Here is a 56,976-nt window from a genome sequence, read left to right as displayed (position 1 = left end):
ACTTTGAGTGCAGAGCCGTCCAGGTCCCAAATTACATCGCTTGCATCTGCATGCATTTGAATTGACTTGGTTCCTGTTCGGACGTCTGCATATGGACAGCTATCCACCTGCCAGACGGCCGCACAAGTCACCTGCGCACACTGTCAAAGATCTCAAGAACCGGCCTCAGCGCCGCGCTCCCTTTACCGCTTCCCCGCCGCACCTAAGTGCCCGAGGGAGCCGACTATCTTACAGCGAATTCCGATTCCGTCAACACCCCGACGCCATCTTTTTTCGCCGCCTCCCGCCCCGTTCAGATTAACCCTGGCCGGTGCGGGCCGCGCATCTTACAGCAACTCCCAGGACCGTCAATACACCCCCGGAAACCGCCTCCAATCCGCTCCCGCTTGACCAGCTACCGGCTCCAGCGGGGCGCGCATTGTGCACATACACCGCACGTTTGGGAAGAGGGCGCGCACGCCGCCTTGACCGCGGTGGCGGAACTGCCCGATGGTCGGGCTCCCAGCCTGGAGCTCCCCGGTATGCCGAAAACCACACGCCCCCTTCTTCCCGCCTCATTGCCGGCCCTGCTCGCCCTGCTGCTGGCCGCGTTGGCGCTGCCGGGTTGCGCCACCGAAAGTGGTCGCTGGGTCGAGCTGGGCGGCGCGCGCTATACGGTGGAAATCGCCGCAGACGATCCATCCCGCGCACGCGGCCTGATGTTCCGCGACGCGATGGCCGCCGACCACGGGATGATCTTCATCCACGAGCGCGAGGAAATGCAGGCGTACTGGATGAAGAACACCCGGATCGCGCTGGACATCCTGTATTTCGACAGCCAGCGCCGATTGGTCTCGCAACAGCGCGACGTGCCGCCATGCTCACTGGGCAATGCCTGCCCGCCGTATCCGAGCAGCGCGCCGGCGCGCTACGTGCTCGAGCTCAATGCTGGCGAGGCCGCGCGCCTGGGCCTGGAGGACGGAACCTCGATGCAGCTCGGGCCGGCGGTGGAGAAGGCTGTCGTGAAGCTGGCGGCTCAGGACTGATCCGACGCCCGGGGCCGTTCAGGCCTCGACCATCTCGAAGTCATCCTTGGTGACGCCGCAATCCGGACAGGTCCAGGTGTCGGGGATGTCTTCCCAGCGCGTGCCCGGCTCGATGCCTTCCTCCGGCAGCCCGGCTTCTTCGTCGTAGATGAAGCCGCAGACGACGCACATCCAGGTGCGGTAGGGGGCGGCAGTAACGGCAGCGTCGGACATGAGCGGATAATGTGCGGCTAGTGAACCCGTATTGTTCCATGAATCCACTCATGTCGCCTTCCAACCAGTCTCATCGCGGCGTGTACGCGATCACTCCTGACGAAGCCGACACTGCGCGTCTGATCGAGCGTGTGTCGGTCGTGCTCGACGCCGGCATCACCTGGCTGCAGTACCGCAACAAGTCGGCAGCGCCGGCGCTGCGCCGCAAACAGGCGCTGAGGTTGCTGGCGCTGTGCCGGGGGCGGGGCGTGCCGTTGATCATCAACGATGATTGGAGGCTCGCAGCCGATATCGACGCCGATGGCGCGCACCTGGGCGAGAACGACGGCGACATCATGGCTGCCCGCGAAGCGATGGGCGACGTCGCACTGATCGGCGCGTCCTGCTATGACAGCGAAGAGCGGGCCCGCCGCGCGGTGGGGCTGGGCGCCAGCTACGTCGCCTTTGGCGCCTTTTTCCCATCGCCGACCAAGCCGGACGCACGCCGGGCCTCGACCGGGTTGCTGGCATCAGCGGCGGAGCTGGAGGTACCGCGGGTGGCGATCGGGGGCATCACTCCGGACAATGCGCGCATGCTGGTCGATGCCGGCGCCGACCTGGTCGCGGTGATCAGCGGCATTTTCGACGCCCATGACCCGGCGGCGGCGGTGCGCGCGTACCGGGACTGTTTCGCACCGGTGGATTGATCGCGCTCGTCACGCTCCCGCAAAAGCCCCCTCTCTCGACTTCCGAAGCCCACTCCATGAACCACGAACGCTCCCACACCCTGTTTTCCCGTGCGCTGGACCTTATCCCGGGCGGTGTCAATTCGCCGGTACGCGCGTTCAAGTCGGTCGGCGGGGAGCCATTTTTCGCCCAGCGTGCCGAAGGTGCATACATCTTCGACGTCGATGGCAACCGCTATGTCGACTACGTCGGTTCGTGGGGGCCGATGATCGCCGGTCATGCGCATCCGGAAGTGCTGGCGGCGGTCGAGGGAACGATGCGAAACGGCCTGAGTTTTGGCGTGCCGAATGCGCTGGAGGTCGAGATGGCCGAGGCGATCACCCGCATCGTGCCCAGCTGTGAAATGGTGCGAATGGTCAACTCCGGCACCGAGGCGACGCTGTCGGCGATCCGGGTGGCACGCGGAGCGACCGGACGCAGCCGCATCGTCAAGTTCGAGGGCTGCTACCACGGCCATGGCGACAGCTTCCTGGTCAAGGCCGGCAGCGGCGTGATGACGCTGGGCCTGCCAAATTCGCCGGGCGTGCCGGCCGCGCTGGCCGACCTGACGCTGACGATTCCGTACAACGATTTCGATGCGGCAGCGAGGTTGTTCGAGGAAGCCGGCCATGACATCGCCGGATTGATCATCGAACCGATCGTCGGCAACGCGAATTGCATTCTGCCGCGCGAGGGCTATCTGCAGCACCTGCGCGAGCTGTGCACGAAGCACGGTGCGGTGTTGATCTTCGACGAGGTGATGACCGGTTTCCGTGTCGCGCTGGGCGGTGCGCAGCAACGTTACGGAATCACGCCGGACCTGTCGACGTTCGGCAAGATCATCGGCGGCGGCATGCCGGTCGGCGCCTATGGCGGTCGTCGCGAGCTGATGTCGCAGGTGGCACCGGCGGGGCCGATCTACCAGGCGGGTACGCTGAGCGGCAATCCGGTGGCGATGGCGGCCGGGCTGGCGACGCTTGAGTTGATCCAGGCGCCGCGCTTCCATGAGGCGCTGGAGCGCCGCACGCATGAGTTGTGCGACGGGCTGGAGGCAGCGGCGCGCGAGATCGGGGTGGCGTTCCACACGACCCGGGCGCCGGGGATGTTCGGGCTGTACTTCCGCAAGGGGCCGGTGGAGACGTTCGAGGATGCGAAAGCATCGGACGCCGGGAAGTTCGGGCGGTTCTTCCACGCGATGCTGGAGCGCGGGGTGTACCTGGCGCCGTCGGCGTTCGAGGCCGGCTTCATGTCGAGCGCGCATGGCGATGCGGAGATCGCGCATACGATCCTGGCGGCGCGGTCGGCGTTTGCGGAAGTGGCCGGGGGCTGAAACCAGTTGGCTTCGGCAGGAGTCGCCGCCCGACGGGGAAGGGGTTGCTCCGCCCTCCTGACGACGTCGTGTCTTTAAGTCGGGTCGTGGACCATCCATGGTCCACTCTCCGCAACCCCTTCCCCGCCGATCAGCGACTTTCGCGAGATTTACGGTTTACCGCTTCGGGTGGAAAAGCGCCGATAGCCTGTCCAGAAGCCGGAGGCCATGGGGTTTGCGGGACCTTCGGAGGCAGGATGCCGACGATGAGCGCCCATGGATGGGTTCACAGCGTGTCCCGCAAACCCCATGGCCTCCGGCTTCCCCGCACGTGCCTCCCGCTACAAAAAATCAACCCGCATAATCACGCAGCGCGGCGTGCAAGCGGGACATGCCTTCATCAGTGTCGGCATCGCTGATGTTGAGCGCCGGAACGAAGCGCAACACGTCGGGGCCGGCCTGCAGCAGAAGCAGACCATGCTCGACGCAGCGGTCGAGGATTTCTGCGGCCTTGCCGGCATGCTCGGGGCGCAACTGGGCACCGATCATCAGGCCGCGGCCGCGCACCTCATCGAATAGCCCCAGCTCCGTGTCGATCTCCGCCAGCGACGCGCGGATCGCGGCTGCTTGCCGTTCGACATTCGCCAGCAACGCCGGCGATGACAGCTCGCGCAGCACCACGCCGGCTACCGCGGCAGCCATCGGATTGCCGCCGAAGGTGGTGCCGTGGCTGCCGAACTGCAGGGTTTCACCGGCCTTCGGGCCGACCAGCATCGCGCCGATCGGCATACCACCGCCGAGTGCCTTGGCCAGGGTCACCACGTCGGGGGTGACGCCGTAGCCCTGGCAAGCGAACAGGGTGCCGGTGCGGGCCATGCCGCACTGGATCTCGTCGAGCATCAGCAGCGCGCCGTGGCGATCGCACAGCGCGCGCAGGCCGCGCAGGAATTCGGGTGCGGCCGGCATCACCCCGCCCTCGCCCTGCACCGGCTCGACCAGCACCGCGCAGACGTCACCGGCCGCCATCGCTGCCTCGACCGCGGCGAGGTCGTTGAAGTCGCTGTAGCGGAATCCGCCGGGCAACGGCTCGAAGCCTTCCTGGTATTTCGGCTGCGCGGTCGCGGTGACCGTGGCGAGGGTGCGGCCGTGGAAGCTGCCACGGAAGGTGAGGATCACCCGCCGTTCGGGCGGGCGTCCCTGCCCGGCCGCCCATTTGCGGGCGAGTTTGATCGCGGCCTCGTTGGCCTCGGCGCCGGAGTTGCACAGGAACACCCGGCGCGCGAAGCCGCTGGCCTCAACCAACGCCTTGGCCAGCTGCAATGGCGGTTCGCTGACGAACACATTGCTGGTGTGCCAGAGCTTGCCGGCCTGAGCGGTCAGCGCTTCGATCAGTGCCGGATGCGCATGGCCGAGCGCGTTGACCGCGATGCCGCCGCCGAAGTCGACGTACTCCCGGCCATCGATGTCGAAGATGCGCGAACCCTGGCCCCGATCCAGCACGATGCGGCGCGGCCGGTAGACCGGTACGTAGTAGTCGTCGGCGAGGGCGCAGAGGGCGTCGTTGGCGGTAGTCATGTGGGCGTTGATATCTGGAAGGTCGGGAAGGGTTACCAGTTGCCGGTGTTCGGCATCGATACCCACGGCTCGGCCGGTGGCAGCGGGTCGCCCTTCTGCAGCAGCTCGATCGAGATCAGGTCCGGCGAGCGGACGAAGGCCATGTGGCCGTCGCGCGGCGGACGGTTGATGGTCACGCCCATCGACTGCAGGTGGGCGCAGGTGGCATGGATGTCGTCGACCGCGAACGCGAGGTGGCCGAAGTTGCGGGCGCTGCCATAGTCCTCGTCGTCGTAGTTGTACGTCAGTTCGATCTCGGACTTCGGATTTTCCGGTGCGCCGAGGTAGACCAGGGTGAAGCGGCCTTGCGGAAAGTCCTTGCGCCGCGTCTCGACCAGCCCGAGGCCTTCGCAGAAAAACTTGAGGGAGGCGTCGAGGTCGCGGACGCGGACCATGGCGTGGAGGTATTTCATTGCTTCGATTCCAGTGGGGGCGGGAATGTGGGAATGCCTGGCCGAGGGCACGTCAGTCCAGAAACAGGTCGGGATGCAGCGACTGCGACGGGTCGACCGCGTAGCCGGACAGGTCGGTGACGCCGGCTTCGCCCAGCACCTCGTCGTCGATCAGGAAACGGCCGTAAAAGCCGGCGGCCGGACGCGTGAGCACGGCATGGGCAGCGTCGGCCATGATCTCCGGCGTACGACAGCCGGCGACATCGATGCCCGGGATCATGCGGATCGCATCGGTGGCGATCACGGTGCGCGGCCACAGGCAGTTGATCGCCACGCCCTGCGCGCCGAACTCGGCCGCCAGTCCGATCGTGAGCAGGCTCATGCCCATCTTGGCGTAGGTGTAGGCGACGTGCGGCCCCCACCACTTCGGATCGAGGCTGGGCGGTGGCGACAGGGTCAGCACGTGCGGGTTGGGGGCCTGCAGGAGGTGCGGCAAACAGGCTTGCGTGCACAGGAAGGTGCCACGTGAATTCACCTGCTGCATCAGGTCATAGCGCTTCATCGGCGTGTCGAGCGCGCCACGCAGCCAGATCGCGCTGGCATTGTTGACCAGGATGTCGAGGCCTCCGAAGGCATCGACGGTCGCGGCGACCGCGGCTGTCACCTGCTCCTCTTCGCGGATGTCGCATCTGATCGGCAGCGCACGGCCTCCGGCGGCCTCGACCTCGGCCGCGACGGAGTGGATGGTGCCCGGCAGTTTGGGGTTGGGTACGCCGGACTTGGCAACGATGGCGATGTTGGCGCCATCGCGGGCGGCACGCAGGGCGATGGCACGGCCGATGCCGCGCGAGGCGCCGGTGATGAAAAGGGTTTTGCCGGAAAGAGACATGGGGAGTCCAGTGGTTGAATGTGGATTACTGGCTGTCACGGCTTCGGCCCCTGCCCCTCGTTGTCTTCCCACTTCAACAGCCGGCGGGTGACGAAGCGATAGACCGGTTTGCCGGTCGCGAACCAGACCTCACGCAACCAGGAGTGCCGCTTCAGCACCCGGCGCTCGACCGGGGTGATGGCGGCCGGGCAATAGGTGCGCTTGTGCTTGAGCAGGTGGCGCAGGTCCTCGCGGGCGAGCAGGCGCATCCAGCGCGAACGCGGGTTGCCGCGCACGGCCAGCTGGAAGTCGATGATGCCGGGACTGCCGTCGGCCTGGACCAGCCAGTTGGCCTCCTTGGCAAGGTCGTTGTGGGCGATGCCGTGGCGGTGCAGGCGCTGCAACAGGCGCCGCGCTTCGCGGAAATACACCAGATCGCCCCGCGGCGGGCGCTGATACATGGCGGCACCGTCCATGTAGCTGCGGTCGAGCCGGCGACCGTTCCAGGCCAGCAGTTGCGGCACGGCGTCGAGGCCGACCACCGCCTGCAGCGCGCGCGCCTCGCGCCGTGCCAGCCACCAGGCCGGCAGGCGCAGCCACAGCGGCACGTGGACAAGATCGCGGCGGACAAACAGGCCGTGCTCGCCGCGCATCAGCGCGATGCGGCCGAAACTGTCGGATTTGAGGGCGGAAACTTCGACTGACACGGTTACCTGGCCTGTCCCGATGACGTTGGCAGGCCCCAAGTGTACGACCCGGGCGCGGAACATCCCTGTCCGGCTTGTCCCACCAATGTCCTAGGCCTTCGCGCCGGCCCTCCCCCATAATTCACAGATGGAACCGACCTGGATCGAAAGCGCGACCGCCTGGATCGCAGCACACCCTGTCGCCGCGGGCGCGCTGATCTTCCTGATCGCGTTCTGCGACGCGCTGGTCGTCCTGGGCCTGCTGGTCCCCGCGCTGCCCCTGTTGATCGCGGTCGGCACCCTGGTCGGCCTCGGCCATATCAACGGACCGTATGCGCTGGTCGCGGCCGCGGCAGGCGCCTTCCTCGGCGATGCGCTGAGCTACTGGATCGGCCGGCTGTGGGGACCGCAGTTGCGGCAGCGCTGGCCGTTTTCACGCTACCCACAATGGCTGGACCGCGGCGAGACAATGTTCCGCCGCCACGGCGTCAAGAGCATCGTGACCGCGCGCTTCGTAGGCGCCGTGCGGCCGTTCGTGCCCGCCATCGCCGGCATGTTGCATATGCCATTCCCGCGTTATCTGGCGCCGAGCCTGTTCGCCGCAGTCACCTGGGCAGCGCTGTTCCTGGCCCCGGGCTGGGCACTGGGCGCGTCCTACGACGCGGTCGCTGCGGTCGCCGACCGGTTGGTGATCGTGCTCGGCGCCCTGCTGGTGGCGCTCGGTGTGGTCTGGGCACTGGTGCTCTACACCTGGCGCTGGTTCGCCGCCCACGCCGGCAACCTGCTCGCGCGCGGCCTGGCCTGGAGCCGCGCGCATCCACGGCTGAGCCGCTACACCGCCGCCCTGGTCGATCCCAACCGGCCCGAGTCGCCCTCGCTGGTGATGCTGGCGGCCTGTCTGCTGGCGATCAGCTGGGCCTGGTTCACCCTGCTGGCGGCACTGCTGGCCAGCGGCGGCCCACTGGCATTGGACCAGGCCGTGCATGAATGGATGTGGGACCTGCGCAACCCCCTCGCCGACGGACTGATGGCAGCGCTCGCCAGTCTCGGCGATACCGCGGTGCTCGGCACTGCGGCGGCGGTGACGCTGGTCTACCTGCTATGGCGGCGACGCTGGATGGCCGCCGCGCACTGGATCGCCGCGATCGTGTTCGGACTGGCGCTGACTGCACTGCTGGAGGCGGCGATCGAGATGCCGCGCCCACCGACCGCGCCGGTCGGATTCGGCTTCCCGTCGGTGGCGGTGACGATGGCGACGGTGGTGTTCGGCTTCTTCGCGGTATTGATCGCACGCGAGTTGCCGGGTCGCAGGCGGGTCTGGCCTTACCTCATCGCCGGCGTGGCGACGACCCTGATCGGCTTCGCTCGCCTGTACCTGGGCGCGCATTGGCTCAGCGATCTGGTTGGCGGCACCTTGTTCGGCATCCTCTGGCTGCTGGTGCTGGGGCTGGCCTACCGCAGCCACGTCGCACGCTCGTTCTGGATGCGGCCGCTGGCGGCGATGTTCTACGGCAGCTTCCTGGTGGCAGCGCTATGGCATGCGCCACGGGCGGCCGATCCGCTGCTGGCCAAGTTCCAGGCCTCCGCTCCGGTGCGGATCATCGGCCACGAGGCCTGGTGGCAGGACAGCTGGACCTCCCTGCCCGCACGGCGCAACGAAAGCGAGGCGCGCCAGCGCTGGCGGCTCGATGTCCAGGTCGCTGGTCCGCTGGAACCGCTGCAGGCGGCGCTGGAAGCCGACGGCTGGCGGGCACAGCCGCAAACCGACTGGACCGCCACGATCGGCCTGCTCGACGACGACACCCCGGCCGTGCTGCAGCCGGTGCTGCCGGCCACCCTCGACGCGCGCGCCGAATCGCTGCTGATGGTGCGCGAGGCGGCCAAGACCGACGCGCATGGGCGGCCCCGCCTGCAGGCGCTGCGGCTGTGGCCGGCGCCGGCCGCACTGGACGATGGCACGCCGTTGTGGCTGGGCGCCACCCAATACCTGCATCTGGCGCGGCCGCTCGGCGCCGCCTCGCTGTGGCGTCCGGACCCCGACCCGGGCGAAGTGCTCGATCAGGTCGGCGCGGCGCTGGACGGCTTCGAACACATCATGGCTCCACATCCGGCCACCGGCCTTCCGGTGCTGCGGCTGCGCACCACGCCCGGTATCGAATAGCCCGGATACTTCATCGCGTTCCGTCGCCAGGCGTCGCGGGGACGCCGCAGCAGGAAAGAGCTGAGACGCCCGGACTCATGGCAACAGCGACAGCACCTGTTGCAGACGCTCGTGCGGATCCTCGGTCTGCAGCAGCGCCTGCCGCTGCACATTCTGCAGCGGCAGCATCTCGGCCAGCCGCCAGCCGACCCAGGCGGCATCGTCGAACCGCGCTTCGGGGGCGCCGGCATGCTCGCCGCCGAACTTGTCGATGACTTCGTGCAACAACGTCGCCAACAGGCCGTGCTCGGGCCGCAGCGGCTCGACCGCATCGGCCGCGCACCAGCTCACCTCGGCCACCTGCAGGCCGTTGTCGCGCACCCGCACGCGATGGACGTGAAAGCGCCGCCGCCCGCGCACCTGCAGGGTCAGCAGGCCGTCGTCGCCGGTGCCGAAGTCCTCGATCACCGCCTCGGTGCCAAACGCAGCAGCCGAAGTGACGGCGCCGACTTCCTCGCCTTCCAGGATCATGCAAACGCCGAAGCCATGGCCGTTGCGACTGCAATCGCGCACAAGGTCCAGATAGCGGGGTTCGAACACGCGCAGGCCCAGCGAGGCACCCGGCAGCAGCACGGCATGCAGGGGGAACAGGGGCAGCGCTTCGACGGCGGGGACGGATTCCGGCATCGGCCCCAGTGTACGCGGGATGCCGGCAGCCTTCAGGCCGATTCGCGAAGTGTCGCCAGGAACCGCCGCGGTGCGCCGTCGAAACCGCCGTTGGACATGAAGACCACGTGATCCCCCCGCTGCACGCACTCGCGCAGGCGGCCGATCAGCGCGTCGACATCAGATACGGCGATGCCGTCTCCACGCAGGGCCGAGACCACCTTGCCCGCGTCCCAGGCCAGCTCCGGCCGTTGCAGGAACACCACCGCATCGGCACCGTCCAGCGACGGCGCCAGCGCGTCGGCATGCGCGCCCAGCCGCATCGAATTGCTGCGCGGCTCCATCGCCACCATGATCCGCGCGTCGCCGACCTTCGCGCGGAGCCCGGCGAGAGTGGTGGCGATCGCGGTCGGGTGGTGGGCGAAGTCGTCGTAGACCGTCACTCCATGCACTTCGCCGAGCAACTCCATCCGCCGCTTGACGCTGCGAAACTCCGCCAGCGCCGCCAGCACGCCCTTCACGTCGACGCCGACCGCATTGCACGCCGCCAGCGCCGCAAGCGCATTCATCACGTTGTGTCGGCCGAGCAGCGGCCAGCGCACCTCGCCCAGCTCGCCGCCCTCGTGGATGACGACAAAGGCACTCCCGTCATCGGCGAGCAGGCGCGCGGTCCAGTCGAGGCCTTCAATATCGAGGCCGAAGCGCTCGACCGGCGTCCAGCACCCCATCGCCAGTACTTCGGCCAGGCGCTCGTCCTCGCCATTGACGATCAACCGGCCACGGCGCGGCACGGTGCGCACAAGATGGTGGAACTGGCGCTGGATCGCGGCCACGTCGTCGAAGATGTCGGCGTGGTCGAATTCCAGGTTGTTGAGGATTGCGACCTGCGGCCGGTAGTGAACGAACTTGCTGCGTTTGTCGAAGAACGCGGTGTCGTACTCGTCGGCTTCGACCACGAATTCACGCCCCGTGCCGATGCGTGCCGACATCCCGAAATCCTCGGCCACACCGCCGATCAGGAATCCCGGCTCACGCCCGGCGGCCTGCAGCAGGAAGGTCAGGATCGTCGTGGTCGTGGTCTTGCCGTGGGTGCCGGCGACCGCCAGCGTTTCGCGGCCGGGCAGCACCCGCTCGCTCAGCCATTGCGCGCCGGAGGTGTACTTCAAGCCGGCATCGAGCACGTGCTCCACCGCCAGGTTGCCTCGCGACAACGCGTTGCCGATCACGACTTCATCGCAACCGGGCGAGATGTGCTCCGGCGCATACCCCTGCTGCAGCGCAATACCCAGTTGCTCCAACTGGGTCGACATGGGCGGATAGACAGCCTGGTCGCTGCCTTCTACTTCGTAACCGATTTCACGCGCCAGGGCGGCTACGCCGCCCATGAAGGTGCCCGCGATACCCAGGATGTGGATCTTGTTCGCCATGCCGGGATTGTCGCCGATCCCGCCCTGCGGCAAGTAGGTTGACGCCAGGCGAAAGTTGTGTGCTAGCGTCCGCCGGTCCGTTGCCACCACAGGGGGCCCGGTACGGCCGGCGACTGGATCCACCAACCCTTTATCAGGAGCTCGCTCAATGCAGAAGTCCCGTTTCAAGGTTCGTGCCGTCCTCAAGCCCCTCTCCGTCGCCATCCTGGCGGCTGCCGTCGTTCCGGCATTCGCCGCCGACGATGTCGCCCCGGCCATCGAGGCCGCGATGCAGCGTGACCTGGGGCTGTCGGGCACGCAATTGGCGCAGTATCTGAAAGCCGAACGCCTCGCCATGCAGCAGGAAAAACAGTTGGCCAAGGCCCAGGGCCGACACTACGCCGGCAGCTGGATCGAGAAGCAGGCCGATGGCAGCTACGCGTTCGTGGTGGCCAGCACCTCGCTCAAGCCGCAGAAGACGCCTGCAGGTGTGGAAATCCGCAACGCGCGGCATAGCCTCGCATCACTGAACGCAGCCAAGGCGCATCTGGACCTGCTTGTTACCCTGGGTAACAAGACACCGAAGGGCGTGTATACGTGGGCGGTCGACGTGCCCAGCAACACCGTAACGGTGGGTATCGCGCCGAACGCGGAACAGGCAGCGATCGACTTCATCGCGCGCAGCGGCGTCGACGAAGCCACCGTACGCTTCGAAACGCTGGACGAGGCGCCGAAGCTGCACATGGACGTGAAGGGCGGCTTCGGCATCCTGCGCAACCCGGGCGACGGCTACCTGTACGCCTGCTCGATCGGCTTCCCGGTCCGACAGGGCTCCTCGACGCTGGGCTTCGCCACCGCCGGCCATTGCGGCAACACCAACGAGGTCACCTACTACGAGCCGTCGCAGTGGACGTTGGGTGTGCGGCTCGGTAGCTACGCCGCCTCCAATTTTCCCAGCCCTGGCAACAGCGGCCCCGACATGGCATGGGTGAAGCTGGATTCGGGTCACACCGGGCTGCCCCAGGTCTACGGCTGGGGCAATCCCGACATCACCGTCGCGGGCAGCACGGAAGCCCCGGTCGGCGCGGCAGTCTGCCGCTCCGGGCGCACCACCCAATGGCGCTGCGGCGAGATCAAGGCAAAGAACGTGACCGTGACCTATCAATCGGGCGAGACGATTCTGAACCTGACCCACACCAGCGCCTGTTCGGAAGGCGGCGACTCGGGCGGGTCGTTCATCACCGGCCCTGGCCAGGCCCAAGGCGTGCTGTCGGGTGGCAGCGGCAACTGCAGGATCGCCGGCGGCAGGCGCGGCAACTCGTACTTCCAGCCGATCAATCCAATCCTGTCGGCGTACAACCTGACGCTGGTGACCAGTCCCTGATTCGCCAACACTGGAACCGCGCCAAAACAAAACGCCCCGGTTTACACCGGGGCGTTTTCGTTGGGACGCGGCCGGGCTCAGCCCATCTCCCGCACCGGCGCGATCGCCTCGACGATCCGCGTGAACACCTCATCCATCTCGCCGACGCCGTCGACCACAGTCAGTTGCCCATGCTGGCGATAGAACTCGATCACCGGCGCGGTCTGCTCGTTATAGATGCTCAGGCGCTTGCGCACCGACTCCGGATTGTCGTCGGCACGGCCTTCCTGGGCGGCACGGCCGGCGATGCGGTCGACCAGCAGTTCGGTCGGCACTTCCAGCTGTACTGCGGCGTCCATCGGCTGGCCGATCCGGACCAGCAGGGCATCCAGCGCGTCGGCCTGGGCCAGGTTGCGCGGGTAGCCGTCGAGGATGAAGCCGCCCGCCGTGTCCGGCCGCGAAAAGCGGTCCTCCAGCATGCCGAGCAGGATTTCGTCGCTGACCAGCTCGCCGCGGGCCATGATTTCCTTCGCTTCCAGCCCGAGCTTGCTGCCGGCGGCGACTTCGGCACGCAGCAGGTCGCCGGTCGAAACGTGGGGCACCTGCAGGTGTTCCTTGAGACGGGCCGCCTGCGTACCCTTGCCGGAGCCCGGCGCGCCCAGAAGTACCAATCGCATCAACATCACTCCAGAGACAGAAACATAGAAATATGGAAATCGCCGCTCCGGACGCACGCGCGGCGGCGCTACACTGGGGCCGTGCGGCATTCCCGCCGGAGCAAAATGGTGTCCAGCTTACCGTATCGCGACGGCATTTCCGCCCGAACGGCGGTGAGGTCGACCATTTTCCCATCCCTGTCCCACACCACCCACGAGGAGCCGACATGGCCCAGGGAACCCTGCTCTACGCCCAGTCCGGCGGTGTCACCGCCGTCATCAACGCCACTGCCTCAGCGGTGATCCAGGCCGCGCGCGCGCGCAAGGTCAAGGTGCTGGCGGCCCGTAACGGCATCCTCGGCGCCCTGCGCGAGGAGTTGATCGACACCTCCAAGGAGTCGGCCGCCGCCATCCGCGCCCTCGCCCATACGCCGGGCGGCGCGTTCGGCTCGTGCCGGGTCAAGCTCAAGTCGCTGGAGGCCGATCGCGCCCGCTACGAGCGCCTGCTCGAGGTGCTGCGCGCCCACGACGTGCGCTACTTCCTCTACAACGGCGGCAACGACTCGGCCGACACCGCGCTGAAGGTGTCGAAGCTGGCGACCGAATTCGACTACCCGCTGACCTGCATCGGCGTGCCCAAGACCGTCGACAACGACCTTGCGGTCACCGACTGCTGTCCTGGCTTCGGCTCAGCGGCCAAGTACACCGCCGTGTCAGTGCGCGAGGCCGCGCTGGACGTAGCGGCAATGGCCGAGACTTCGACCAAAGTATTCGTGTACGAGGCGATGGGCCGCCACGCGGGCTGGCTGGCCGCCGCGGCCGGCCTGGCCGGCGACGGCCGCGATGCCGCCCCGCACCTGATCCTGTTCCCCGAGCGCCCGTATGACGAGGCCGACTTCTTCGAAAAGGTGAAGGCCACCGTCGAGCGCGTCGGCTACTGCGTGGTCGTCGCCAGCGAGGGCATCCAGACCGGAGACGGCAAGTTCGTCGCCGATGCCGGTGGCGGCAAGGACTCCTTCGGCCACACCCAGCTCGGCGGCGTCGCCTCGCACCTGGCCGGCCGGGTCAAGGACGCCCTCGGCTACAAGGTCCACTGGACCCTGCCCGACTACCTGCAGCGCTCCGCCCGCCACCTCGCCAGCAAGACCGACCTCGACCAGGCCCAGGCCGTCGGCCGCAAGGCGGTCGAATACGCGCTGAAAGGCATGAACTCGGTGATGCCGGTGATCGTGCGTACCAGCGACGCGCCCTACCGCTGGAAGATCGAACCGGCGCCGTTGGAGAAGATCGCCAACCACGAAAAGAAGATGCCCGCCGGCTTCATCCGCAAGGACGGCTATGGCATCACCGCCAGCGCGCGCCGCTACCTCGAACCGCTGATCCGCGGCGAGGCGCCGCCGCCGTATGGGCGGGATGGATTGCCGAAGTATGTGACGCTCAAGAATGTGGCGATGAAGAAGAAGCTGTCGCCTTTCGAAGGCTGAGGCCCGCGATCAGTTTTCGCAGGCCTCGCCCTCAACCGCCATTGCCGCGGTGAAAAGCGGCAGCTTGCTCGCCGCCCCGCCCGCGGTCTGCTTCGACTCCTGCAGATAGATGCGCACGCGTCCCTGGGCGTCGAGCTCCAGCGGCGCAGCGGAGCCCGGCTTGCGCCAGACCCGCACTAGCGCGTGCTGCGATGGACAAGCCTCGCTGGGGATTCGGATCAGATCGTTGAAGATCCAACCACTAGCCGTATCCGGTCCGACCTCGGTCGCGTCGACGAAACGCGCGCGGGGCTGGCAATTCGAATGGGTAGGGAGCACGGCAAACCGATACGGCTCGGTCGCATTGCCGGTGAACACACCTTCGATGCGGGCGCAGGCCTCCGGAATCGTGCGTAACGCGTGCACTTCACCGACCGCCTGCGGTGGCGCGACCGGGCGCTCGATCTCGGGCGCCGTATCGTCAGCGGCATGCGCGGGGCCGGCGAGCGGCGCGATCATGAGCAGGTACAGCCAGGGCTTGCGGGGCATCGATCATTCCGGTCCAGACGATACCGGCAGGCTGGCACGCACCGGCTGAACCTCCGGCGACAGGCTGTTGCATTGCAACAGGCATCAGAACCTGCTCCTGCCACCAGATGGTCGTTGCAATGCCACAGCACACGCATCGCAACCTGTGCCATAGTCGGGCCCGTTGCCCCCACCGGTCGCCGTGAGGCGTACCCGCAACACAAAAACAAGGTTCGTAATCCGAAATTCCACGTAGTCCACTCCGGGGAGGGGTTCATGCTGGAGCAGTACGGTTTGGCCATGGCGCTCGTGTGCGCCATCATCGCGATCCTGTACGGGATCATCTCGGCGCGCTGGATCGGTGCGCAATCCGCCGGCAACGAACGCATGCAGGAGATCGCCTCGGCGATCCAGGAAGGCGCGCGCGCGTACCTCAATCGCCAGTACATGACCATTTCGATCGCTGGCGCGGTGCTGTTCGTGCTGCTCGGGGTGTTCCTCGACTGGCCGACCGCGGTCGGCTTCCTGCTCGGCGCGGTGCTGTCGGGTGCCGCCGGCTACATCGGCATGAACGTGTCGGTGCGCGCCAACGTGCGTACCGCAGAGGCTGCGCGCCGCGGCATCGGCCCCGCCATGGACGTGGCGTTCCGCGGTGGCGCGATCACCGGCATGCTGGTGGTCGGGCTGGGCCTGCTCGGCGTGGCCGGCTATTGGGCGGTGCTGAACATCGGCTTCAAGATGCCCACGTCCGAGGTTCTGCACGCCCTGGTCGGGGTGGCCTTCGGTTCGTCGCTGATCTCGATCTTCGCGCGCCTGGGCGGCGGCATCTTCACCAAGGGCGCCGATGTCGGCGCCGATCTGGTCGGCAAGGTCGAGGCCGGTATTCCCGAAGACGACCCGCGCAACCCGGCAGTGATCGCCGACAACGTCGGCGACAACGTCGGCGACTGCGCCGGCATGGCTGCCGACCTGTTCGAGACCTACGCGGTCACCGTGATCGCGACCATGCTGCTGGGCTACCTGATGGTGTCGGAGGTCGGCAGCAACGGCGTGCTCTATCCATTGGTGCTCGGCGGTGCCTCGATCATCGCCTCGATCATCGGTGCGCTCTTCGTCAAAGTGAAAGCTGGCGGTTCGATCATGGGCGCGCTGTACAAGGGCGTGATCGTGTCGGCGGTGCTGGCGGCGATCGCGTTCTACCCGATCACCACCGGCCTGATGGGCGACAGCAGCCACGGCGCGATGAACATCTATTTCTGCGCGCTGATCGGCCTGGTATTGACTGGCGCGATCGTCTGGATCACCGAGTACTACACCGGAACCGAGTACAAACCGGTGAGGCACATCGCGGCCGCCTCCACCACCGGCCACGGCACCAACATCATCGCCGGCCTGGGCGTGTCGATGAAGTCGACCGCGCTGCCGGTGCTGGCGGTATGCGCGGCGATCTGGGCCTGCCATGCCCTCGGTGGCCTGTACGGCATCGCGATCGCCGCAACCGCGATGTTGTCGATGGCCGGCATGATCGTGGCGCTGGACGCCTACGGTCCGATCACCGACAACGCCGGCGGCATCGCCGAGATGGCGGAACTGCCCTCGGAGGTGCGCGACATCACCGACCCGCTCGATGCGGTTGGCAATACCACCAAGGCGGTGACCAAGGGCTACGCGATCGGTTCGGCGGCATTGGCCGCACTGGTCCTGTTCGCCGACTACACCCACAACCTGTCGGCCAACAACGGCGGCACGACCTTGGCATTCGACCTGTCCAACCACTACGTGCTGATCGGGTTGCTGATCGGCGGCCTGATCCCCTACCTGTTCGCCTCGATGGCGATGGAGGCGGTCGGCCGTGCAGCCGGCAGCGTGGTCGAGGAGGTGCGCCGCCAGTTCCGCGAGATCCCCGGGATCATGCAGGGCACCGGCAAACCCGACTATTCCCGCGCGGTGGACATGCTGACGAAATCGGCAATCAAGGAAATGATCGTGCCCTCGCTGCTGCCGGTACTGGTGCCGGTGGTGGTGGCGTTCGGGTTCAAATGGCTGGGCGGGCCGGCCGCCGGCGCGCAGGCGCTCGGTGGCGTGCTGATCGGGACGATCGTGACCGGCCTGTTCGTGGCGATCTCGATGACCACCGGCGGCGGCGCCTGGGACAATGCCAAGAAGTACATCGAGGACGGCAACTTCGGTGGCAAGGGCAGCGAGGCACACAAGGCCGCGGTCACCGGCGACACCGTCGGCGACCCCTACAAGGATACTGCCGGACCGGCGATCAACCCGCTGATCAAGATCATCAATATCGTCGCCCTGCTGCTGGTGCCGCTGCTGTAGTCCACCGCACGATCGCTGCGTTTCTCCAGACCCCGCCACTTGGCGGGGTCTGCTTTTCACGGGCCGACAGTTGCCTGCACGGACCGTAATGGCACCCGCCTGAAACCCTGCCTCCTTCAGAAGCACACCCTCGACAGTTTCTTTACGTTCGCGCTGTCATGGTGCAACGCGATGCCGGATCCCCGGTAGATCACCCTTCCGTCTCGCAATCAAGCAAGGGGAAAGTGACATGGACTCAATGACCTGGCTGTCTTCGCTCAAGGCCTCGCTCGGCGGTTACCTGCCCAGCATTCTCGGGGGGCTCGCGATCCTGCTGCTCGGCTGGATCGTTGCTCTTGCCGCCAGCGCCGCCATCCGCAAGGGGCTCGGCAAGCTCGGCACCAACCAGCGGCTCGGCCCACAGACCGGGAGCAAGCTCGACTTCGAACGCGTCGCCGGCCGGATCGTGTTCTGGGCGATCCTGCTGCTGGCGGTGATCGGCATGTTCGGGGTGCTGCACATCGACGGCGTGTCCGGCCCGCTGTCCACGCTCGCCGACACGGTGATGATGTACCTGCCGGGGCTGCTGCTGGCGATTGCGCTGGCGGTGGTGGCCTGGATCGTCGCCACCGTGGTGCGTACCGTGGTGAACAAGTCACTTGGCGCCACCCGGGTCGACGAGAAGCTCTCCGAAGCCGCCGACATGCAGCCGCTGTCCGCCACCATGGGCAACGTCGCCTACTGGCTGGTGTTCCTGTTGTTCCTGCCGGCGATCGTCAGCGCTCTGCAGATCGAAGGCCTGATGGTGCCGCTGACCGCGATGACCACCGACCTGGTCGGCATCCTGCCCAACCTGTTCGCCGCGGTGGTGATCGGTTTGGCCGGCTGGATCATCGCCAAGGCGGTGCGCGGGCTGGTCAGCAACCTGCTGGCGGCGACCGGGGTGGACAAGTTCAGCCAGCAGAGCGAGGCCACGCGCGACCTCAAGCTGTCCCAGCTCGGCGGCACTCTGGTGTTCATCCTGATCATCGTGCCGACCCTGATCGCGGCGCTCGACGCACTGCGCATCGAGGCGATCTCCTCTCCGCTGACCGGCATGCTGGACATGTTCCTGGCCGCGGTACCGCACATCATCGCCGCTGCCGCGATCCTGATCATCGCCTGGTTCGTCGGCCGCTTCGTCGCCGACCTGGTCACCCGCCTGCTCGCCAACCTGGGTTTCGACCGGTTGCCGGAACGCATCGGCATGAGCCATGCGCTAGCGCCCGCCGAGGCCCCAGCCGCCGGCGATGGAAAGGTCCGTCTGACCCTGTCCGAACTCGGTGGCCGGGTCGCGCTGTTCTTCATCATGCTGTTCGCAACCGTCGAGGCAGCCCACCGGATCGGTTTCGGTGGCGTGCGCGACCTGCTGGAGACCTTCATCGAGTTCGGCGCCAACGTGTTGCTGGGTCTGGTGATCTTCGTGGTCGGCTACTGGCTGGCGAACCTGGCCGCCACCGCGATCCAGCGTGCCAACCCGGACGGCGCGGTCGGCCTGTCGCGGATTGCGCGGGTCGCGATCCTCGGCTTGGTGCTGGCGATGGGCCTGCGCGCGATGGGCATCGCCGACGAGATCGTCAACCTTGCCTTCGGCCTGGTGCTTGGGGCCGTCGCGGTCGCGATCGCATTGGCATTCGGCCTCGGCGGCCGCGAGGCCGCCGGCAAGATCGCCAACGACTGGGCAGACAAGCACCTGCGCAGATAGCCGGCCCGTCCACGGACCGATCGGAAGCCCCGCCCCGGCGGGGCTTCCTTTTGGTTCTTCGCCCAATTGAGGGAAAGGCGCCGGATCTGTTGGATGACCGGGGCGCCGGGAGCGAAGGCCCTTGGATACGAATGTCCCCCGGCGCCGGCCAGGGCCGGCGCCTCCGCCTTGATTTCGCGCCCAAGGGCCTTCACCCCCGGCGTTCCGACATGACCGGTGGTTCAAAAGCGCACTCCCAGGGAGGGTCTGCTTCGCGTTCCAGCGTGGCCGCGCGATCCGACGTGGCCTGCCGGCCTTGACGGCGAAATCAAGGAGGAGGCCGCCGCCACGGGCGGCGGCCGGGGGACATTCGCCGTCAAGGCCGGCAGGTCGCGGCGGGACAGCCAGGTGGCGGCGAGAAGTAGCGGCGAGAACCGGCGATCGAACGCAATCGGCAGCGCCCACGCCTTCGCTGAAGGCGAGCTCCCCCTCACTTGGGAGAAGAACCTTCCTTTTGCATGCCTGCTGCACCGCAACAGCAACCTGCGTAAAATGCGCGGCTTCCCTCACCTCCCCGATCGCGGCCCGTCCGTGGTGGGGCCAAGCAGTCGGAGCATCAGCATGGGCCTGGACCTCGTCTCCACCGGCAAGAACCCGCCGGACGAGATCAACGTCATCATCGAAATTCCCAAGGACGCCGAACCGGTCAAGTACGAGGTCGACAAGGCCTCCGGCGCGATCTTCGTCGACCGCATCCTGTCCACGCCGATGCGCTACCCGTGCAACTACGGCTACGTCCCGCACACCGTCTGCGGCGACGGCGATCCGGCCGACGTGCTGGTGATCCTGCCGCTGCCGCTGGTACCCGGCTCGGTAATCCGCTGCCGCCCGGTCGGCGTGCTGAAGATGAGCGACGAGGCCGGCAGCGACGAGAAGCTGCTCGCGGTGCCCGACGCCAAGATCTTCGGCGGCTACGCCCACATCGAGGACATCGACCAGGTCTCCAAGCACTGGCTGGAGCGTATCGGTCACTTCTTCGAGCACTACAAGGATCTGGAGAAGGGCAAGTGGGTCCAGTTGGAAGGCTGGGGCAGCGCCGCCGAGGCCAAGACCATCCTCATGGACGCGATCAAGCGCTACAACGATACCGAGGAAAGCGAGAAGCCGAAGTTCTGAGCCCACGCATGGCAACTCCCGCACGCGATCGGGGTTGAACCCTCGCGGGCTGTGCGAATCGATCGGATCATGAAAAACGCCCCCTTCCGGGGGCGTTTTTCATTCTGTCCGTTACAAAGCAATGCCCGCAACTCGCGTTGCGGGCATTGTCTTCACTTCAACTCAGCCAATCGCAGCCGGATTCACACCGGCTGCGACAGCCTCGTTCAGGTCCAGTCGTTGCTGATGGTGCTTAGAACTTCTGGGTGTAGCGGACGTACGGCATGCGGCCATAGCCGTTGTACAGGTCCATGGCGTAGGAGCGGGGAGCTGCCGGCTCGAGCGGATCGATGACCGGATCCTTGTCGGCCACGTTCTGCACGCCAAAGGTGACCTTGGCGTTCCATGGTGCGTTGTAGCTCACCTGCAGGTCGTGGGTCACCCAGGACGGCATCCTCGACGGCATGGCCGCATAATCCGCCATATCTTCATTATCCTGGGCGCTGCGGTTTTCCTTGCGAACCAGACCCAGCCACGACCGGTACGCAGACGACTGCATACCGTGAATGTAGTTCAGGTTCCAGGCAAACTCCCAGTCGCCCAGCGACCAGGCGTTCTGCAGCACGGCACGGTAGCGAGGGGTGCTCGTCTCGGCCGAACGGCCAACGATGCTGTCGCCGCCATTGACCTTGTAGCTGAACGGGTTGCTGACCTGCAGGTTCTGGCGCAGGCTGCCCCACGCATCAAAGTCGAAGCGGGTGCGCAAGTTGAAGTCCATGCCCTCGGTCTCGACCGTACCGAAGTTGGTGGAGCCGGTCTGGGCCCACGCGATCTCGCCATCGGGGCCGTATTCAATACCCAGGCCCAGCGCCGGATTCGGCTTTCCGCTGCCCGTCGGGAACACGCTCAGGCCGGGCGGGCAGTTGCTGCTGACGCCTTCCAGACACTGCCAGATGCCGTTGACGCCGATGAAGCCGATCTGGTCCTCGATCTTGATGTTGTAGTAATCCAGGCTCATGTTCAGCCAGTCGGTCGCATCCCACGCAGCACCCAGGGCCCACTGCTTGGAGGTTTCCGATTCCAGGTTCGGATTGGCAATCTGGTAGGTGGTGACCTGGGTACTGGTATCGCCGGGTCCACCCAGGACATCCAGGCTTCGCGGATGATTGGTACCGGCCGCGCTGAACGACGGCCTCTGGGTCACGATGTCCAGCGTCGGCGCGCGGAAGCCCTGGCCGTAGGAGGCGCGCAGGGTCAGCGAGTCCAGCGGCTGGTAACGCAACGAGACCTTCGGTGAGAAGTCGCTGCCGTAGTCACTGTAGCGGTCGTAACGGGCCGACAGATTGGCCTCGAGGTTGTCGAGGATCGGGAACAGGATTTCACCGTAAGCCGAGTAGACGTCACGGCTGCCGCCGGCCGAATTGCCGGACGAACCGACAACCTGGCCCGCCTCGGACAGCGAGTCGTAGATGTCGGAATAGCTTTCCTTGCGGTACTCGGCACCGACCACCGCGGCTGCGGTGCCGCCCGACATCTGGAACAGGTCGAAGCCGGCCGACGCGTAGATCTCCTCCAGCTTGGTGGTGGATTCGCGGTAGATTGTAGTGGTGAACTGGTTCAGGACGTCGCGCGAGTTCCCGGACGGGTTGTAGATGTTGTACTCGCCGCTTTCGATCATCGCACCGGCGATGGCGGCAACCACGTAATTGCGGCCAACGTCATCGGTCTTGTACTCGTTGCGACGGATGCCGAAATCGAGATCGACATTGCCGACACGACCCTCGAAGCCGAGATTCAGGTCGTAAAGGTTGGAGTTGATGGCACCGTCACGCGGGCCGCCTGCGGAGAAGCGATGGGTCAGGTAAACCGTATCGCTCGGGCCGGTCCAGTTTGCGGCATCCGGATTATTGCCATTCACGTTACCAGGATGGTTCGGCGAGTCGGGCGAGATCGCGATCATGCCCGGTGCCGGCCACGGCGAGGACGGCACCGGCGCGTAGCGACCGAACGACTTCACCCGCGAAACGATAGCACTGCCATAGAACTGCCAATCGTTGTTGATGTTGTAGCTGCCCTTGGCCACCAGCGAACGATTGGAAACCGCGGCTTCTTCGGCAGACGTGATGGTGTGGATGTACCGGCAGACGCCACCGTCGTCCACGAAGTAGCCCGGATCCGCGCAGCCGCCCGGGACACTGCCCAGAAGGTTCGAGCCGGCCGTCGAGGGTGCGCGCCAGAAGTTGTTGGAGTAGATCGACGTGCCGAACTCGGTCCACGGACGGTCGCGGCTCCAGACGATGTCGCGGTTCTCGTAGGAAGCGCTGGCCAGCAGATGGCCACGATCGCTGCTGATGCCGAACAGAGCGTTGCCTTCGTCGGTGTCGCCGCCCGGACGGGTCGGGAACGAGCGACCCAGGGTGATTTCGGCACCGTCATAGTCCTTGCGGGTGATGATGTTGATCACGCCGCCGATCGCGTCGGAACCGTACACCGAGGAGGCGCCGTCAAGCAGCATCTCGATGCGCTCGACCGCGGCCATCGGGATGATGTTCAGATCCTGGCCCTGACCAGCGGACGGGGAGATCGCAGCGCGGCGGCCGTCGACCAGCACCAGGGTGCGCTCCTCGCCCAGGCCGCGCAGGCTGATGCCGGCGAACGACTGTGCCGAGCTGCCCGAGCGTGGACGGAACGAGCCGAACGAGTTGAACGAGGTGCCGCGCAGGTAGTCGGCAACCGAGATGTCGCCGCTGGAGTCGATTTCGGCACGGGTGATCACGGTGATCGGCAGCGATCCCTCGATGTCGGCGCGCTTGATGCGCGAGCCCGTGACCTGGATGCGGTCAAGGGTGGTGGCCTCGGAGCCGGACTCCTGGGCACCGGCGACGACCGGGGTCAGTGCGAGAGCAATGCAGGCCGGCAGCAAGCCGACGCGCATGGCGGAGCGCAAATGGTTCATCTATCTCTCTCCAAAAATATCGTTATGGGCGTGTTAAACGCCCACTCACGTTACGTCCCGGTCCGCAAGCTTGCTTTGCCTTCTGCGCCGATAGACTTTGCCGAATCGGACTTCCCGGCTTCGCTGCGGTAGCGGCTGGCGGACATGCCATGCCGGGCGCGGAATGCACGCGCGAAGCTGCAGCAATTGTCGAAGCCGCAGGCAGCAGCTACCTCACCCACCATCATTTCGGTACTGAGCAGCAGCTCCGCAGCCTGCTCCAGGCGCATACGGGCCGCGGCGGCCTGTGGGCTCTCGTTGTAAAGCCCATGGAAGGTCTTGGAGAAGTACCAGCTGGAGAAGCTGGTCAGTTCGGCCAGCTCACTGATCCGCACCACCCGGTCGCGATTGCCTTCCAGATAGAGATGGGCACGCTGCAAGCGGCTGAATACCTGGCGCTTGCGCACCCGCGAACGGCCCGGGCAGCGGGCGATGCGGCCGGCGATGTCGCGCTGGAGGCTGGCCAACTGCAACAGCAACGGACGCAACGCGGCCATCTCGATGCCGTTGTTGGCCTCGGCACGGGCGCAGACCTCACGCCACAGGCGAAGGGCTGTGCGGGCATCGCGGATGCCCATCCTGCCGCGACCGGCATAGAGTCCGCAGTCGGTAAAGCGAATGATTGCCTGCATCGCCTCGGCGGACAGTGTCAGGCCGATGCACAGGCCACGGTGATCGGCCTGGACGGTCGGCCGCGAGTCCTTCTCGAATGCGATCCACTGACCGCGGCGGAGACGGAACCGACCCTCCTTCGCCTCCACCCAGGAGCTGCCGCGCAACTGGATCCAGATCGAGAACTGATTGCCCAGCAATTGTGCGCTGCCCAGCCGCGCGACGCCGATGCAACTACTGTCGGTATCGCCTTCATGGGATTCGGCGTGCAACGATTGGCCACGATCGGCCCAGAGCACTTGCTCCATTGGTTCACCTCACCGTGCAGAGAATGACCAATGGGTTTGCCTGAATCGGTGCGGTTGCGCCCGATAAAGCGCGTAGAGTTTTGCGAAATCTGCCCGGAGTCCTTGCCGAAAAATTTACGAAAGAAAATTTTCCCTTCAGATCAATTACTTGGCCCAACCCGATGGCGCAGCTTGATGAGGCTCTTCAATGCTCGACGGAGCTGCCATCAAGCCGATGTCGCTGCCATCATCGACCGCTTGCGCGGTGAACACGGCATCCAGTCGCGAAGAGCTGCTGAAGGAAGTGGTCGTGCTCAGGCGATCGGGGTTGAGGCAACGTGGCAATGACGGCGCAAGACCCGCGCCTTCAAATTCTCCGTTTCCGATCCGGCTCAGACTGCTCAGGCAACCGGGACGCAGATCGAGATAATCAATGCTGCCATCCTCCGCCACGGCCCAGGTCTGGTAGCGCCAGCGAGTGGGACGATCCGGATCCACGACCCGGATGCTGTCGGGCGTCAGCGAAAGATCGGCCTGCCACAAGCCATCGGCCGACAGCCGGGTGAACAGCACCCGCTGATTGGCCGTGTCGACCCGGGCCAGGGAGACATCCTCGATACTGCCGAGCACCTTCCACTCCGTGCCACTGCGATCCAGCAACACCAGACAAAGCATGTCGTCAGGACCCCGCACCGTCATCAACACCTGATCGGGATCCGGGGTGTATATCGCCTGCAACGCCCTGAAACGCGGCCCAGGCATCGGCAGATGACTGACCTGACCGCTGCCCGGCACCACTTCGAATACGCCCTCACGACCATCGTCATCGTGCCCGACCACCAGCATCCGGCGGCTGTCGGGCGACCATTCCGGACGACTGAGGGTATCCGGATGCACGTCTTCGATGATCCGCAGGCTTTGCGGGTCCTCCAGGTCGGTCCACCACAGATGGAAATGTCCCGAGCGGTTGGAGCTGAACACCAGCTGGCGCCCATCGGGAGCCAGCGACGGCATGGTGTCGCGCCCCGATGAAGGAAACAGACGCTCGCGTTGGATCGGGCCGGAGCCCGCGCTTCGATTGACCCGAAACAGTCCGAACTGGGGTCGCCGGCGCACGAAAGTCATCGCGTCGGCCCGGGCAGCCGTGGCCGGGGTCTGGGCGTCATCCAGACCGAGGTCATTGATCAGCCCGGTGGCCAAGTCAAGCCGGTAGAGCCGGGCCTCACTGTCGATGCGGCGCCCGAACACCAGGCCATTGCCATCCGGCAGCCAGTCCCAGCCGCGGAACTCGCCGCCTATTCTGGTCAGGCGCTCGGGCTCGCCCCCGGCAACCGGAATCCGCCACAGGTCGCCCAACTGCGGGTTGCGGATGAAACCGATCCAGCGACCATCGGGCGAATAGCGCGGCATGTAATCGAACGCGCGGCCCGCGCCCGGATAAGGCAACTCGATCCAGCGGCCACTTTGCAGGTCGAGCAGGCGCAGGCCGCTGGTGCTTCCGTCTTCGAGCCGCATGCTGCCGAACACCAGCGCGCGACCGTCCGGCGTCCAGTCGAGGCTGTTCTGGTCATCGCCGCGACAGGTGGCGACACTGCGCTCACTGCCGCCGCTGGCCGCCGTGATCCGCACTTCACAGTCATGGACACCGGGGCCATAGCGCAGGTAGGCGATCTCGCGCCCGTCCGGCGACCATTCCGGCGCCCGGTCGGACACGCCTTCGGGCGGGTGGCTGATCTGATGCGGCTGGGAGGCATTGGTGGTCTGGACCTGGATCACCGTGCCGCGCCAGTCCGGCAGGGTGGCGGCATACGCGACCATGGACGCGTCCGGCGACAGGCTAGGCGCGAACTCGAATCCAAGAGAGGACGTCAACAACCGGTACGACCGCTCCGGCCCAGGCCCGACGCCATTTTGAACCGATCCGGGCCCATCATCCCGATTCAGGTCGATGTGGCGAACCGCGAGGAACAGCACCAGGGCGATTGCGGCAATCGCCGCAACCAGACTGACCAGCAGCCGCTCACGCAGCCACCAGCGCGAACCGGCCGGCGATGGCGGAATGGCTGTCCCGACGACGGGAGCGCCAGTGCCAACGGACGGTAGGGTGGCCTCAACCGCTCCAGGGCCAGCGGAGACACCTCCATCAGTCGGCTCTGGCAGGGTGATGGCATCGGTCTGGTTCTGTTGTCGCGCATGCTCCTGCTTGCCTTCGTTGCCTTCGTCCGGCAACCATTCGACAGGCGCCAGCAGGCGGTAGCCGGTCTTGGCGATGGTTTCGATGTATTGGGCGTCACCGCGCTTCTCCCCGAACGCCTTGCGCAGCTGGGTCACCGCCTGGGTGATCACATCATCGGTCGGCAGGGTATCGGGCCAGACCTCGGCCAGCAGCGCATCACGACTCACCACCTTGCCGGCATTCCCGGCCAACACGCGCAGTACGCCCATCGCCTTGGGCGTGACGCGACGCGGGCGATGCGCACCCGGCGCAACGATCTCGCGCAGCGATATGTCGACGACGCAGTCGCCTATGCGTAACCGGATGTCCGGCAACGGGGTGGGCTCAATGGGAATGGACATCAGTTCGGCAATGCTGAATGGCCGTCACAACTCGGGCATGTGCCAAAAGATCATGCCAACGCTAGAGGCAGATTCAGCAAACATCTCTGGCGACTGCGGACAAGCGCGCCGCGGCCGCACATCCTAACGTTTCAGGTGCAGTCCCGATTGACGGGAACTGAATACAGGCACCTCTCTCGCCAACGTCCTATACACACAGTGTCGATATTGGCGCCCCATGGGCGCCGTTTTCGTGCGCTGCCCGCCGGAGCGGCAAAGCTCCGGCAAGCCGCACACTCGACTTCAGGCCTTGCGGTACACCTCGGCGCCCTGCTCGCGGAACTCGATCGCCTTCTCGGCCATGCCTTCGGCCAGCGCCGCCTGTTCGTCGACGCCATGCTCCTTCGCGTAGTCGCGCACGTCCTGGGTGATCTTCATCGAACAGAAATGCGGGCCGCACATCGAGCAGAAGTGGGCGACCTTGTGCGCATCCTTGGGCAGGGTCTCGTCGTGGTACTCGCGCGCGCGCTCGGGGTCGAGCCCGAGGTTGAACTGGTCTTCCCAGCGGAACTCGAAGCGTGCCTTGCTCATCGCGTTGTCGCGAGCCTGCGCACCCGGATGACCCTTGGCCAGGTCGGCGGCATGCGCGGCGATCTTGTAGGCCATCAGGCCTTCGCGCACGTCGTGCTTGTTGGGCAGGCCCAGGTGCTCCTTCGGCGTCACGTAGCAGAGCATCGCGGTGCCATACCAGCCGATCATCGCCGCGCCGATCGCACTGGTGATGTGGTCGTAGCCCGGCGCGATGTCCGTGATCAGCGGACCAAGCGTGTAGAACGGCGCCTCGCCGCACTCGCGCAACTGCTTGTCCATGTTCTCCTTGATCAACTGCATCGGCACGTGGCCGGGGCCTTCGATCATGGTCTGCACATCGTGTTTCCACGCGACCTTGGTCAGCTCGCCGAGCGTCTCCAGTTCGCCGAACTGGGCTGCATCATTCGCGTCGGCGATGCTGCCTGGGCGCAAGCCGTCGCCGAGGCTGAAAGCCACGTCGTAGGCCTTCATGATTTCGCAGATGTCCTCGAAGTGCTCGTAGAGGAAGCTCTCGCGATGGTGCGCCAGACACCACTTGGCCATGATCGACCCACCGCGCGAGACGATGCCGGTCACGCGCTTCGCGGTCAGCGGTACGTAGCGCAGCAACACGCCGGCGTGGATGGTGAAGTAGTCCACGCCCTGCTCGGCCTGTTCGATCAGCGTGTCGCGGAAGATCTCCCAGTTCAGCTCTTCCGCACGACCATCGACCTTCTCCAGCGCCTGGTAGATCGGCACGGTGCCGATCGGCACCGGCGAGTTGCGGATGATCCACTCGCGGGTCTCATGGATGTGCTTGCCGGTGGACAGGTCCATCACCGTGTCCGCGCCCCAGCGGATCGACCACACCAGCTTCTCCACTTCCTCGGCGATGCCCGACGACACGGCACTGTTGCCGATGTTCGCATTGACCTTGGTCAGGAAGTTGCGGCCGATGATCATCGGCTCGCTTTCCGGGTGGTTGATGTTGTTGGGAATGATCGCGCGGCCGCGCGCAACCTCATCGCGGACGAACTCCGGAGTGATCAGCTTCTGGATGCTGGCGCCGAAGTTCTCGCCCGGATGCTGGTTGAGCAGATGCGCCTCGCGGATCGTCTCGATGCGCTGGTTCTCGCGGATCGCGATGAACTCCATCTCCGGCGTAATGATGCCGCGGCGGGCGTAGTGCATCTGGGTGACGTTGGCACCGGCAATGGCGCGACGCGGTGCGGGACGGCTGCCGAAGCGGACAGTGTCGAGCTTCGGGTCGGCCTCGCGCTGGCGGCCGAACTCGGACGACAACCCGTCCAGCTGCGCGGTGTCGCCGCGCTCGGCGATCCACTCCGCGCGCAGCGGCGCCAGTCCGGCGGCGAGATCGATCGTCGCATCGGGATCGGTATAGGGGCCGGAACAGTCGTAGACCGCCAGCGGCGCGTTGTCCTCGCCACCGAACATGGTCGGCGTCTTAGCCAGCGCGATCTCGCGCATCGGCACCTGTATGTCGGGCCGCGAACCTTCGACATGGGTCTTGCGCGAACCCGGGATCGGGCGGGTCACGTCGGCCGAGAGCTGTTCGGCCTGCTGCGCGAGCTGGGAGGGGACTGCATTCATGGCGTTCGTCCAGTGGTGGCGGGACGAAGCGGCGGCGCACGCCCGGCGCGGCTCTCGTGCCAGGGCGGCGAAGCTTCCCTACGCCGGTCTCAACCGGATCAGGTTCGAAGGGTCTGTCTCAACCGCGGCTGGAGCCGGCGGTACCCCCGCTTCGGCGATCATTAGACCACACGACACCGTAACCCGGGCAAGGCTTAGCCGCACCCGGGGATGGCAACACGGCCCTGTCCAGGCCCCGGGTGCGCTCCGCTTACTCCGGCTACGGCGCCCGATCCGGTCAATACCCGCCGAAGCTGCCCGCCGCGCCCGGGAACACCACCGGGCTCTCCGTCCCATCCTTCGCCACCGCGGCAACGCCGAAGTAATGGTTGTCGATCACGATGTTCTCCAGCGTGTGGCTGTCGACGTTGCCGACGTACACGCTGCGGGTCCACTGGGGCTCGGTGGTCGGGCGCCAGTAGACCTTGTAGCCGGCCAGGTTCGATGCCTGCCGACCACTCGGGCGCTGCCAGCTCAGGGTGGTGTCGGCGCTGACCGCGCCCTCGATCTTCACTTCGGCCGGCGGCGGCGGGGCCCAGGCCATGCCGGCCAGGCTGACCGCATTGAGCGCGGTCAACTTGGCCGCGTAGCCGAAGTCGACGCCGTCGATGGTGTCGCCGTAGATCCGTCCGCCCTCTGTGCGCAGGTCCTGGTGCTGGCGATCGTAGTGCTCGTGCGTCTCCATGATCCGCACGGCAGGAAAGCCGGCATCGTTGAATGGCCGGTGGTGGCCGCCGCGGCCGAAGCGGTCGAGCCGATACACCATCATCGTGTCGAGGTTGGGGACGAAACGGGCCATCGAGTCGATGTAGCGGGCCAGGTTGCGCGATGGCGAATCGACCTCGCCGCCAGTGAAACGGCGGGCATTGGCCTCCTCGGCGGTCTCGACCGCGCGCGTGCCCTCGGAGAACACGCGCGCGGTGGTGTTGTCGCAGATGCCGTCGATGCCGCAACTGTTTCCGATCATGTCGTTGTTGAGCACGGCCTCGATGCGCCAGCCCTGCTCCTTTGCCTCGGCGGCGAGGATCTTGCCGCCGAACAGCCCCTGCTCCTCGCCGGCCAGCGCGGCATAGACGATGCTGCCGGGGAACTTGTACTTGGTCAGCATGCGCGCCGCCTCCAGCGTGCCGGCCAGGCCGGAAGCGTTGTCGTTGGCGCCGGGAGAATCGGATACCGCGTCCATCACGTCGCTGACGCGCGAATCGATGTCGCCGCTCATGATCACGTAACGGTTGGGGTCGGCGGTGCCGCGCTGGATCGCGATCACGCTGACCACTTCCACCGGATCGGGGATGCGCGTCTCGCCGGACACGGTGTCGCTGGAGTAGCGCACCTCCAGGCAACCGCCACAGTCGCGCGAGATGCGCTGGAACTCCTCGAAGATCCAGCGCCGCGCCGCACCGATGCCGCGGCTGTCGGACTCGGTCTCCGACAGCGTGTGGCGGGTGCCGAACGAGACCAGCTTGCGGATATCGGCCTCGATACGCTCCGCCGACGGCGCGGTGCCGATCGCGTGCAGTTGCGGGTTGTATGCCGGAGGCGGCACATGCTGCGCCATTGCGGCGGGAGAAAGCAGCAGCAGGACAGGAATGAGTCGGCGCATGACGGAACCGGACATGATGGTGACCCGGCCGATCATGCCACGGCGGTTGCACACGCAACCGTTGACAGGCCTCGCGGAACCGTGTTCTGCTCGGTCCCATGACGCAGCGCAACAACCCCCTGCCGACCGCCCACCTGCCATCGATGCATGGCGGCCGTGGCGTGTCCGGCGGGCTGCGCATGACCCCGATCGCTTCGATCACCACGACCACCTCGATTACCACCACCGGTACCGGTACCAGCCGTCCGGGGTGCGATCGCGCGTGAACTGAACGACCACGCCGCTCCGCCCCCGAACCGGGTGCGGAGTCCAGGCATCGGGTTCAAAGGGCGGGGCTCCCACCGGAAGCCCGCCAATGTCGAGTCCCGCCAATCCAGCTCTTTCCATCCCGTCCGAGGCAGAGCCCTGCCCCGCTCGACCGCGCCGCCACGCCCATAAGTTCGGCGGCAGCAGCCTCGCCGACGCCGAACGCCAGCGCACGGCCGCCACGCTCGTCGACGACGGTGACGGTTCGCCTGCATTCGACTCGCATGTCGTCGTGGTCTCGGCGATGCAAGGCGTCACCGATGCGCTGATCGCACTGGCCGATGCCGCCCATGCTGGCCAGGACTGGGCGCCAGACTGGTCCGCGCTCAAGCAGCGCCACCGGATCGCCGCCGAGGCCCTGGCTGCGGGCGATACCGTGCTGCGCGAGGCCATCGACGGCGATTTCGGCGAACTGCATGCCCGGCTGTCGGCAACAAACAGCGACGCAGGCGATGTCGCCTGGATCCACGGCCTTGGCGAAGTGCTGTCCTCGCGCCTGCAGCATGCCGCGCTCGGTGGCGAAGCAGCCGGTTGGGCCCGGCTGGACGCGCGCGAGGTGCTGGTGGTGCATCCAGGCGAACTGGGCGTGGCGGTGGACTGGGAAGAATCGCGCGCACGGCTGCAGCGGTGGCGCGAGGCGCATCCACAGCCGAACGTGGTCGTCACCGGCTTCGTCGCCAGCGACAACCAGAGCCGGCCGACCACCCTCGGCCGCAACGGCAGTGACCATTCCGGAGCGATCTTCGCGGTGCTGTTCGACGCCGACGAGCTGACCATCTGGACCGATGTCGATGGCGTGCTGTCGGCCGACCCGCGACTGGTGCCGGACGCGGTGTGCCTGCCGATGCTGTCCTACGCCGAGGCCTGCGAGCTGGCCTACTTCGGCGCCAAGGTGCTGCACCCGCAGACGATGGCGCCTGCGATCCAGCACGAACTTCCGGTCCGGATCCGCAACTCGCGCAATCCACGAGCACCGGGCACGCTGATCAGCGCGGTCTCGCGCGGACCGAATGGGGCGCATGGCGCGCCGGTGAAGGGACTCAGCCTGATCGAGGGTCTCGCGCTGCTGGAACTGTCCGGCGCCGGCCTGATCGGCGTGCCCGGAACCGCCGAACGCATGTTCGCGGCGCTGCGCCAGGCAGGGGTGTCGGTGACGATGATCTCGCAGGGCTCGTCCGAGCATTCGATCTGCTGCGTGGTCAGCCAGTCACAGGCGGAGCTGGCGCGCGAGGCGGTCGAGGCCGCCTTTGCCGAAGCGATCGGAGACGGCCAGGCGCAGGGCGTCAGCGTGACCGGCGGTATCGCGGTGCTGGCCGCGGTCGGCGACGGCATGGTCGGTACCCCAGGCGTGGCCGCGCGCCTGCTCGGCGGGCTGGCGCAGGCGCGGGTCAACGTGCGCGCGATCGCGCAGGGCGCGGGCGAACGCAACATCTCGGTCGCAATCGCCGAGCGCGACGCGCAACGCGGCCTGCGCGCGGCGCACGCAGCGTTCTGGCTGTCGCCGCAGACGCTGTCGGTCGGCCTGATCGGCCCCGGGAACGTCGGTCGCACCCTGCTCGAGCAACTGGCCGAGGCCACGCCACGTTTCGCCGCCGGTGCGCTGCACGGGCAGAACCTCGACCTGCGCCTGCGCGCGGTCGCCAACAGCCGCACGATGCAGCTGCATCCGAAGGCACTGGATCCGGCTACCGCGGTCGAGGCGCTGCAGGGCGGCGAGGCGCTCGACCTCGACCGCTTCACCGCCCACGTCCGCGCCGAACATCTGCCGCACGCGATGATCGTCGACTGCAGCGGCAGCGACGCGGTCGCCGCACGCTACGCCGAGTGGCTGGCCGCCGGCATCCACGTGGTGACCCCGAACAAGCACGCCGGCAGCGGCTCGTGGCAACGCTTCCAGGCCATCCGCAAGGCCAGCCGCGACGGCAGCGCGCAGTTCCGCTACGAAGCCACGGTCGGCGCCGGCCTGCCGGTGATCCGCACGCTGCGCGACCTGATCGATACTGGCGACGTGCTGTACGAGATCGAGGGCATGTTCTCCGGCACCCTGGCCTGGCTGTTCAACAAGTTCGACGGCAGTGCTCCGTTTTCCGAGCTGGTACTGGAAGCACGCCGGCTCGGCTACACAGAGCCCGATCCACGCGACGACCTGTCCGGCACCGACGTGGCGCGCAAGCTGGTGATTCTCGCCCGTGAAACCGGGCGCGAATTGTCGCTGGCCGATGTCGATGTCGAGAACCTGGTACCGGAGGTGTTGCTGGGTGTCCCGCTCGAGGAATTCCTCGACCGCATCGATGAGCTCGACACGCCGATGCAGGCGCGACTCGACGCCGCCAGGGCCGAAGGCGGCCAACTGCGCTATCTCGCCCGGCTTGACCGCGACGGCCGTGCCAGCGTGTCGCTGTCGGTACCGCCGCCCGGCCACGCCAGCCTGTACGGCCGCCTGACCGACAACCTGATCCAGTTCCGCACCCTGCGCTATCCGGACAATCCACTGGTCGTACAGGGCCCCGGCGCCGGGCCGGAAGTCACCGCCGCCGGCGTGTTCGGCGACATCCTCGCGATTGCACAGACGCTGGGGGCGCGGGCATGAACGATGCGATCATCGAGCACGTCCCTTCGTCCGGAGAGTCCCGCTTGCCCGCACAGACCACCGCACCGGTGCAGGCCCGTGCCTTCGCCCCGGCCAGCGTCGGCAACATCGGCGTCGGCTTCGACCTGCTCGGCCACAGCATCGACGGCCCGCGCGATGTCGCCACCGTGCGCCGCATCGACGCGCCCGAGGTCCGCATCACCGCGATCAGCGGCGACATCCCCGGCGTCGACCGGCTGCCGCTGGAGGCCGCACGCAACACCGCCGGGCAGGCGTTGATCTCGATGCGGGAGAAGCTCGGGCTGGCGCATGGCTTTGAACTCTCGCTGGTGAAGGGCATCCCGCTCGGCTCCGGCCTCGGCGGATCGGCGGCGTCCTGCGTCGCTGCGGTGGTGGCCGCGAATGCGTTGCTCGACGAACCGTTACCGCGCGAGGCCTTGTACGAATTCGCACTCGATGGCGAATCGGTGTCCAGCGGCAGCCGCCATGGCGACAACGTCGCACCAATGCTGCTCGGTGGCGTGGTGATGGCCACCCATGACCGCATGATCGCGCTGGACGTGCCGGAATGGCTGCACGCGGTGGTCGTGCACCCGGACCAGATGCTGGAAACCCGCCGCGCACGCGAAGTGCTGGCCGAGCCGTATCCGCTTCATGATGTCGTACGACAGAGCGCGCACCTGGCGTTGTTCCTGACCGGCCTGCAACGCGGCGATGCCTCGCTGCTGCGCGAAGGTCTGGTGGACCTGCTGGTCGAGCCGCGCCGCGCATCGCTGATCCCCGGTTTCGCCGCGGCCAAGGCGGCCGCGCTCGCGAATGGCGCGCTCGGTGCCAGCATTTCCGGCGCGGGCCCGAGCACGTTCGCGTGGTTCGCCTCGCGCGAGGCCGCGGAAGCCGCGGCGCCGATGATGCGGGTGGCGTTCGCCGAGGCGGGTTACGACTCACGGGCATACGTGACGCCGGTGGCCGGACCGAGAGCGGAAGTGATCTCATGAACTTCCTCAGCACTCGTGGCAACACTGCCGCCTCCGACATCGACACCGCACTCGTCGCCGGCCTCGCCCCGGATGGCGGCCTGTACGTGCCCGAAGACATCCCGGCGCTGTCGCTCGACGCACCCGGCGCGACCCTGGCCGATACCGCCCGCGCCGTGCTCGCACCCTTCTTCGCCGGCTCGAAGCTCGAAAGCGAGCTGGCGACGATGTGCGCGACTGCGTACAGCTTCGACGCCCCGCTGCGTCCGCTCAATGGCGACGGAAACCACCTGCTCGAACTGTTCCACGGCCCGACCGCCGCGTTCAAGGACTACGCCGCGCGCTTCCTCGCCGAGGCGCTGTCGCGACTGCGTCCGGCCGACGCGCCCGCCACCACCATCCTCGTCGCGACCTCGGGCGACACCGGCGCCGCGGTCGCGGCCGCCTTCCATCGCCGTCCCGGCTTCAACGTCGCCATCCTCTATCCCGACGGTCGCGTTTCGCCGCGGCAGGCACACGGCCTCGGCTGCTGGGGCGACAACGTGCGTGCATTCCGCGTCGATGGCAGCTTCGACGATTGCCAGCGGATGGTGAAGCAGGCGTTGTCCGACAGCGCCCTGCGCGAACGGACACCTCTGGGTTCGGCCAACAGCATCAGCCTCGGCCGGCTGCTGCCGCAGATCGGCTACTACGCGCATGCCGCGTTGCGCTTCCATGCCGAACACGGGCAACCGCTCAACTTCATCGTCCCGACCGGCAACCTCGGCAACGCCTGCGCGGCCTTCCTGGCCCGGCGCATGGGCTTGCCGGTCGGCGAAGTACGGCTGGCGACCAACGCCAACGACACCCTGCCGCGCTACTTCGACGGCGCCGACTATGCGCCGCAGCCGACGAGGGCGACCCTCGCCAATGCGATGGACGTCGGCGCGCCAAGCAACTTCGAGCGCCTGCGCCACTGGCACGACAGCGACGACGCCCTGCGCGAGGCGATCAGGGCCACCAGCGTCGACGACGAAATCATCACCGCGACCCTCCGCAGCGCCCCGCAACGCCACGGCGTCGTGCCCTGCCCGCACACCGCCACCGGTCTGCGCGTGCTGGAGGACCTGCGCGCCGGAGGCGATACCCGCCCCTGGGCGGTGGTCGCGACCGCGCATCCGGCCAAGTTCGAGACCATCGTCGAGCCACTGGTCGGGCACGCGGTCGAGCCGCCTCCGGCGCTGGCCGAATCGCTGACGCAGCCCGCATCGGCAATACCGATGACTGCTTCGTACTCGTTCTTGGTCGGAGCATTGGAGGTAAAGCCTGCCAACATTGACCGTCTCTGCACATGACATGTACTAGAGAAAAACGCGAGGGGCGCAACTAAACCCTCATCTCAGCCACAAGGAAACAAGGAAACAAGGAAACAAGGAAACAAGGAGTAAAGTACATGAAAACGATGATGTTCTCGGCGGTCCTGCTTGTAATAGTTTCCACTCCCAGCCTTGCGCAATCCTCGGCGGAGGGACAGGCGATAGACCCTGTTGAACAGGAAGCCAAAGAAAGGGAGCTGGCTTACCAATTGGCTCCGATCAAGTCCGATATGGATCTTCGAACCTATTTAGCAAGAAACCGGAGCAAAGATAGCCCTCTCAATCTGCTTTCGCCGGGGGCAAGACAACGATTCATTCAAAGCTTGGTCTTCACGAACAAAGGCTTGGCCAGCTTCGACTATCGGGATATCCAGATCGAACTGAATGCCACCCAGACCTATCAGTTGCTGTCGCTGTTTGGCGTTCAGAGATCTACCCGCGCGATCCCGAATTTAGAAGCCACGACCGCCTCTGACATGACCGTCATGGGTGGCGGCGTGATATCACTGCCACCTGATGACTACCCGGGCTATGAATGCGAGAAGGCCGCCACATGCCGGGAGAGCCACGGAGCCATCTGTATCGGCAGTAATTGTTGATCTGTTGCAATACGAGGCCACCATAAGTGGTGGCCTCGTCTTTCTGGAGAAAGACAACGTGCGAAAGTTCTCCCTTTATTTCATAGTCATAGCGACCCTTGCCTTTTTCTTTCCATGCCACACTCTCTCAAAGCCTAGAAACACAGCCGAGATCGAGTACAACTCATTGCATGCCACCGAAAGGTCGACCTTCAGACTTTCCGAAGTAGAGCAGCGAAATGCAATCTCGCAAGCCTACGAGCAAGGGTTCCGTCAAAAACTGAGCGATACACATCTGCGCTCTGCATCCGACGATGATCTGATCTGGTTCATCAAGGCAGCCTCGCTTGCCTCAGTCTATTCTCGCCAGCCACTGCCCTTGCAGGATCTGCGCTTGATCCTCTCCGAGAGCGAGCGCAGAGGAATCACGACAGACGACCAGCGCACTACTTTCTATCGCGTACTGATCGGATATCGCCAGTTCGATGAAGCCCGAGACTACCTAGACAAGCACCCTTCCCTCGACGTTGAACAACCGCCCGCGATCGGGGTATCAACAGAATCCGAGAATGGGAAGGAGCAAGCCTATGTCGTCGACCAAGAACAGCACCGGCTTCTTCCACACCTGTTTCACCTGTCCGAAGGAACACATTTGATAGTGATTTCACACCCGCTCTGCGCATTTTCGCGGAGCGCGATGGAGACAGTGGAAACTGATCCGGAACTCTCTCAAGCTTTCGATGGAGTAGCCACCTGGCTGACCCCAGTAGACACCCGCTTGCATTTCAACAAGGTGCAAACATGGAATCGGGACCACCCCAAGACCCAGGTTGTAATTGCAAGGCATCGTCAGGACTGGCCGATGATCGACAGCTGGGCCACGCCCAATTTCTATCTCCTGCGCAACGGTGAAGTGCTGGATCACTTTTCCGGATGGCCCAGGGACGGAAGCAATCGGGAGCGGCTCATCCAGATGCTGAACCGGGGCAGCCTGCTGCCCCGCCCGCAGTGACGAGGATTGCTACTCCCGTCACGCCTCGGCGCTGTTTCACAGGAAACTGTTGACACCTTTTGTCAAGCCGTGTTTATCTCCATACCCATGACGCAGCGCAACAACCATCCGCAGACCGCGATCGCCCGGGCCCACGCCCCGGCCGAGGTGCTGCGCGACGCGCTCCCGCTCCTGATCGCAACCGCCACCGCGGCGCTCATTCTCGTACTCGTACTTATTACCGGGCCAACAAGCGCGGGGTACGGGGTTGCGTAAGTAGAACGAGCAAACCCGAAGGAATACCAGAACCCCGCGCCCGCAACGGCGCGGGGTTTTTCGTTTCAGGCCTGCCAGACCAGACCCACCGCCCTCCCCCCAGCCACCCGCCAGGCAACACAGGAAAGCCAGATCCGTGAGAAGCAACGCCATCAAACAGGGGCCCGCACACGCACCGGCGCGCGCGATGCTGCGCGCCACCGGTCGCGACGACGCCGCCATCGCCAAGCCCTTCGTCGGCGTGATCCACACCTGGACCGACGTGTCGCCATGCAACCTGACCCTGCGCGACCTGGCGCAGGACGTGCGCGAGGGTGTCCAAGGCGCGGGCGGCACCGCGATCGAGTTCAACACCATCGCGATCACCGACGGCATCGCCATGGGCAGCGACGGCATGCGCGCCTCGCTGGCCTCGCGCGAGACCATCGCCGACTCGATCGAGCTGGCGGTCACCGGCCACAGCCTCGACGCGATGGTGCTGCTGGTCGGCTGCGACAAGACCATCCCCGCGGCGGCGATGGCCGCGGCGCGGCTCGACATCCCGACCGTGATCCTCTACGGCGGCACCATCATGCCGGGCAGGTGCCCGACCAAGGACGGCGACGGCAAGCCGCTGACCGTGCAGGACGTGTTCGAGGCGGTCGGCGCGCATTCGGCCGGGCGCATCGACGACGAGGAACTGCACCGCGTCGAGTCGCACGCCTGCCCCGGTGCCGGCGCCTGCGGCGGCCAGTTCACCGCCAACACGATGGCGATGGTGCTGACCTTCCTCGGCCTGTCGCCGCTGCAGCTCAACGACATCCCGGCGATCCATGCCGACAAGCCTGCCGCCGCGAAGGCCTGCGGCGAACTGGTCATGCAGCAGTTGCGCAATGGCGGGCCGACACCGCGCACACTCCTCTCCCCCGCCGCGTTGCGCAACGCGGCACGCGCGGTGTCGGCCACGGCCGGTTCCACCAACGCGGCCCTGCACCTGCTGGCGATCGCACACGAGGCCGGCGTCGCCTTCGACCTGGAGGAGTTCGAGGCGGCGGCGTCCACGCCGGTCATCGCCGACCTGAAACCCGGCGGCCGCTATACCGCGGCGGAAATGTTCCTGCAGGGCGGAACCGCACTGGTGGCGCGCGAACTGCAGGCGGCCGAATTGATCGAGGATGTTCCCACGGTCACCGGCCGTTCCTTTTTTGCCGAGCTCGCCGACGTGCCGGCGCCCGCGTCGCAGGACGTGGTGCGCCCGGTATCGGACCCGATCAAGCCGCGCGGCGGCTACTCGATCCTGTACGGCGATCTTGCGCCGGAGGGCTGCATCGTCAAGCTGGCCGGCCACGGCCGCGACCATTTCGAGGGCCCGGCACGGGTGTTCGATTCCGAGGAGGCCGCGTTCGCCGCGGTGCAGGCGCGCGAGATCCAGGCCGGCGACGTGGTCGTGATCCGCTTCGAAGGCCCGACCGGCGGCCCCGGCATGCGCGAGATGCTGGCGGTGACCGCGGCACTGGTCGGCCAGGGCCTGGGCAACGACGTGGCGCTGATCACCGACGGTCGTTTCAGCGGCGCGACCCACGGTTTCATGGTCGGCCACATCGCGCCGGAAGCCGCGCACGGCGGCCCGATCGCACGCCTGCGCGACGGCGACACGGTGCGCATCGACGTGGCCACGCGCCGCATCGATGTCGATGCCGATCTCGCCGGCCGTCCCGTCGCCGCGTTCCACCCCCGCGTGCGCACCGGCGCGCTGGCCAAGTACGCGCGCGCGGTCAGTTCGGCCTCGAAGGGCGCGGTGACCGCGCCGGGGCCGCTGGATGCCGCGTCGCCGCGCGAGATTCCGGTCTCAGTCGTGCGTGCGGAAGAACCCATCCTCGTCTGAGCCCTTCAACACCCATTCGACACACCGCTCCGATCACTTCACTCCAATCACAACCAGGGACTTCGCAATGACCAGCAGCAAACCCACCATCGCCATCGTCGGCTACGGCAGTCAGGGCCGCGCGCACGCGCTCAACCTGCGCGACTCCGGTTTCGACGTCACCATCGGCCTGCGCCCTGGCGGTCCGACCGAGATCAAGGCCAAGGCCGACGGCTTCACCGTCAAGACCCCGGCCGAAGCCGTGAAGGGCGCCGAATTGGTCGCGGTGCTGACCCCGGACATGGTCCAGCCGCAGCTGTACGGCGAGGTGATCGAGCCGAACATCGACCAGGGCGCGTGCCTGCTGTTCGCGCACGGTTTCAACGTCCACTACCAGCAGATCTCGCCGCGCGAAGATCTCGATGTGGTGCTGGTCGCGCCGAAGGGCCCGGGTGCCCTGGTCCGTCGCGAGTACGAGATCGGCCGCGGCGTGCCGTCGGTGTACGCGGTGCACCAGGACAGGAGCGGCAAGGCCGAGCAGCTGGCGCTGACCTACTGCGCCGGCATCGGTGGCGCGCGCCAGAACGCGATCAAGACCACCTTCAAGGAAGAGACCGAGACCGACCTGTTCGGCGAGCAGGCGGTGCTGTGCGGCGGCGCCACCAAGCTGGTCCAGGCCGGCTGGGAAACGCTGGTCGAGGCCGGCTATCAGCCCGAGGTCGCCTATTACGAGTGCCTGCACGAACTGAAGCTGATCGTCGACCTGTTCTACGAAGGCGGCATCACCCGCATGCACGAGTTCATCAGCGAGACCGCGCAGTACGGTGCGCTGACCCGCGGCCCGTACGTGGTCGACGACAACACCCGCGCGCAGATGAGGAAGGTGCTCGAGGAGATCCAGGACGGCACCTTCGCCCGCCAGTGGATCGCCGAATATGCGGCCGGCAACGCCAACTACAAGGCGATGAAACAGGCCGACCTCGACCACCCGATCGAAGCGGTCGGCAAGAAACTGCGCGCCAACATGAAGTGGCTGGGCAACGCGCCCGCTTCTGCGGCCAAGGCTGCCTGACATGAACGGCGCCCGCTGGCTCACGCAGGCCCTGATCGCCGAAGGCGTGGACACGCTGTTCGGCTATCCGGGCGGCGCGATCATGCCCTTCTACGACGCCCTGCACGGCTCGCCACTGAAGCACGTGCTGGTCCGCCATGAGCAGGGCGCGGCATTCGCCGCCAATGGCTACGCGCGGGCCAGCGGGCGCGTGGGTGTATGCGTGGCCACCTCCGGTCCCGGCGCATCGAACCTGGTCACCGGCATCGCCGACGCGATGCTGGACTCGGTACCGATGGTCGTGATCACCGGCCAGGTCGCCACGCCCTTGATGGGCACGGATGCATTCCAGGAGCTGGACGTGTTCGGCATGATGATGCCGATCGTCAAGCACAGCTTCCTGGTACGTCGGGTCGAGGACCTGCCGCATGTGGTCGGCGAGGCATTCCGCATCGCCCGCTCCGGCCGTCCCGGTCCGGTGCTGATCGACTTCCCGAAGGACGTGCAGGTCGGCGACGCCGACGCGCTGGCCCCGCATGTGCCGCTGGAGGTCGACGACATCCCGCGTCCGCCGGATGCCTCGCTGCACGCGGCGCTGGCGCTGGTGTCGCAGGCGAAGCGGCCGGTGGTCTATGGCGGCGGTGGCATCGCGCTGGGCCATGCGGTCGAGGTGTTCCGCGATTTCGTCAATGCCACCCGCATCCCGACCGTGCTGACCCTGCGCGGACTGGGCGCGCTGCCGGCGGGACATCCGCTCAACCTCGGCATGCTCGGCATGCACGGCACCCGTGCCGCCAACCTGGCGGTGCAGGAATGCGACCTGCTGGTGGTGGTCGGCGCGCGTTTCGATGATCGCGCGACCGGCAAGCTGGCCGAATTCGCGCAGAACGCACGGGTGATCCATGTCGACCCCGATGCCTGCGAGATCGGCAAGCTGCGCCATGCCGATGCCGCGGTCAACGGCGACATCGCCACCGCGCTGAAGGCGCTGACCCTGCCCTGCGCCGCGCACGTGCACGGCCGCCACGCGGTGCCGCGCCGGCAGTGGCTGGAAACCTGCCAGCAGCGCGCGCGCGACCATGCGACCCGCTACGACGCACCCGGCGAGACCGTGTACGCGCCGGCGTTGCTGAAGCGGTTGTCGGAGATCGCACCGGACGCGGTCGTCGCCTGCGACGTCGGCCAGCACCAGATGTGGGTCGCCCAGCACTGGCGCTTCAGCCATCCGCGCCAGCACCTGACCAGCGGCGCACTCGGTGCGATGGGCTTCGGCCTGCCGGCGGCGATCGGTGCGCAACTTGCCCTGCAGAAGCCGCAAGACATGGACGCACGCGTGGTCTGCGTCAGCGGCGACGGCTCGTTCCAGATGAACCTGCAGGAACTGGCCACGGTCGCCCGCTACCGGCTGCCGGTGAAGATCGTCCTGCTCGACAACCAGGCACTGGGCATGGTCCGTCAGTGGCAGGAGCTGTTCTTCGAGCAGCGCTATTCCGAGATCGACCTGTCCGACAACCCCGACTTCGCCGCGCTGGCGGCCGCGTTCGGGATCCCGGCGATGCGCCTGGACCGTGCCGATGCGGTCGAGGACGCGCTGCAGAAGCTGATGGCCATGCCCGGTCCGGCCCTGCTGCACGTCGCCATCGACCAGAAGGCGAACGTCTGGCCGCTGGTGCCGCCGAACCACAACAACAGCGAAATGTTGGATGCGAGTCCATCGCAAAACCCCGCACATCCATGTGCGGACTCTTCAGTAGAAGCCGAATCCTCCACCTCCCCCGCAGCATCCACTTCGGAGACCCCCAGCCATGCGTTATCAGCTTGATCTCACCCTGCGGCAGGCCGAAGGCGCGCTGATCCGCGTGCTGGGCGCCGCCGAGCGCCGCGGTTTCCGCCCACTCGCCGTCGACGGAGAGACGCAGCCCGACGGGGACCGTTGGCATCTGCGCCTGACGGTCGAGGGCGACCGCGCCGACACCGCCCTGCAGACGCAACTGGCCAAGCTCTACGACTGCCTGGCCGTGGAGGTTTCACCGTGCAGCTGAACGAAGCCACCGCGGTCGCCGAGGCCACCGCACCTGCCCACGACACCCCGCCGACGACGGCCGTGGCCACCCCGCAGGTCTGGTTCGACGGCCGCATGGTCGCGATCGACTCGCCGCAGGCGCCGCTGACCACCCACGCCATGCACTATGGCAGCGGCGTGTTCGAGGGCATCCGCAGCTATGCCACCGTCGATGGCGGCGCGGCGGTGTTCCGCCTGCCCGAGCACATGGAGCGCATGCGCAAGGGCGCCGAACTGCTGGGCATCGACTTCGACGTCGACGCCGCCAGCGAGGCGGTGCTGAAGACGCTGCGCGCGAACAACCATCGTGATGCCTACATCCGCCCGCTGGCGTGGCTGGGCAGCGGCACGATCGGGCTGGACGTGGCACCGCTGACCCAGCACATGATGGTCGCGACCATGGCCACCGCCGTGCACCTGGCCGGCAAGGCCGCGCGGCTGGGCGTGTCGGGCTGGCGCCGCAACCCGGCGACGTCGCTGCCGCCGCTGAAGCTGTGCGGCGGCTACATCAACTCGGTGCTGGCCAAGCGCGAGGCCAAGGCACGCGGCTTCGACGAGGCGCTGTTCGTCGACGGCGAGGGCTTCGTGGTCGAGTGCACCGGCGCCAACGTGTTCATGGTCAAGAACGGCAGCATCACCGCGGCCAGCCACCCGGACGCGCTGGACGGCATCACCCGCGCGACCCTGGTCGAGCTGACCAGCGCGCACTCGCGACCGGTGTCGCTGCAGGAACTGAAGGACGCCGACGAGGTGTTCGTGGTCGGCACCGCGGCCGAGGTTGCGCCGATCGCTTCGCTCGACGAACGCGAGTACGGCGACAACCCGTTGACCCGCAAGTTCCAGGCGCTGTACGGACGCATCGTGCGCGGCGGGGACTCCACGTACTCCCGCTGGCTGACTGCGGTCTGACGATGGACGGTGACGTGGCCCGCTCGCAGGACCCTGATGTAGACGTAGTCGTAGGCGTGGCCGACGTGCTCGCCGCGCAGGCACGGCTGCGCCGCCACCTGCCGGCGACGCCGTTGCACTACGCGGAACGCTTCGGCTGCTGGCTCAAGCTGGAGAACCTGCAGCGCACCGGTTCGTACAAGGTGCGCGGCGCGTTGAACGCGCTGCTGGCCGCGCACGAGCGCGGCGATACCCGCACCGTGATCACCGCCTCCGCCGGCAACCATGCGCAGGGGCTGGCCTGGGCCGCGTACCGGCTCGGTGTCAACGCGATCACGGTGATGCCGCGCGGCGCGCCGGCAACCAAGATCGCCGGCGTCTCGCACTGGGGCGCCACCGTGCGCCTGCACGGCGACAGCTACGACGAGGCCAAGGCCTTCGCCTGCGAGCTGGCGCGGCAGAACGACTACCGCCTGCTGTCGGCCTTCGACGATCCCGACGTGATCGCCGGCCAGGGCACGGTCGGGCTGGAGCTGGCCGCGCTGGCACCGGACGTGGTGCTGGTGCCGATCGGTGGCGGCGGGCTCGCGTCCGGCGTCGCGCTGGCACTGAAGTCGCAGGGCGTCAGGATCATCGGCGCCCAGGTCGAGGGCGTCGACTCGATGGCGCGCGCGCTGAAGGGCGATGAGCGCCTGATCGAACCGGTCGCCAGCCTCGCCGACGGCGTGCGGGTCAAGGAGCCGGGCCACCTGACCCGGCGCCTGCTGGCCGAACTGCTCGACGACGTCGTGATCGTGCGCGAGGCCGAGTTGCGCGAGACCCTCGTGCGGCTGGCGTTGGAGGAACACGTGATCGCCGAGGGCGCCGGTGCGCTGGCATTGGCCGCCGGCCGCCGTGTCGCCGGCAAGCGCAAGTGCGCGGTGGTGTCCGGCGGCAACCTCGACGCCGGCGTGCTCGCCACGTTGTTGTCCGAAGTACGCCCGCGCGCGCCGCGCCGCCCGCGCCGCCGCCGTCGCGAACCGACGATGACGATGTCGGCGCAGGAGCCGGCCATTCCAAGCATTCGTCCGACCCACTCCATGACGCCTCCGGCCAAGGCCGCACGTCCCCGAAAGATTGACGAGGAAGTCTTCGCATGAACGACTCCACCGCCCGAGTACGCATCTTCGACACCACCCTGCGCGACGGCGAACAGTCGCCCGGCTTCACCATGAGCGCTGCGCAGAAGATCAGGTTCGCGCATGCGCTGGCTGATCTCGGCGTGGACGTGATCGAAGCCGGTTTCCCGAACAGTTCGCCGGCCGATTTCAATGCCGTGAAGACCATCGCCAGCGAAGTGCGTGGCGCCAGCATCGCCGCGCTGGCGCGCTGCCATGCCGGCGACATCGAGGCCTGCGCGGCGGCGCTGCAACCTGCCGCGGCACCGCGCATCCACACCTTCATCTCCACCAGCCCCTTGCACCGCCAGCACAAGCTCAACATGAGCCGCGAACAGGTGATCGAGCACACGATCATGGGCGTGTCGCTGGCGCGCAAGTACGTCGACGACGTCGAGTTCTCGGCCGAGGATGCACTGCGCACCGAGCGCGAATTCCTGGTCGAGGTCTTCAACGCCGCGATCGAAGCCGGCGCGCGTACCCTCAACGTGCCCGACACGGTTGGCTACACCACGCCGCAGGAAATCCGCACGCTGTTCGAATACCTGCGTGCGAACGTGAAGGGTGCCGATGGTGTCGTCTTCAGCGCGCACTGCCACAACGACCTCGGCCTGGCGGTCGCCAACTCGCTGGCCGCGATCGAGGGCGGCGCGCGCCAGGTCGAATGCACCATCAACGGCATCGGCGAGCGTGCCGGCAACGCCGCGCTGGAGGAGTTGGTGATGGCGCTGCGCGTGCGCGGCGGCTACTACAGCGCGCAGACCGGCATCGACACCACCCGCCTGCTGTCCACCTCGCGCCTGCTCTCGCGCATCACCGGCAACCAGGTGCAGCGCAACAAGGCGATCGTCGGCGCCAACGCCTTCGCCCACGAATCGGGCATACACCAGCACGGCATGCTGAAGAACCGCGATACCTACGAAATCATGCGCCCGCAGGACGTGGGCTGGGACGATTCGCAACTGGTGCTCGGCCGCCATAGCGGACGCGCCGCGGTCGCCAGCCGCCTGCGCCACCTGGGCTTCGTGCTGGACGACGCGCAACTGGACCAGGTCATTGCCGACGCCAAGGCGCTGACCCAGACCCAGCACACGATCACCGACCGCGACCTGCAGCGCCTGGTCGAAGGCGAGAAATTCGGCCCAGGCTGGCGCATCTCCGCGCTGAGCCTGACCGACTACGGCCAGCACACGCGCGCGCATGTCGACCTGTCCGACCCGGAGGGCCAGCACATCATGCAAAGCGCGCAGGGCGACGGCCCGGTGGCCGCGCTGTTCGCGGCGCTGGCGCAGGCGACCGGCGTCGATTTCGAGCTGGAGAGCTACGAAGTGCACAGCATGGGCGTCGGCGCCGACGCGCGCGGCGAAGCCAACCTGAGCGCGCGCATCGACGGCGAAGCGATGACCGGCCAGGGCACCAGTCGCGACGTGCTGGAAGCCAGCGCAATCGCCTGGCTCGACATCGCCAACCGTGTGCTGCGATCACGCGACGCCGTACCGCAGAAGCGGGTCGCGATGACCTGACGCCATGACCTGACGCCATGATCTGAGCAGCCCCGCATCCCTCTCCTACAGCCACACAGCCAATGACCAGCCAACAACCCAGAACACTGTTCGACAAACTGTGGGACGCCCACGTCGTCACGCCGGAGAGCGAAGCCGCCCCGGCGGTGCTCTACATCGACCTGCACCTGATTCACGAGGTCACCTCGCCGCAGGCCTTCTCCGAACTCGAATCGCGCGGGCTGTCGCCGCGTCGCCCGGATCGCACCAAGGCGACGATGGATCACTCCACCCCGACCCTGCCCGCCGACGCCAACGGCGTGCTGCCATTCGCCAATGACCAGGCCCGCGCCCAGGTGCAGCGCCTGCGCGAGAACTGCGCGCGCCACGGCGTCGAACTGTTCGACATGGACAGCCCGCAGCGCGGCATCGTCCACGTGATCGGCCCGGAACTGGGCCTGACCCAGCCCGGCATGACGATCGTCTGCGGCGACAGCCACACCGCCACCCATGGCGCGTTCGGCGCGCTGGCATTCGGCATCGGCACCAGCGAGGTCGGCCACGTGCTGGCCACCCAGTGCCTGCTGCAGCGCAAGCCCAGGACGCTGGCGATCACCGTCGACGGCAAGCTCGGTCCCGGGGTGACCGCCAAGGACCTGATCCTGCACGTGATCGGCGTGATCGGCGTCAATGGCGGCACCGGCCACGTGATCGAGTACCGCGGCAGCGCGATCCGCGCGCTGTCGATGGACGAGCGCATGACCGTCTGCAACATGTCGATCGAGGCCGGCGCGCGCGCCGGGCTGGTCGCGCCGGACGCCATCACCTTCGAGTACCTGCGCAACACGCCGCGCGCACCGCAGGGTCCGGAGTTCGACGCCGCGGTCGAGCGCTGGAAGCAGTTCCGCAGCGACGAGGGCGCGCGTTTCGACCGCGAGGTGAGGATCGACGCCGCCGACATCCAGCCGACCGTCACCTGGGGTACCCACCCGGGCCAGGTCGCGGCGGTATCCGGACGCCTGCCGGACACGCACAAACCCGACGAGGCCAAGGCCCGCGACTACATGGGCTGGCAGGCCGATGCCGCACTGGCCGGACGGCCGGTCGACGTGGTCTTCATCGGCAGTTGCACCAACTCGCGCCTGTCCGACCTGCGCGAGGCCGCGCGCGTGCTGCGCGGGCGCCATGTGCATCCACGCGTGCGCATGCTGGTCGTGCCCGGTTCCGAGCAGGTCAAGCGCGAGGCCGAGGCCGAGGGCATCGACGCGATCGTGCGCGCGGCCGGCGCCGAGTGGCGCGAGCCGGGCTGCTCGATGTGCATCGCGATGAACGGTGACCTGGTCGGACCCGGCCAGCTCGCGGTGTCGACCAGCAACCGCAACTTCGAGGGCCGCCAGGGCAAGGGCGCGCGCACCGTGCTCGCCTCGCCGCTGACCGCGGCCGCCTGCGCGGTGGCCGGCGAGATCACCGACCCCCGCGCGCTCCTGTCGGAGGAAGCGGCATGACCAACCCCGTCATCCCGGCGAAAGCCGGGACCCATTTCGACTTTTTCCGGGCGCCGTGGATTCCGGCTTTCGCCGGGATAACGAACCCCGGTTCCCAGGAGTGTCCATGAATCCCTTCACCACCCTGACCTCGCGCACCGTGGTCCTGCGCGAGCGCAACATCGACACCGACCAGATCATCCCGGCGCGCTTTCTGACCACCACCGAGCGCAGGGGACTGGGCAAGCACGCCTTCAACGACTGGCGCCATCTTGCCGACGGCTCGCCGAACCCGGACTTCGCGTTCAACAAGGCCGGGAACGCCGGGGCGAAGATCCTCGTCGCCGGCCGCAACTTCGGCTGCGGCTCCTCGCGCGAGCACGCGCCATGGGCGCTGACCGACCTCGGCCTGCGCGCGGTGATCAGTGCCGAGATCGCCGACATCTTCCGCAGCAACGCGCTGAAGAATGGCCTGCTGCCGATCGTGCTCGACGAGGCCGTGGTCGACGAGCTGCTCGATCGCCCCGGCATCGAGTTGAGCATCGACGTCGCCACCCGCACCGTCACCCTGCCGGGCGGCAGCACGGTCGAGTTCCCGCTCGACGCCTTCGCCCGCACCTGCCTGCTCGAAGGCGTCGACCAGCTCGGCTATCTGCTCAGACAGGCCCCCGCAATCCAACGCTATGAGGAGACCGCTTCAATGGAGACCACACCGATGGAGATCTGCCATGCGCGCTGACATCGTCGTCCTGCCCGGCGATGGCATCGGCCCGAGGTCACCGCCGCCGCGGTCGATGTGCTGAAGGCCGTCGGCAAGCGCTACGGCCACGACTTCCGTTTCGAGGAAAAACTCATTGGCGGCGCCGCCATCGACGCCATCGGCGAAGCGCTGCCGGCCGATACACTCGAAGCCGCGCGGTGCGCCGACGCGATCCTGCTGGGCGCGGTCGGCGGTCCGAAGTGGTCCGACCCCAAGGCACCGGTACGCCCCGAACAGGGCCTGCTCGCGATCCGCCGGGCGCTCGGGCTGTACGCCAACCTGCGCCCGGTCAAGCCGCACCCCGCCGCGCTTGGCTCATCGCCGATCAAGCCGCACCTGCTCAACGGGGTCGACATGATCGTCGTGCGCGAACTGACCGGCGGCATCTACTTCGGCGACAAGACCCGCAGCGAGACTTCGGCCAGTGATCTGTGTGAGTACAGCGTGGCCGAGATCGAGCGCGTGGTACGCCGCGCCTGCGAGCTGGCCCGCGGCCGCCGTGGCAAGGTCACCTCGGTCGACAAGGCCAATGTGCTGGAAACCTCGCGACTGTGGCGCGAAGTCGCGACCCGCGTCGCCCGCGACGAGTTCCCCGACATCGAGATCGAGCACCAGCTGGTCGACTCGATGGCGATGCACCTGCTGTCCAGGCCGCGCGAGTACGACGTGATCGTCACCGAGAACATGTTCGGCGACATCCTCACCGACGAAGCCTCGATGCTGGCCGGCTCGCTTGGCCTGCTGCCGTCGGCATCGCTGGGCGAAGGCAGGATCGGTCTGTACGAGCCGATCCACGGTTCGGCGCCCGACATCGCCGGCCGCGGCATCGCCAACCCCTACGCGACCATCCTCAGCAGCGCTCTGCTGCTGCGCCATTCGCTGGGACTGGAGGACGAGGCGCAATGCGTCGAGAAGGCGGTATCAGGCGCGCTCGACGCCGGCCTGTTCACTGCCGACCTGGCCCCGGCCGGGCGCGGCGTGTCCACGAAGGAGGCGACCGCGGCGGTGCTGGAACAGCTGCAAATCGAATGCCATCCTGTGGTGATGCGGGATTGAGACCGGCTTCGGCTTGCGCATCGTCATGCCCAGCCGGTACGGTGCGGGCATGAACAAGCCATTCCACTTCGCAGTCCCGCCACTGTTGCTGGCCCTCGCCGCCTGCAGCGGTCCCTCCACCTCGCCATCGCAGGCGGAAGCCGAAGTCCCGACTGAAGAGACCGTCGAGACGCAGCCTGTCGACCTCTTCCTCGAACGCATCGCCACCCACTGCGGCCAGGCCTTCGCCGGCCGCATCGTCGCCAACGATCCGCCGCCGGAAGCCGAAGACCCGTTCACCGGCAAGCCGCTGGTGATGCACGTGCGCGAATGCCATGACGATGGCATCAACATCCCCTTCCACGTTGGCGACGACCACTCGCGCACCTGGGTGCTGACCCGCACCGAAGACGGTCTGCGCCTCAAGCACGACCACCGCCACGAAGACGGCAGCGAGGACGTGCTGACCATGTACGGCGGCGACACTACGAGTGCAGGTACCGAAGTCCGCCAGGAGTTCCCGGTCGACGTCGAATCGCAGGAACTGTTCAACCGCGAAGGGCTGACCGTGTCCACCACCAATGTCTGGGCGATGGAGATCGAGCCCGGCCAGAGCTTCGCCTATGAGCTGGCCCGCCCCGGCCGCCTCTTCCGGGTCGAGTTCGACCTCACCGAACCGGTAGACACTCCACCCACGCCGTGGGGCCACGACTGACCCGCCGCACCTGCTCTTATCAGGTAGCGGCACTCCTCGGCCCGTCGATACGTCGCTGGCTCAGCGCGTTCCGGCGAACTCCGGACCCACCAGCCGCAGGTTCCTGTCCAGATAGGCGCGTAGCTTCGAGCTTGGGGCCTCAGGTGCGTCCCCACCCAAGTGTGCATGCAACATCGTTTCCAACACGTACATGTAGCCTTCGCGCGGGATGGGATCGCCTGGTGAATGTGCGCCATCGGGTTCGACCAGCAACGTCGCTGGCTTGCCGAGCGAACTCAAGGTCGCGGCGTAATGGGTCACGGCGCGGATCGGCACGCGCTCGTCCTGGCCACCGGCAACTAGGGCCAGGGGGCGACGCAGCATGCCCGCGTGCGCCAGCGGCGACTGGGCGCTCAACCGGGCCATGGCCGCGGCATCGCGGATGTCGATGCCGTTGTGCCGCAACATCTGTTCGAGGTCGAATCCGGGCGTGGTGCCGAGCTCGCCCTCGTCGACGTTCCAGCGCATCAACCAGGCGAAATCGGAAGGCGGCGAGCCCGCAACGCCGATCTTGAACAGCTCCGGCTGGAAGGTGACGCCCAGCAAGACCGCGTATCCGCCGAAAGAATGGCCGACGATGCCGACGCGGCCCGCATCGCCGATGCCGTGGGCTAGCAAGTAGCGCACGCCATCGACGATGTCCTGCTGCACGCGACCATTGCCGAAATCGCCGCGCGCGGCCAACGCGTAGCGTCGACCATGTCCTGTCGAACCCCGGAAGTTGGGCTGGAACACCGCGTAACCGCGATTGACCAGGAACTGGGCGATGCGGTCGTAGCGGCCGTAACCATCCTCATTGTGGCTGAAGGGACCGCCATGGACCTGCGCAACCAGGGGCACCCGCGCCGGGTCGGCACCGGGTGGCAGCAGCAGGAAGCCGCGCACGCGCATTCCGTCCGAAGCCGTGTAGGCGAACGGAATCTCGCGTGCGCTCACTGCATCGTTCAAACGCGATCGTCGGCCGAACTCCGCCAAGATGCGCCGAAAGCCCCTGCTGCGTGGGTCGTACAGATACCACCGGGCGTCCGGCGAGCTGCCCAGCGACGACACCAGCCACTGCGCGCCAGGACCGGCGCCGATCGAGATGCCCAGCACGCGATGCGGGAATCGCGCCCGGATCGCATCGACATGTGGCTCCGCGTCGCTGATGCCGTAACTCGCCGCTTCAATGCTGCGATAGCTGGCGATCATCGGCAGGTGGGTCAGCGGATGGGTGGCGAGCTGATCGAGATCGGCCTCGCCGCGCGGGTCTTGATGGACCGTGTGCAGCGTCCCGTCCGGGTCCAGGCGCATCACCCCTTTCAGATCGGTGCCGAAGTTGCTGCGCAGGTACAACTCATCGCGCGCGGTACCGGCCAACAGCGAGCCGCTTTCGCCGTTGTCCCAGCGCAGCACCTCGCGCAGCCTGCCATTTGGCTCCATGCGTTCGATCAGATGGGCATCGCGACCGTCGTAGCGCATCAGGAATTGCAGATTGCCGTGCGCATCCAGGGTCAAGTCGTGGATCCACAACGAATCCTCGCGCAATACAGTGCGGCGTCCGCGAGTATCGATGCGGACGATACGCCAGCGCTTGCGTGCCGGCGAGCGCAGTTCCTCGCGCACGATTAGCGCAGCCGGTTGCGAGGGATCGACCATCATCGTTTCACGTCGGGTTGTGCCACCCAACTCGATCCGTATACCAGTGCCTGACTGCAGCGCCAGACTCGATACAAAGCGGGCACCTTGCAGGAACAACCATTTCCCGTCCTGTGACCAGCGCGCTTGTTGCGCCGTGGTCCGCGGCAACAGATTGCGCGCGTGGCCACCGGCGGTCGGCAACACCCACAGGCTGCGCGCGTCGCCGCCCTGGTCGACCAGATAGGCGACATGACGGCCATCGGGCGAGAGCGTCACGCTGCTGAGCGGCGGCACGGCGACGAATTCGGCACGGCTCAGGTGCGGCGCGGGACTGCGCGCGCTTTCGACTGCGGTCGCGGCGCGCAGCGCAGCCGCATCGTCGCGAACAGTGGCCGCGCTGGAGCACGACAGGACGAGGCAGGCCAATGCCCCGAGTAGGGTCGGGATCGGATTCATTGCATTTCCTTGGACTTGGACCGGATCAACCCCGGCAGAGCGGAAATCCGGTGGCGCTTGGGACAGCGACTGCACCGGGCTCCCGCTCGCGGGCATGGCGGTGTGGATCTGTTGCCGATCAGGCATGGGCCGGCTGGGCGAGCGGCGCGTCCTGCCATTGCTCGCGCACCGGATAGATCAACCACAACGCGGCCAACGCCGGCAGGCTGAGCGCGCCACAGGCGACCACCCACGCCCAGCGGGCCGCCGGCGAGAGGCCGATGCGCGCCGTGCGCCAGATCGCGGCCAGCAGCGAGAGCAGCATCAGCACACCGGCCAGCAGCCACATGCTGCGTGGCACGGGAGGCGTGTCCATCTCCGCAAGCGGCATGGGCGGTGCGAACCAGCCGGTCGCCTTGCGCCACACGGTGTCCACCAGCGGCGACAACCACCAAGTCCGATAGCGGTACAGCGGCGGATGGTCGTATTTGATGGTGCGTCGGGCGATGAGTTCAACTTGGCCATCGCCATCGACGCGCACGATCTGCTGAAACGGCACGCCGCCTGTAGCGAGGTGCGCGTTGTATTCGTAGACGAACGAGATCAGGTAGCCATCGAGCAGCTCAATCTGGGTGATACGGCTCAGATCGCCGATCGCCCCCGGAGTCGGAATCCGGAACCTGGGCTGCAGCAGATCGAAACCTTCGGTCACCGCACGCGCATCGTAGAGATAAAGCGCGCGGCTGCTGAGGATCGCCATCGTTTCGCCGATCATATCGGGGAATCCGGAGATGACCTCGCCCGGCGGCAATTGCGTGCGCTGGTAGATCCGCCCGGACTCCTTGTCGTACTGATAGCTGGCATCGACATTGACGATCAAGCGCTCGCCATCGGTCAAAGCAGGCGACGGGAAGGCCGCATGATTGGCGCCGATGCCGAGCTCGCCCTTGGGCTGCCGGTCGACCACACCCACGCCGACGAAGCGCATGCGATCGTGACTGAAGGTCCATTGGACCTGCTTCTCGGCATCGCCGAACCGCGTGCTTGCCCCGAGTGCCGACAGATTGCTCATCTCGTGCCGCGCCGGCGCGTAGGTCCAACTGCGACCGTACTCGAAGGTCTCCGACAGGGCGATCTGCTCGCGCCATAGCGGCGCCTCCGGATGACGGCTGCCGGCCAACCCCTTCAGCAGCAAGTCCTGCCCCTTGGCCATCTGCGCTTCCTTGGTGCCGCCGGGCAACGGCACCGGGATGTTGTTGGGGTGCGAACCCTGCGCAATCCAGACCATCTCCACGCCGAAGCTCAACAGCACCAGCACCGTGAACGCGCCGAACTGGACCGGCACCGCCGTCGCCAGCACCGCGGGCAGACGGCGCGGAGGCTCGCCCAGGTCGGGCTTGAACGCCACCGCAACCAGCGTAGCCAGCACCGCCAGCACCATCGCCTGCACCGCCAACATGCCGAACCCACTGGCGTCGCTGAACAAGAAAAACCCGGGCAGGGTCAGCACCATCCACGCATAACGACGCCCACCGAGCATTGCGTAGGCGCCGGCAAGGTAGCCGCAACAGGCCACCAGCCCCGCCGCCAACGGGATTAGCCAATGCCGCAGGTCGACGACGCGCGCGGTCATCGCGTCCTGGTAACCGGCAATGATCACCACTGGCAGCGCGACGCCCAGCGTCATCAGCACGGCCCCGCGCCGAACAGCGCCGTAACGATCCGCAACCGCAGCACCGGCCGATGCAGCAGGTTCAGCCACTGGTTTGGGCGGCGATAAGTGCCCGCCTGGTACATGCCGAACAGGAGGCCCGCCAGCACATACACCGCACCGATAATGCTGTAGTTTTCCCAAGTCAGCTGGGCCAGGTCGGTCGTCCGCGCCATGAAGCCCAGCAGCACAAGATGCACGGCGAGAAACGCGAGGGCCCAGTTTCGGAAGCGCAACAGTTCAGCCTTGAACAAATCCCACATGGTGTTCCCCTATCAGGTCGTTGCGATCGCGCTTGCGGGCGCGGCGTGGTTCTTGGCCAGAAATCCGTTGACGGCGCGATCCAGACTCACAGGCATGCTCTGCACGGAACGCGCACCGGCGGCGCGCAGGAAATCGCCGAACTCCTCGTCCTGATCCAGCACCAGGTAGTGATGCAAGCCATCCAACCTCTGCACCTGCAATAGCCCCGGCACCTTCGACAGCTCGGGCCCCTTGAACGGCACGTCGGCCACCCACAAGCTCACCCGCGCGCAGAAATCTTCCGGCGCCGACACATGTTTGAGCTGGCCGCGTTCGAGGATGATCAGGTTGTCGGCGACGCGCTCGATCTCTTCCATCTGGTGCGAGCAATAAATCACCGTGCAGCTTTCGACCGCCTGGCTGTACATCAACGATTCGAGAAACGCACGCTTGGCGACAACATCGAGCCCGAGCGTTGGCTCATCGAGCACCAGCAATTCCGGCCGTTGCGCCAAGGCGAGAGCGATGTTGAAGCCGGCACGTTCGCCGCGCGAAAGCTGGCCAACCTTCTGTTCCGGCAACACGTGGTAATGGCCGATGACTTCATCGAAAGCGTTTTGATTCCAGCGTTGTGCGTAATGATGTCGCTGCATCGCGATCACCGCGCCCACCTTCAACCAGCCGGGCAGCGTGTGTTCTTCGTTGACAAAACCGATGCGACCTCGGTCTGCCGACGTGAGCTGCTGGCTGTCACGGCCGAGGATGCGCGCCTCACCCGCGCTCGGCGGCAGGAAACCGAGCAGGATGCGGAACAGCGTCGACTTGCCCGCGCCGTTCGCGCCAACGATGGCGTGAATGCGGCCGCGCGGAATTTTCAGATCGAGGCGATCGAGGGCGAGCTTACGGCCGTAGCGTTTGCTTAGCGCGTGGGTTTCGATCACGAATTCTGAGCTGGATCCGGACATGGAAGATCTCGAAAGAGTTTGTTGATGAGCAATCGGGGTGGGCGACGGGGTCGGCACGTAATCAACTCGGAAGATCAGGCGGTCTTGCGGGGCGCCAGCGCGAGAAATTCGAGATGCAATCGCGCCTGCACCTCGTCAGGCGGGTAGTCGAGCGCGATGACATCGTTGAGGAAGCGCTGGATGGCGTCGTCGAGACGACGTTCGCGTTCGGCGTCACTCAGGCGCTGCCGCGGCTTGGCCACGTACAGGCCAAGGCCTTGGCGCGACTCCAGCCAGCCCTCGTTGGTTAGCTCGGCATAGGCCTTGGCGACGGTGTTGGGATTGACCGTGAGCTGCTGCGCCAGCCCGCGCACGCTAGGCAGTTGGTCGCCGGGGTCGAGCTCGGCGGTGGCGATCTTCATCCGGACGGCGTCTACGATTTGCTTGCTGATCGGGCGCGGATCGCCGGTAGCGATCTGGATCATCAGTGCCTGGGGGCGGGCCATGACCTGTCCTATCTGTACTGTGTGTCACAGTACAGTACGAACATCAGCCCCTGTCAAGTACCCAACTGTCGGTGGCGCGACGGTGACGCGCGCATGAAACAAGAGCGTCCGGGGGGACGCTCTTTCTCAGCCACTTACCCCGCCCGGCACTGCAGCCGGGGCTGGCCTCAGCCAACATGCGTCGGCACCTTCACCCGGAACCACGCCGCATACAGCGCCGGCGCGGACGCCGTGCCCCACCGATCGTCCACGGCATCCCATGCGATGATTGGGCATTCATCGATGGCGGGGAAAGTCATTGGCGGACAAGCGTTACATCCTGGCCATCGACCAGGGCACGACCAGCTCGCGGGCGATCCTGTTCGACCACGATGGCGCGGTGGCCGGGATCGCCCAGCGCGAGTTCACTCAGCTGTTTCCGCAGCCGGGCTGGGTCGAACACGACCCGCGCGAGATCCTCGCCAGCGTGCGCTCCACCATCGTCGAGGCGATGACCCGGGCCCAGGTCGGCGCCGCGCAGATCGCCGGCATCGGCATCACCAACCAGCGCGAGACCACCGTGGTGTGGGACCGCGACACCGGGCAGGCGATCCACAATGCCGTTGTCTGGCAGTCGCGGCAGACCGCCGGGATCTGCGAGCAGCTCAAGCGCGACGGTCATGATGCCCTGGTGCGCGAGCGCACCGGCCTGCTGCTCGATGCTTATTTTTCCGGCACCAAGGTCAAGTGGATCCTCGACCGCGTGCCCGGCGCGCGCGAACGCGCGGCGCGCGGCGAACTGCTGTTCGGCACGATCGACAGCTGGCTGTTGTGGAACCTGTCCGAGGATCGCGTCCACCTGACCGACTGCGGCAACGCCGCGCGCACGCTGATGTACGACATCCACGAGCGGCGCTGGTGCCCGGGCCTGCTGAAAATACTCGACGTACCGGCGGCAATGCTGCCGGAGGTGCGATCGAACAGCGAGGTCTACGCATACACCGCGCCCGACGGCATGTTCGCCCGGCGCATCCCGATCTGCGGCATCGCCGGCGACCAGCAGGCGGCGCTGTTCGGCCATGCATGCTTCGAGCCGGGCATGGCCAAGAACACCTACGGCACCGGCTGTTTCGTGCTGATGAATACCGGCGACAAGGCGGTGCGTTCAGACAATGGCCTGCTGACCACCATCGCCTGGGATCTCGACGGACAGGTGGAGTACGCGCTGGAAGGCAGCATCTTCGTCGCCGGCTCGGCGGTCCAGTGGCTGCGCGACGGCCTGGGCATGCTCGACAAGGCCAGCGACAGCCAGGCCCATGCCGAGCACGCGCAATCCAGCGAAGGTGTCTTCTTTGTTCCGGCCTTCGTCGGTCTCGGCGCACCGTACTGGCGCAGCGACGTGCGCGGTGCGATGTTCGGACTCACCCGCGGCACCCG

At 66.7% G+C, this 56,976-nt stretch carries 45 protein-coding genes, 1 pseudogene and 1 riboswitch (1 of these 47 cut by a window edge); of the genes and pseudogenes, 27 read left to right on the top strand and 19 right to left on the bottom strand.

Going from position 1 to position 56,976, the window contains the following annotated elements:
* Nucleotides 1-521 precede the first annotated feature (521 nt).
* Nucleotides 522-1,025 (top strand): DUF192 domain-containing protein, encoded by a 504-nt coding sequence (locus FKV23_RS02725; protein WP_141622483.1) that lies wholly within the window; start codon nt 522-524, stop codon nt 1,023-1,025.
* 18 nt (nt 1,026-1,043) lie between these two features.
* On the opposite strand, the gene FKV23_RS02720 is transcribed toward FKV23_RS02725, so the two are convergent.
* Nucleotides 1,044-1,238: a rubredoxin gene (locus tag FKV23_RS02720; RefSeq protein WP_141622482.1), complete on the bottom strand. Its 195-nt coding sequence runs from the start codon at nt 1,236-1,238 to the stop codon at nt 1,044-1,046.
* Between the two features lie 50 nt (nt 1,239-1,288).
* On the opposite strand from FKV23_RS02720, the gene thiE reads away from it, so the two are divergent.
* Nucleotides 1,289-1,924: a thiamine phosphate synthase gene (gene thiE / locus FKV23_RS02715; protein ID WP_141622481.1), complete on the top strand. Its 636-nt coding sequence runs from the start codon at nt 1,289-1,291 to the stop codon at nt 1,922-1,924.
* A 56-nt stretch (nt 1,925-1,980) separates the two neighbouring features.
* On the top strand, nt 1,981-3,273 hold the full coding sequence (gene hemL, locus FKV23_RS02710) for a glutamate-1-semialdehyde 2,1-aminomutase (protein ID WP_141622480.1): 1,293 nt from the start codon (nt 1,981-1,983) through the stop codon (nt 3,271-3,273).
* A gap of 330 nt (nt 3,274-3,603) precedes the next feature.
* Here the strand turns inward: hemL and FKV23_RS02705 are convergent, their stop codons facing one another.
* Genes FKV23_RS02705 through FKV23_RS02690 form a run of 4 tightly spaced genes read right to left on the bottom strand, consistent with a single transcriptional unit; the run spans nt 3,604 to nt 6,833 of the window.
* Nucleotides 3,604-4,827 carry an acetylornithine/succinylornithine family transaminase gene (locus FKV23_RS02705; RefSeq protein WP_141622479.1) on the bottom strand — a complete coding sequence of 408 codons (1,224 nt, stop codon included), beginning with the start codon at nt 4,825-4,827 and terminating at the stop codon, nt 3,604-3,606.
* Nucleotides 4,828-4,859: 32 nt separating this feature from the next.
* Nucleotides 4,860-5,279, bottom strand: coding sequence for a VOC family protein (locus FKV23_RS02700; RefSeq protein WP_141622478.1), 420 nt, complete (start codon nt 5,277-5,279; stop codon nt 4,860-4,862).
* Nucleotides 5,280-5,331: 52 nt separating this feature from the next.
* Nucleotides 5,332-6,147: an SDR family oxidoreductase gene (locus FKV23_RS02695; protein WP_141622477.1), complete on the bottom strand. Its 816-nt coding sequence runs from the start codon at nt 6,145-6,147 to the stop codon at nt 5,332-5,334.
* A gap of 35 nt (nt 6,148-6,182) precedes the next feature.
* Complete coding sequence (locus FKV23_RS02690) at nt 6,183-6,833, bottom strand: protein kinase family protein (RefSeq protein WP_279633031.1); 651 nt, start codon at nt 6,831-6,833, stop codon at nt 6,183-6,185.
* 127 nt (nt 6,834-6,960) lie between these two features.
* On the opposite strand from FKV23_RS02690, the gene FKV23_RS02685 reads away from it, so the two are divergent.
* Nucleotides 6,961-8,973 carry a bifunctional DedA family/phosphatase PAP2 family protein gene (locus FKV23_RS02685; protein ID WP_141622475.1) on the top strand — a complete coding sequence of 671 codons (2,013 nt, stop codon included), beginning with the start codon at nt 6,961-6,963 and terminating at the stop codon, nt 8,971-8,973.
* A 75-nt stretch (nt 8,974-9,048) separates the two neighbouring features.
* On the opposite strand, the gene FKV23_RS02680 is transcribed toward FKV23_RS02685, so the two are convergent.
* Together FKV23_RS02680 and mpl are read right to left on the bottom strand one after the other, a co-directional pair.
* Nucleotides 9,049-9,639 carry an LON peptidase substrate-binding domain-containing protein gene (locus tag FKV23_RS02680; protein ID WP_141622474.1) on the bottom strand — a complete coding sequence of 197 codons (591 nt, stop codon included), beginning with the start codon at nt 9,637-9,639 and terminating at the stop codon, nt 9,049-9,051.
* Between the two features lie 32 nt (nt 9,640-9,671).
* A complete protein-coding gene (gene mpl / locus FKV23_RS02675) occupies nt 9,672-11,045 on the bottom strand; it encodes a UDP-N-acetylmuramate:L-alanyl-gamma-D-glutamyl-meso-diaminopimelate ligase (RefSeq protein WP_141622473.1) in 1,374 nt (457 codons plus the stop codon).
* A 148-nt stretch (nt 11,046-11,193) separates the two neighbouring features.
* Here mpl and FKV23_RS02670 point away from each other — a divergent pair, with 148 nt between their 5' ends.
* Nucleotides 11,194-12,408, top strand: a complete 1,215-nt coding sequence (locus FKV23_RS02670) for a S1 family peptidase (RefSeq protein WP_141622472.1) — start codon at nt 11,194-11,196, stop codon at nt 12,406-12,408.
* Between the two features lie 77 nt (nt 12,409-12,485).
* On the opposite strand, the gene FKV23_RS02665 is transcribed toward FKV23_RS02670, so the two are convergent.
* Nucleotides 12,486-13,064 (bottom strand): adenylate kinase, encoded by a 579-nt coding sequence (locus FKV23_RS02665; protein WP_141622471.1) that lies wholly within the window; start codon nt 13,062-13,064, stop codon nt 12,486-12,488.
* Nucleotides 13,065-13,270: 206 nt separating this feature from the next.
* Between FKV23_RS02665 and FKV23_RS02660 the strand changes: the two genes are divergently transcribed.
* Nucleotides 13,271-14,527: a 6-phosphofructokinase gene (locus FKV23_RS02660; protein WP_141622470.1), complete on the top strand. Its 1,257-nt coding sequence runs from the start codon at nt 13,271-13,273 to the stop codon at nt 14,525-14,527.
* A gap of 9 nt (nt 14,528-14,536) precedes the next feature.
* On the opposite strand, the gene FKV23_RS02655 is transcribed toward FKV23_RS02660, so the two are convergent.
* Nucleotides 14,537-15,055, bottom strand: coding sequence for a hypothetical protein (locus tag FKV23_RS02655; RefSeq protein ID WP_141622469.1), 519 nt, complete (start codon nt 15,053-15,055; stop codon nt 14,537-14,539).
* A 255-nt stretch (nt 15,056-15,310) separates the two neighbouring features.
* On the opposite strand from FKV23_RS02655, the gene FKV23_RS02650 reads away from it, so the two are divergent.
* The 3 genes from FKV23_RS02650 to ppa all read left to right on the top strand — a co-directional run bounded on the left by FKV23_RS02650 (nt 15,311) and on the right by ppa (nt 20,243).
* The gene (locus tag FKV23_RS02650) at nt 15,311-17,365 is read left to right on the top strand and encodes a sodium-translocating pyrophosphatase (RefSeq protein ID WP_141622468.1); all 2,055 of its coding nucleotides are present in this window, start codon (nt 15,311-15,313) and stop codon (nt 17,363-17,365) included.
* 229 nt (nt 17,366-17,594) lie between these two features.
* Complete coding sequence (locus FKV23_RS02645; RefSeq protein ID WP_141622467.1) at nt 17,595-19,088, top strand: mechanosensitive ion channel; 1,494 nt, start codon at nt 17,595-17,597, stop codon at nt 19,086-19,088.
* Nucleotides 19,089-19,688: 600 nt separating this feature from the next.
* Nucleotides 19,689-20,243 carry an inorganic diphosphatase gene (ppa, locus tag FKV23_RS02640; protein WP_141622466.1) on the top strand — a complete coding sequence of 185 codons (555 nt, stop codon included), beginning with the start codon at nt 19,689-19,691 and terminating at the stop codon, nt 20,241-20,243.
* Nucleotides 20,244-20,475: 232 nt separating this feature from the next.
* Here ppa and FKV23_RS02635 read toward each other — a convergent pair whose 3' ends face one another.
* The 5 genes from FKV23_RS02635 to FKV23_RS02615 all read right to left on the bottom strand — a co-directional run bounded on the left by FKV23_RS02635 (nt 20,476) and on the right by FKV23_RS02615 (nt 30,495).
* Nucleotides 20,476-23,178, bottom strand: coding sequence for a TonB-dependent receptor plug domain-containing protein (locus FKV23_RS02635; protein ID WP_141622465.1), 2,703 nt, complete (start codon nt 23,176-23,178; stop codon nt 20,476-20,478).
* Between the two features lie 50 nt (nt 23,179-23,228).
* Complete coding sequence (locus FKV23_RS02630) at nt 23,229-24,137, bottom strand: helix-turn-helix domain-containing protein (protein WP_141622464.1); 909 nt, start codon at nt 24,135-24,137, stop codon at nt 23,229-23,231.
* A gap of 144 nt (nt 24,138-24,281) precedes the next feature.
* Nucleotides 24,282-26,693, bottom strand: a complete 2,412-nt coding sequence (locus FKV23_RS02625) for a winged helix-turn-helix domain-containing protein (protein ID WP_141622463.1) — start codon at nt 26,691-26,693, stop codon at nt 24,282-24,284.
* Nucleotides 26,694-26,975: 282 nt separating this feature from the next.
* Complete coding sequence (gene thiC / locus FKV23_RS02620; RefSeq protein WP_141622462.1) at nt 26,976-28,853, bottom strand: phosphomethylpyrimidine synthase ThiC; 1,878 nt, start codon at nt 28,851-28,853, stop codon at nt 26,976-26,978.
* A gap of 57 nt (nt 28,854-28,910) precedes the next feature.
* Nucleotides 28,911-29,011: riboswitch (TPP riboswitch) on the bottom strand.
* Nucleotides 29,012-29,130: 119 nt separating this feature from the next.
* Entirely contained in the window at nt 29,131-30,495 is a 1,365-nt protein-coding gene (locus FKV23_RS02615; protein WP_141622461.1) for a M28 family metallopeptidase, read from the bottom strand.
* Nucleotides 30,496-30,593: 98 nt separating this feature from the next.
* On the opposite strand from FKV23_RS02615, the gene FKV23_RS17090 reads away from it, so the two are divergent.
* The 17 genes and pseudogenes from FKV23_RS17090 (at nt 30,594) to FKV23_RS02535 (ending at nt 50,062) form a co-directional block, all read left to right on the top strand.
* Nucleotides 30,594-30,761, top strand: coding sequence for a hypothetical protein (locus FKV23_RS17090; protein WP_167284913.1), 168 nt, complete (start codon nt 30,594-30,596; stop codon nt 30,759-30,761).
* 89 nt (nt 30,762-30,850) lie between these two features.
* Entirely contained in the window at nt 30,851-33,391 is a 2,541-nt protein-coding gene (thrA, locus tag FKV23_RS02610; protein WP_141622460.1) for a bifunctional aspartate kinase/homoserine dehydrogenase I, read from the top strand.
* Nucleotides 33,388-34,386: a homoserine kinase gene (locus FKV23_RS02605; RefSeq protein WP_141622459.1), complete on the top strand. Its 999-nt coding sequence runs from the start codon at nt 33,388-33,390 to the stop codon at nt 34,384-34,386. Before thrA ends, FKV23_RS02605 begins: the two co-directional genes overlap by 4 nt.
* Complete coding sequence (gene thrC / locus FKV23_RS02600; protein WP_141622458.1) at nt 34,383-35,699, top strand: threonine synthase; 1,317 nt, start codon at nt 34,383-34,385, stop codon at nt 35,697-35,699. The genes FKV23_RS02605 and thrC overlap by 4 nt, the downstream gene beginning before the upstream one ends.
* A gap of 98 nt (nt 35,700-35,797) precedes the next feature.
* A complete protein-coding gene (locus FKV23_RS02595) occupies nt 35,798-36,319 on the top strand; it encodes a hypothetical protein (RefSeq protein WP_141622457.1) in 522 nt (173 codons plus the stop codon).
* Nucleotides 36,320-36,323: 4 nt separating this feature from the next.
* Nucleotides 36,324-37,310: a hypothetical protein gene (locus FKV23_RS02590; RefSeq protein WP_141622456.1), complete on the top strand. Its 987-nt coding sequence runs from the start codon at nt 36,324-36,326 to the stop codon at nt 37,308-37,310.
* Nucleotides 37,311-37,701: 391 nt separating this feature from the next.
* A complete protein-coding gene (gene ilvD / locus FKV23_RS02585) occupies nt 37,702-39,429 on the top strand; it encodes a dihydroxy-acid dehydratase (protein ID WP_141622455.1) in 1,728 nt (575 codons plus the stop codon).
* Between the two features lie 67 nt (nt 39,430-39,496).
* Nucleotides 39,497-40,480: a ketol-acid reductoisomerase gene (gene ilvC / locus FKV23_RS02580; RefSeq protein ID WP_141622454.1), complete on the top strand. Its 984-nt coding sequence runs from the start codon at nt 39,497-39,499 to the stop codon at nt 40,478-40,480.
* A gap of 1 nt (nt 40,481) precedes the next feature.
* Entirely contained in the window at nt 40,482-42,281 is a 1,800-nt protein-coding gene (gene ilvG / locus FKV23_RS02575; RefSeq protein ID WP_141622453.1) for an acetolactate synthase 2 catalytic subunit, read from the top strand.
* On the top strand, nt 42,265-42,501 hold the full coding sequence (locus tag FKV23_RS02570; protein WP_141622452.1) for an ACT domain-containing protein: 237 nt from the start codon (nt 42,265-42,267) through the stop codon (nt 42,499-42,501). Before ilvG ends, FKV23_RS02570 begins: the two co-directional genes overlap by 17 nt.
* Entirely contained in the window at nt 42,492-43,430 is a 939-nt protein-coding gene (locus tag FKV23_RS02565; protein ID WP_141622451.1) for an aminotransferase class IV, read from the top strand. Before FKV23_RS02570 ends, FKV23_RS02565 begins: the two co-directional genes overlap by 10 nt.
* A 2-nt stretch (nt 43,431-43,432) precedes the next feature.
* Nucleotides 43,433-44,548: a threonine dehydratase gene (locus tag FKV23_RS02560; RefSeq protein ID WP_141622450.1), complete on the top strand. Its 1,116-nt coding sequence runs from the start codon at nt 43,433-43,435 to the stop codon at nt 44,546-44,548.
* Complete coding sequence (locus tag FKV23_RS02555) at nt 44,545-46,089, top strand: 2-isopropylmalate synthase (protein ID WP_141622449.1); 1,545 nt, start codon at nt 44,545-44,547, stop codon at nt 46,087-46,089. The genes FKV23_RS02560 and FKV23_RS02555 overlap by 4 nt, the downstream gene beginning before the upstream one ends.
* Before the next feature lie 62 nt (nt 46,090-46,151).
* On the top strand, nt 46,152-47,573 hold the full coding sequence (gene leuC, locus FKV23_RS02550; protein ID WP_141622448.1) for a 3-isopropylmalate dehydratase large subunit: 1,422 nt from the start codon (nt 46,152-46,154) through the stop codon (nt 47,571-47,573).
* Between the two features lie 106 nt (nt 47,574-47,679).
* On the top strand, nt 47,680-48,291 hold the full coding sequence (leuD, locus tag FKV23_RS02545; RefSeq protein WP_141622447.1) for a 3-isopropylmalate dehydratase small subunit: 612 nt from the start codon (nt 47,680-47,682) through the stop codon (nt 48,289-48,291).
* A pseudogene (gene leuB / locus FKV23_RS02540) lies at nt 48,281-49,368 on the top strand (3-isopropylmalate dehydrogenase). The gene leuD and the pseudogene leuB overlap by 11 nt, the downstream one beginning before the upstream one ends.
* Nucleotides 49,369-49,417: 49 nt before the next feature.
* On the top strand, nt 49,418-50,062 hold the full coding sequence (locus FKV23_RS02535; RefSeq protein WP_141622446.1) for a hypothetical protein: 645 nt from the start codon (nt 49,418-49,420) through the stop codon (nt 50,060-50,062).
* Nucleotides 50,063-50,122: 60 nt separating this feature from the next.
* Here FKV23_RS02535 and FKV23_RS02530 read toward each other — a convergent pair whose 3' ends face one another.
* From FKV23_RS02530 to FKV23_RS02510, 5 genes are all read right to left on the bottom strand, one after another.
* Complete coding sequence (locus FKV23_RS02530; RefSeq protein WP_167284910.1) at nt 50,123-52,177, bottom strand: S9 family peptidase; 2,055 nt, start codon at nt 52,175-52,177, stop codon at nt 50,123-50,125.
* A gap of 118 nt (nt 52,178-52,295) precedes the next feature.
* On the bottom strand, nt 52,296-53,849 hold the full coding sequence (locus FKV23_RS02525; RefSeq protein WP_167284908.1) for a hypothetical protein: 1,554 nt from the start codon (nt 53,847-53,849) through the stop codon (nt 52,296-52,298).
* Nucleotides 53,843-54,130, bottom strand: a complete 288-nt coding sequence (locus FKV23_RS02520) for a hypothetical protein (protein WP_141622443.1) — start codon at nt 54,128-54,130, stop codon at nt 53,843-53,845. Before FKV23_RS02520 ends, FKV23_RS02525 begins: the two co-directional genes overlap by 7 nt.
* Nucleotides 54,131-54,142: 12 nt before the next feature.
* Nucleotides 54,143-55,075 (bottom strand): ABC transporter ATP-binding protein, encoded by a 933-nt coding sequence (locus FKV23_RS02515; RefSeq protein WP_141622442.1) that lies wholly within the window; start codon nt 55,073-55,075, stop codon nt 54,143-54,145.
* A 74-nt stretch (nt 55,076-55,149) separates the two neighbouring features.
* Nucleotides 55,150-55,560 (bottom strand): GntR family transcriptional regulator, encoded by a 411-nt coding sequence (locus FKV23_RS02510; protein ID WP_141622441.1) that lies wholly within the window; start codon nt 55,558-55,560, stop codon nt 55,150-55,152.
* Nucleotides 55,561-55,858: 298 nt separating this feature from the next.
* Here FKV23_RS02510 and glpK point away from each other — a divergent pair, with 298 nt between their 5' ends.
* Nucleotides 55,859-56,976, top strand: partial view of a glycerol kinase GlpK gene (glpK, locus tag FKV23_RS02505; protein WP_141622440.1) — the 5' portion only. 388 nt of this gene lie beyond the right edge of the window; 1,118 of the gene's 1,506 nt are visible here — the first part of the coding sequence; its start codon is at nt 55,859-55,861; the stop codon falls past the right edge of the window.

The organism is Lysobacter alkalisoli (assembly GCF_006547045.1).
In the GTDB taxonomy this organism is placed as follows: domain Bacteria; phylum Pseudomonadota; class Gammaproteobacteria; order Xanthomonadales; family Xanthomonadaceae; genus Marilutibacter; species Marilutibacter alkalisoli.
This window is presented reverse-complemented; position numbering and strand designations above follow the sequence as displayed.

What these genes read in the sequence shown, in the direction of transcription:
- FKV23_RS02615 (WP_141622461.1), bottom strand. Translation starts at nt 30,495, where the DNA reads ATGCGCCGACTCATTCCTGTCCTGCTGCTGCTTTCTCCCGCCGCAATG.
- mpl (WP_141622473.1), bottom strand. Translation starts at nt 11,045, where the DNA reads ATGGCGAACAAGATCCACATCCTGGGTATCGCGGGCACCTTCATGGGC.
- thiC (WP_141622462.1), bottom strand. Translation starts at nt 28,853, where the DNA reads ATGAATGCAGTCCCCTCCCAGCTCGCGCAGCAGGCCGAACAGCTCTCG.
- FKV23_RS02510 (WP_141622441.1), bottom strand. Translation starts at nt 55,560, where the DNA reads ATGGCCCGCCCCCAGGCACTGATGATCCAGATCGCTACCGGCGATCCG.
- FKV23_RS02695 (WP_141622477.1), bottom strand. Translation starts at nt 6,147, where the DNA reads ATGTCTCTTTCCGGCAAAACCCTTTTCATCACCGGCGCCTCGCGCGGC.
- FKV23_RS02645 (WP_141622467.1), top strand. Translation starts at nt 17,595, where the DNA reads ATGGACTCAATGACCTGGCTGTCTTCGCTCAAGGCCTCGCTCGGCGGT.
- FKV23_RS02650 (WP_141622468.1), top strand. Translation starts at nt 15,311, where the DNA reads ATGCTGGAGCAGTACGGTTTGGCCATGGCGCTCGTGTGCGCCATCATC.
- FKV23_RS02570 (WP_141622452.1), top strand. Translation starts at nt 42,265, where the DNA reads ATGCGTTATCAGCTTGATCTCACCCTGCGGCAGGCCGAAGGCGCGCTG.
- FKV23_RS02635 (WP_141622465.1), bottom strand. Translation starts at nt 23,178, where the DNA reads ATGAACCATTTGCGCTCCGCCATGCGCGTCGGCTTGCTGCCGGCCTGC.
- FKV23_RS02685 (WP_141622475.1), top strand. Translation starts at nt 6,961, where the DNA reads ATGGAACCGACCTGGATCGAAAGCGCGACCGCCTGGATCGCAGCACAC.
- FKV23_RS02520 (WP_141622443.1), bottom strand. Translation starts at nt 54,130, where the DNA reads ATGTGGGATTTGTTCAAGGCTGAACTGTTGCGCTTCCGAAACTGGGCC.
- FKV23_RS02530 (WP_167284910.1), bottom strand. Translation starts at nt 52,177, where the DNA reads ATGAATCCGATCCCGACCCTACTCGGGGCATTGGCCTGCCTCGTCCTG.
- FKV23_RS02705 (WP_141622479.1), bottom strand. Translation starts at nt 4,827, where the DNA reads ATGACTACCGCCAACGACGCCCTCTGCGCCCTCGCCGACGACTACTAC.
- FKV23_RS02560 (WP_141622450.1), top strand. Translation starts at nt 43,433, where the DNA reads ATGGACGGTGACGTGGCCCGCTCGCAGGACCCTGATGTAGACGTAGTC.
- ilvC (WP_141622454.1), top strand. Translation starts at nt 39,497, where the DNA reads ATGACCAGCAGCAAACCCACCATCGCCATCGTCGGCTACGGCAGTCAG.
- FKV23_RS02660 (WP_141622470.1), top strand. Translation starts at nt 13,271, where the DNA reads ATGGCCCAGGGAACCCTGCTCTACGCCCAGTCCGGCGGTGTCACCGCC.
- ppa (WP_141622466.1), top strand. Translation starts at nt 19,689, where the DNA reads ATGGGCCTGGACCTCGTCTCCACCGGCAAGAACCCGCCGGACGAGATC.
- FKV23_RS02665 (WP_141622471.1), bottom strand. Translation starts at nt 13,064, where the DNA reads ATGCGATTGGTACTTCTGGGCGCGCCGGGCTCCGGCAAGGGTACGCAG.
- FKV23_RS02515 (WP_141622442.1), bottom strand. Translation starts at nt 55,075, where the DNA reads ATGTCCGGATCCAGCTCAGAATTCGTGATCGAAACCCACGCGCTAAGC.
- ilvG (WP_141622453.1), top strand. Translation starts at nt 40,482, where the DNA reads ATGAACGGCGCCCGCTGGCTCACGCAGGCCCTGATCGCCGAAGGCGTG.
- FKV23_RS02605 (WP_141622459.1), top strand. Translation starts at nt 33,388, where the DNA reads ATGAACGATGCGATCATCGAGCACGTCCCTTCGTCCGGAGAGTCCCGC.
- FKV23_RS02595 (WP_141622457.1), top strand. Translation starts at nt 35,798, where the DNA reads ATGAAAACGATGATGTTCTCGGCGGTCCTGCTTGTAATAGTTTCCACT.
- FKV23_RS02555 (WP_141622449.1), top strand. Translation starts at nt 44,545, where the DNA reads ATGAACGACTCCACCGCCCGAGTACGCATCTTCGACACCACCCTGCGC.
- leuD (WP_141622447.1), top strand. Translation starts at nt 47,680, where the DNA reads ATGAATCCCTTCACCACCCTGACCTCGCGCACCGTGGTCCTGCGCGAG.
- FKV23_RS17090 (WP_167284913.1), top strand. Translation starts at nt 30,594, where the DNA reads ATGACGCAGCGCAACAACCCCCTGCCGACCGCCCACCTGCCATCGATG.
- leuC (WP_141622448.1), top strand. Translation starts at nt 46,152, where the DNA reads ATGACCAGCCAACAACCCAGAACACTGTTCGACAAACTGTGGGACGCC.
- thrC (WP_141622458.1), top strand. Translation starts at nt 34,383, where the DNA reads ATGAACTTCCTCAGCACTCGTGGCAACACTGCCGCCTCCGACATCGAC.
- thiE (WP_141622481.1), top strand. Translation starts at nt 1,289, where the DNA reads ATGTCGCCTTCCAACCAGTCTCATCGCGGCGTGTACGCGATCACTCCT.
- FKV23_RS02670 (WP_141622472.1), top strand. Translation starts at nt 11,194, where the DNA reads ATGCAGAAGTCCCGTTTCAAGGTTCGTGCCGTCCTCAAGCCCCTCTCC.
- FKV23_RS02720 (WP_141622482.1), bottom strand. Translation starts at nt 1,238, where the DNA reads ATGTCCGACGCTGCCGTTACTGCCGCCCCCTACCGCACCTGGATGTGC.
- FKV23_RS02725 (WP_141622483.1), top strand. Translation starts at nt 522, where the DNA reads ATGCCGAAAACCACACGCCCCCTTCTTCCCGCCTCATTGCCGGCCCTG.
- FKV23_RS02625 (WP_141622463.1), bottom strand. Translation starts at nt 26,693, where the DNA reads ATGTCCATTCCCATTGAGCCCACCCCGTTGCCGGACATCCGGTTACGC.
- hemL (WP_141622480.1), top strand. Translation starts at nt 1,981, where the DNA reads ATGAACCACGAACGCTCCCACACCCTGTTTTCCCGTGCGCTGGACCTT.
- FKV23_RS02700 (WP_141622478.1), bottom strand. Translation starts at nt 5,279, where the DNA reads ATGAAATACCTCCACGCCATGGTCCGCGTCCGCGACCTCGACGCCTCC.
- FKV23_RS02535 (WP_141622446.1), top strand. Translation starts at nt 49,418, where the DNA reads ATGAACAAGCCATTCCACTTCGCAGTCCCGCCACTGTTGCTGGCCCTC.
- FKV23_RS02680 (WP_141622474.1), bottom strand. Translation starts at nt 9,639, where the DNA reads ATGCCGGAATCCGTCCCCGCCGTCGAAGCGCTGCCCCTGTTCCCCCTG.
- FKV23_RS02630 (WP_141622464.1), bottom strand. Translation starts at nt 24,137, where the DNA reads ATGGAGCAAGTGCTCTGGGCCGATCGTGGCCAATCGTTGCACGCCGAA.
- thrA (WP_141622460.1), top strand. Translation starts at nt 30,851, where the DNA reads ATGTCGAGTCCCGCCAATCCAGCTCTTTCCATCCCGTCCGAGGCAGAG.
- FKV23_RS02655 (WP_141622469.1), bottom strand. Translation starts at nt 15,055, where the DNA reads ATGCCCCGCAAGCCCTGGCTGTACCTGCTCATGATCGCGCCGCTCGCC.